This is a genomic window from Agrobacterium sp. B1(2019) (assembly GCF_008274755.1).
Taxonomy (GTDB): Bacteria; Pseudomonadota; Alphaproteobacteria; order Rhizobiales; family Rhizobiaceae; genus Agrobacterium; species Agrobacterium salinitolerans.
On record NZ_VTPB01000001.1, the window covers coordinates 2725343 to 2781186 of the forward strand.

Annotated in this window: 56 protein-coding genes (2 of these 56 running past the window's edge); 29 read left to right on the plus strand and 27 right to left on the minus strand. The window is 59.4% G+C overall.

The window, feature by feature from the left end:
* A protein-coding gene (gene tsaD / locus AGR1_RS13600; RefSeq protein WP_149147130.1) for a tRNA (adenosine(37)-N6)-threonylcarbamoyltransferase complex transferase subunit TsaD crosses the window boundary here: on the minus strand, positions 1–971 show its 5' portion. Its footprint begins 127 nt before the window's first position; 971 of the gene's 1098 nt are visible here — the first part of the coding sequence; its start codon is at positions 969–971; the stop codon falls past the left edge of the window.
* A 73-nt stretch (positions 972–1044) separates the two neighbouring features.
* On the opposite strand from tsaD, the gene hemC reads away from it, so the two are divergent.
* The 6 genes from hemC (at position 1045) to AGR1_RS13630 (ending at position 7083) form a co-directional block, all read left to right on the plus strand.
* Positions 1045–1974, plus strand: coding sequence for a hydroxymethylbilane synthase (hemC, locus tag AGR1_RS13605; RefSeq protein ID WP_149147131.1), 930 nt, complete (start codon positions 1045–1047; stop codon positions 1972–1974).
* 4 nt (positions 1975–1978) lie between these two features.
* A complete protein-coding gene (locus AGR1_RS13610) occupies positions 1979–2719 on the plus strand; it encodes a uroporphyrinogen-III synthase (protein WP_149147132.1) in 741 nt (246 codons plus the stop codon).
* 73 nt (positions 2720–2792) lie between these two features.
* Complete coding sequence (locus AGR1_RS13615; RefSeq protein WP_149147133.1) at positions 2793–4238, plus strand: COG4223 family protein; 1446 nt, start codon at positions 2793–2795, stop codon at positions 4236–4238.
* A 4-nt stretch (positions 4239–4242) separates the two neighbouring features.
* Positions 4243–5859 carry a heme biosynthesis protein HemY gene (locus AGR1_RS13620; RefSeq protein WP_149147134.1) on the plus strand — a complete coding sequence of 539 codons (1617 nt, stop codon included), beginning with the start codon at positions 4243–4245 and terminating at the stop codon, positions 5857–5859.
* 14 nt (positions 5860–5873) lie between these two features.
* On the plus strand, positions 5874–6362 hold the full coding sequence (locus AGR1_RS13625) for a TerB family tellurite resistance protein (RefSeq protein ID WP_149147135.1): 489 nt from the start codon (positions 5874–5876) through the stop codon (positions 6360–6362).
* A complete protein-coding gene (locus AGR1_RS13630) occupies positions 6352–7083 on the plus strand; it encodes a glutamine amidotransferase (protein WP_080792443.1) in 732 nt (243 codons plus the stop codon). The genes AGR1_RS13625 and AGR1_RS13630 overlap by 11 nt, the downstream gene beginning before the upstream one ends.
* Positions 7084–7161: 78 nt before the next feature.
* Here AGR1_RS13630 and AGR1_RS13635 read toward each other — a convergent pair whose 3' ends face one another.
* Positions 7162–8394 carry an MFS transporter gene (locus AGR1_RS13635; protein WP_149147136.1) on the minus strand — a complete coding sequence of 411 codons (1233 nt, stop codon included), beginning with the start codon at positions 8392–8394 and terminating at the stop codon, positions 7162–7164.
* 244 nt (positions 8395–8638) lie between these two features.
* Between AGR1_RS13635 and AGR1_RS13640 the strand changes: the two genes are divergently transcribed.
* A complete protein-coding gene (locus AGR1_RS13640) occupies positions 8639–8929 on the plus strand; it encodes a YggT family protein (RefSeq protein WP_080792438.1) in 291 nt (96 codons plus the stop codon).
* Entirely contained in the window at positions 8926–9231 is a 306-nt protein-coding gene (locus AGR1_RS13645; protein WP_080792435.1) for a DUF167 domain-containing protein, read from the plus strand. The genes AGR1_RS13640 and AGR1_RS13645 overlap by 4 nt, the downstream gene beginning before the upstream one ends.
* 6 nt (positions 9232–9237) lie before the next feature.
* On the opposite strand, the gene ppa is transcribed toward AGR1_RS13645, so the two are convergent.
* The 4 genes from ppa to AGR1_RS13665 form a co-directional block, all read right to left on the minus strand.
* Positions 9238–9771, minus strand: coding sequence for an inorganic diphosphatase (gene ppa, locus AGR1_RS13650; protein ID WP_003523485.1), 534 nt, complete (start codon positions 9769–9771; stop codon positions 9238–9240).
* Between the two features lie 168 nt (positions 9772–9939).
* Positions 9940–10446, minus strand: coding sequence for a GNAT family N-acetyltransferase (locus AGR1_RS13655; protein ID WP_080792434.1), 507 nt, complete (start codon positions 10444–10446; stop codon positions 9940–9942).
* 210 nt (positions 10447–10656) lie between these two features.
* Complete coding sequence (gene typA, locus AGR1_RS13660) at positions 10657–12480, minus strand: translational GTPase TypA (protein ID WP_077985492.1); 1824 nt, start codon at positions 12478–12480, stop codon at positions 10657–10659.
* Positions 12481–12630: 150 nt separating this feature from the next.
* The gene (locus AGR1_RS13665; protein ID WP_149147137.1) at positions 12631–14691 is read right to left on the minus strand and encodes a M3 family metallopeptidase; all 2061 of its coding nucleotides are present in this window, start codon (positions 14689–14691) and stop codon (positions 12631–12633) included.
* 263 nt (positions 14692–14954) lie between these two features.
* Between AGR1_RS13665 and AGR1_RS13670 the strand changes: the two genes are divergently transcribed.
* Both AGR1_RS13670 and AGR1_RS13675 read left to right on the plus strand, forming a co-directional pair.
* Positions 14955–15413: a MarR family winged helix-turn-helix transcriptional regulator gene (locus tag AGR1_RS13670; protein WP_149147138.1), complete on the plus strand. Its 459-nt coding sequence runs from the start codon at positions 14955–14957 to the stop codon at positions 15411–15413.
* A gap of 5 nt (positions 15414–15418) precedes the next feature.
* Positions 15419–16615: a multidrug effflux MFS transporter gene (locus tag AGR1_RS13675; RefSeq protein WP_187772139.1), complete on the plus strand. Its 1197-nt coding sequence runs from the start codon at positions 15419–15421 to the stop codon at positions 16613–16615.
* Positions 16616–16669: 54 nt separating this feature from the next.
* On the opposite strand, the gene AGR1_RS13680 is transcribed toward AGR1_RS13675, so the two are convergent.
* Positions 16670–17893: an argininosuccinate synthase gene (locus tag AGR1_RS13680; protein WP_080793381.1), complete on the minus strand. Its 1224-nt coding sequence runs from the start codon at positions 17891–17893 to the stop codon at positions 16670–16672.
* Positions 17894–18208: 315 nt separating this feature from the next.
* Between AGR1_RS13680 and AGR1_RS13685 the strand changes: the two genes are divergently transcribed.
* Together AGR1_RS13685 and AGR1_RS13690 are read left to right on the plus strand one after the other, a co-directional pair.
* A complete protein-coding gene (locus AGR1_RS13685) occupies positions 18209–19063 on the plus strand; it encodes an SDR family NAD(P)-dependent oxidoreductase (protein WP_149147140.1) in 855 nt (284 codons plus the stop codon).
* 120 nt (positions 19064–19183) lie between these two features.
* Positions 19184–19831: a LysE family translocator gene (locus AGR1_RS13690; RefSeq protein ID WP_080792426.1), complete on the plus strand. Its 648-nt coding sequence runs from the start codon at positions 19184–19186 to the stop codon at positions 19829–19831.
* Between the two features lie 39 nt (positions 19832–19870).
* Here AGR1_RS13690 and AGR1_RS13695 read toward each other — a convergent pair whose 3' ends face one another.
* From AGR1_RS13695 to AGR1_RS13725, 7 genes are all read right to left on the minus strand, one after another.
* Positions 19871–20665, minus strand: a complete 795-nt coding sequence (locus tag AGR1_RS13695; protein ID WP_080792421.1) for an ABC transporter ATP-binding protein — start codon at positions 20663–20665, stop codon at positions 19871–19873.
* Positions 20662–21543: an ABC transporter permease gene (locus tag AGR1_RS13700; RefSeq protein WP_149147141.1), complete on the minus strand. Its 882-nt coding sequence runs from the start codon at positions 21541–21543 to the stop codon at positions 20662–20664. Before AGR1_RS13700 ends, AGR1_RS13695 begins: the two co-directional genes overlap by 4 nt.
* Positions 21544–21650: 107 nt before the next feature.
* Entirely contained in the window at positions 21651–22604 is a 954-nt protein-coding gene (locus AGR1_RS13705; RefSeq protein ID WP_077985487.1) for an ABC transporter substrate-binding protein, read from the minus strand.
* Between the two features lie 109 nt (positions 22605–22713).
* Positions 22714–23886: a 23S rRNA (adenine(2503)-C(2))-methyltransferase RlmN gene (gene rlmN / locus AGR1_RS13710; protein ID WP_142913030.1), complete on the minus strand. Its 1173-nt coding sequence runs from the start codon at positions 23884–23886 to the stop codon at positions 22714–22716.
* 266 nt (positions 23887–24152) lie between these two features.
* Positions 24153–24656, minus strand: coding sequence for an invasion associated locus B family protein (locus tag AGR1_RS13715; RefSeq protein ID WP_077985486.1), 504 nt, complete (start codon positions 24654–24656; stop codon positions 24153–24155).
* Between the two features lie 296 nt (positions 24657–24952).
* Positions 24953–25333: a YkvA family protein gene (locus AGR1_RS13720; protein WP_080792413.1), complete on the minus strand. Its 381-nt coding sequence runs from the start codon at positions 25331–25333 to the stop codon at positions 24953–24955.
* 51 nt (positions 25334–25384) lie between these two features.
* Positions 25385–25690: a 4a-hydroxytetrahydrobiopterin dehydratase gene (locus AGR1_RS13725; RefSeq protein WP_077985484.1), complete on the minus strand. Its 306-nt coding sequence runs from the start codon at positions 25688–25690 to the stop codon at positions 25385–25387.
* A 58-nt stretch (positions 25691–25748) separates the two neighbouring features.
* Between AGR1_RS13725 and AGR1_RS13730 the strand changes: the two genes are divergently transcribed.
* Positions 25749–26228 (plus strand): low molecular weight protein-tyrosine-phosphatase, encoded by a 480-nt coding sequence (locus AGR1_RS13730; RefSeq protein ID WP_149147142.1) that lies wholly within the window; start codon positions 25749–25751, stop codon positions 26226–26228.
* On the opposite strand, the gene thpR is transcribed toward AGR1_RS13730, so the two are convergent.
* On the minus strand, positions 26162–26755 hold the full coding sequence (gene thpR, locus AGR1_RS13735; protein WP_077985482.1) for an RNA 2',3'-cyclic phosphodiesterase: 594 nt from the start codon (positions 26753–26755) through the stop codon (positions 26162–26164). The genes AGR1_RS13730 and thpR overlap by 67 nt on opposite strands.
* 68 nt (positions 26756–26823) lie before the next feature.
* Complete coding sequence (locus AGR1_RS13740; RefSeq protein WP_136903032.1) at positions 26824–27474, minus strand: arylesterase; 651 nt, start codon at positions 27472–27474, stop codon at positions 26824–26826.
* A 91-nt stretch (positions 27475–27565) separates the two neighbouring features.
* Between AGR1_RS13740 and AGR1_RS13745 the strand changes: the two genes are divergently transcribed.
* The 3 genes from AGR1_RS13745 (at position 27566) to AGR1_RS13755 (ending at position 31790) form a co-directional block, all read left to right on the plus strand.
* The gene (locus tag AGR1_RS13745; protein WP_080792408.1) at positions 27566–28276 is read left to right on the plus strand and encodes an ABC transporter ATP-binding protein; all 711 of its coding nucleotides are present in this window, start codon (positions 27566–27568) and stop codon (positions 28274–28276) included.
* A complete protein-coding gene (locus AGR1_RS13750; RefSeq protein WP_149147143.1) occupies positions 28273–30834 on the plus strand; it encodes an ABC transporter permease in 2562 nt (853 codons plus the stop codon). Before AGR1_RS13745 ends, AGR1_RS13750 begins: the two co-directional genes overlap by 4 nt.
* 218 nt (positions 30835–31052) lie before the next feature.
* On the plus strand, positions 31053–31790 hold the full coding sequence (locus AGR1_RS13755; RefSeq protein WP_077985478.1) for a Bax inhibitor-1/YccA family protein: 738 nt from the start codon (positions 31053–31055) through the stop codon (positions 31788–31790).
* Positions 31791–31915: 125 nt separating this feature from the next.
* Here AGR1_RS13755 and AGR1_RS13760 read toward each other — a convergent pair whose 3' ends face one another.
* The 3 genes from AGR1_RS13760 to acnA all read right to left on the minus strand — a co-directional run bounded on the left by AGR1_RS13760 (position 31916) and on the right by acnA (position 36330).
* Positions 31916–32308, minus strand: a complete 393-nt coding sequence (locus tag AGR1_RS13760; protein ID WP_003523170.1) for a DUF2794 domain-containing protein — start codon at positions 32306–32308, stop codon at positions 31916–31918.
* A gap of 399 nt (positions 32309–32707) precedes the next feature.
* Positions 32708–33448, minus strand: a complete 741-nt coding sequence (locus tag AGR1_RS13765; protein ID WP_121459715.1) for a thioredoxin family protein — start codon at positions 33446–33448, stop codon at positions 32708–32710.
* A 188-nt stretch (positions 33449–33636) separates the two neighbouring features.
* A complete protein-coding gene (gene acnA / locus AGR1_RS13770) occupies positions 33637–36330 on the minus strand; it encodes an aconitate hydratase AcnA (RefSeq protein ID WP_149147144.1) in 2694 nt (897 codons plus the stop codon).
* 268 nt (positions 36331–36598) lie between these two features.
* On the opposite strand from acnA, the gene ccmA reads away from it, so the two are divergent.
* The 5 genes from ccmA to AGR1_RS13800 all read left to right on the plus strand — a co-directional run bounded on the left by ccmA (position 36599) and on the right by AGR1_RS13800 (position 39712).
* Entirely contained in the window at positions 36599–37240 is a 642-nt protein-coding gene (ccmA, locus tag AGR1_RS13775; protein ID WP_149147145.1) for a heme ABC exporter ATP-binding protein CcmA, read from the plus strand.
* Positions 37241–37442: 202 nt separating this feature from the next.
* Complete coding sequence (gene ccmB / locus AGR1_RS13785; RefSeq protein WP_149147146.1) at positions 37443–38102, plus strand: heme exporter protein CcmB; 660 nt, start codon at positions 37443–37445, stop codon at positions 38100–38102.
* A 74-nt stretch (positions 38103–38176) separates the two neighbouring features.
* Positions 38177–38938 (plus strand): heme ABC transporter permease, encoded by a 762-nt coding sequence (locus AGR1_RS13790; protein WP_080792395.1) that lies wholly within the window; start codon positions 38177–38179, stop codon positions 38936–38938.
* Positions 38939–38942: 4 nt separating this feature from the next.
* Complete coding sequence (gene ccmD, locus AGR1_RS13795) at positions 38943–39116, plus strand: heme exporter protein CcmD (protein ID WP_149147147.1); 174 nt, start codon at positions 38943–38945, stop codon at positions 39114–39116.
* Positions 39113–39712 carry a DsbE family thiol:disulfide interchange protein gene (locus AGR1_RS13800; protein ID WP_149147148.1) on the plus strand — a complete coding sequence of 200 codons (600 nt, stop codon included), beginning with the start codon at positions 39113–39115 and terminating at the stop codon, positions 39710–39712. Before ccmD ends, AGR1_RS13800 begins: the two co-directional genes overlap by 4 nt.
* Positions 39713–39728: 16 nt before the next feature.
* On the opposite strand, the gene AGR1_RS13805 is transcribed toward AGR1_RS13800, so the two are convergent.
* The 7 genes from AGR1_RS13805 to AGR1_RS13835 form a co-directional block, all read right to left on the minus strand.
* Positions 39729–40910 carry a GGDEF domain-containing protein gene (locus tag AGR1_RS13805; RefSeq protein WP_187772140.1) on the minus strand — a complete coding sequence of 394 codons (1182 nt, stop codon included), beginning with the start codon at positions 40908–40910 and terminating at the stop codon, positions 39729–39731.
* Between the two features lie 118 nt (positions 40911–41028).
* Positions 41029–41625, minus strand: a complete 597-nt coding sequence (locus tag AGR1_RS13810) for a DUF2585 domain-containing protein (protein WP_149147149.1) — start codon at positions 41623–41625, stop codon at positions 41029–41031.
* Positions 41622–42272 carry a septation protein A gene (locus AGR1_RS13815; protein WP_080792388.1) on the minus strand — a complete coding sequence of 217 codons (651 nt, stop codon included), beginning with the start codon at positions 42270–42272 and terminating at the stop codon, positions 41622–41624. The genes AGR1_RS13810 and AGR1_RS13815 overlap by 4 nt, the downstream gene beginning before the upstream one ends.
* Before the next feature lie 2 nt (positions 42273–42274).
* The gene (ftsY, locus tag AGR1_RS13820) at positions 42275–43705 is read right to left on the minus strand and encodes a signal recognition particle-docking protein FtsY (RefSeq protein ID WP_149147150.1); all 1431 of its coding nucleotides are present in this window, start codon (positions 43703–43705) and stop codon (positions 42275–42277) included.
* A gap of 32 nt (positions 43706–43737) precedes the next feature.
* The gene (gene mtaB, locus AGR1_RS13825; protein ID WP_149147151.1) at positions 43738–45012 is read right to left on the minus strand and encodes a tRNA (N(6)-L-threonylcarbamoyladenosine(37)-C(2))-methylthiotransferase MtaB; all 1275 of its coding nucleotides are present in this window, start codon (positions 45010–45012) and stop codon (positions 43738–43740) included.
* Positions 45009–45908 (minus strand): diaminopimelate epimerase, encoded by a 900-nt coding sequence (gene dapF / locus AGR1_RS13830; protein WP_080793368.1) that lies wholly within the window; start codon positions 45906–45908, stop codon positions 45009–45011. Before dapF ends, mtaB begins: the two co-directional genes overlap by 4 nt.
* 122 nt (positions 45909–46030) lie before the next feature.
* Positions 46031–47146, minus strand: coding sequence for an MBL fold metallo-hydrolase (locus AGR1_RS13835; protein WP_187772185.1), 1116 nt, complete (start codon positions 47144–47146; stop codon positions 46031–46033).
* 281 nt (positions 47147–47427) lie between these two features.
* Here AGR1_RS13835 and ffh point away from each other — a divergent pair, with 281 nt between their 5' ends.
* The 5 genes from ffh to trmD all read left to right on the plus strand — a co-directional run bounded on the left by ffh (position 47428) and on the right by trmD (position 51139).
* Positions 47428–49011 carry a signal recognition particle protein gene (ffh, locus tag AGR1_RS13845; protein ID WP_149147152.1) on the plus strand — a complete coding sequence of 528 codons (1584 nt, stop codon included), beginning with the start codon at positions 47428–47430 and terminating at the stop codon, positions 49009–49011.
* Between the two features lie 10 nt (positions 49012–49021).
* Entirely contained in the window at positions 49022–49339 is a 318-nt protein-coding gene (locus tag AGR1_RS13850) for a chorismate mutase (RefSeq protein WP_080792377.1), read from the plus strand.
* A 33-nt stretch (positions 49340–49372) separates the two neighbouring features.
* Positions 49373–49750 carry a 30S ribosomal protein S16 gene (gene rpsP, locus AGR1_RS13855; RefSeq protein WP_003520510.1) on the plus strand — a complete coding sequence of 126 codons (378 nt, stop codon included), beginning with the start codon at positions 49373–49375 and terminating at the stop codon, positions 49748–49750.
* Positions 49751–49870: 120 nt separating this feature from the next.
* The gene (gene rimM, locus AGR1_RS13860) at positions 49871–50437 is read left to right on the plus strand and encodes a ribosome maturation factor RimM (protein WP_080792373.1); all 567 of its coding nucleotides are present in this window, start codon (positions 49871–49873) and stop codon (positions 50435–50437) included.
* A gap of 3 nt (positions 50438–50440) precedes the next feature.
* Complete coding sequence (gene trmD, locus AGR1_RS13865) at positions 50441–51139, plus strand: tRNA (guanosine(37)-N1)-methyltransferase TrmD (RefSeq protein WP_149147153.1); 699 nt, start codon at positions 50441–50443, stop codon at positions 51137–51139.
* Here trmD and AGR1_RS13870 read toward each other — a convergent pair.
* Positions 51121–51867 carry a sulfite exporter TauE/SafE family protein gene (locus tag AGR1_RS13870; RefSeq protein WP_080792367.1) on the minus strand — a complete coding sequence of 249 codons (747 nt, stop codon included), beginning with the start codon at positions 51865–51867 and terminating at the stop codon, positions 51121–51123. The genes trmD and AGR1_RS13870 overlap by 19 nt on opposite strands.
* Positions 51868–52132: 265 nt before the next feature.
* Between AGR1_RS13870 and rplS the strand changes: the two genes are divergently transcribed.
* From rplS to AGR1_RS13885, 3 genes are all read left to right on the plus strand, one after another.
* Positions 52133–52672 carry a 50S ribosomal protein L19 gene (gene rplS / locus AGR1_RS13875; protein WP_006310880.1) on the plus strand — a complete coding sequence of 180 codons (540 nt, stop codon included), beginning with the start codon at positions 52133–52135 and terminating at the stop codon, positions 52670–52672.
* Between the two features lie 305 nt (positions 52673–52977).
* Complete coding sequence (locus AGR1_RS13880) at positions 52978–54711, plus strand: type I secretion system permease/ATPase (protein ID WP_149147154.1); 1734 nt, start codon at positions 52978–52980, stop codon at positions 54709–54711.
* Positions 54704–55844: the 5' portion of an HlyD family type I secretion periplasmic adaptor subunit gene (locus AGR1_RS13885; RefSeq protein WP_149147155.1), read on the plus strand. 173 nt of this gene lie beyond the right edge of the window; only the first 1141 of its 1314 coding nucleotides appear in the window; the start codon lies at positions 54704–54706; the stop codon falls past the right edge of the window. Before AGR1_RS13880 ends, AGR1_RS13885 begins: the two co-directional genes overlap by 8 nt.

Genomic DNA, 55844 nt, shown 5'->3' on the forward strand with positions numbered 1-55844 from the left:
GCCCAGGCGATCATCGCCGCATTATCCGTGCAAAGCCGGTGCGGCGGCGCGACGAAACGGAAGCCGTGGGTATCGCAAAGCGACTGCAGCGTCTGGCGGATTTCCTGATTGGCGGCGACACCGCCGGCGACGACCAGAGCAGGTGTCGTCTCCAGCTGCGGAAACTCCTGGCTGAAACGAACAAGGCCACGGCCGATACGGTCCTTCAGGGTGCGCGACACCGCTTTCTGGAAGGAGGCGCAGATATCGGCAATATCCTGCTCCGAAAGCGGCGCGATGGCGGTCGCGGCCTGCCGCACCGCTGTTTTCAAGCCCGAGAAAGAAAAATCAAGCCGTGTCTCACCCACCATCGGACGCGGAAGCGGAAAACGGTCCGGGTCACCCTTTGCCGCCGCTTTCTCTACGGCAGGCCCGCCAGGATAGGGCAAGCCCAGAAGTTTCGCGGTCTTGTCAAAGGCTTCACCCAAAGCGTCATCGATAGTGGTTCCCCAGCGCTCATAGTCGTCCACGCCGCGCACCAGCACCAGCTGGGTGTGGCCGCCGGACACCAGCAACATCAGATACGGGAACGACAGACCATCGGTCAGCCGCGCCGTCAGCGCGTGGCCTTCCAGATGGTTGATGGCATAAAGCGGTTTGCCGGCCGCCTTGGCGATAGCCTTGCCGGTCATCAGCCCCACCAGCAGGCCACCGATGAGGCCGGGGCCGGATGTGGCGGCAATAGCGTCGACATCGGCAAGAGTGACGCCCGCCTGCTCCAGCGCCTCTTCCACCAGCGTATCCAGCGCTTCGACATGGGCGCGGGCGGCAATTTCCGGCACCACGCCGCCATAGGCGCTGTGTTCCTCCAGCTGCGACAAAACGACGTCGGAGACGATCTCGCCACGCCCGTCCGCATGCCGAACCACAATGGATGCAGCGGTTTCGTCACAGCTTGTCTCTATGCCAAGGATACGAAGAAAGGGGGTCATCAAATCTGTTCGTTCATTGCGATCATGCGCTGAGTTGGTCTAAGACAACTCCGGTAACAATGGATAGACGCGGATGCAAACAAAACCTTTCCGAATCGGCACGCGCGGCAGCCCGCTGGCGCTCGCGCAGGCTTACGAGACGCGCAACCGGCTTATGGCAGCGCACGGCCTGCCGGAAGAAATGTTCGAAATCGTCGTGCTGTCCACCAAAGGCGACCGGATAACCGATCGCGCTTTGTCGGAGATTGGGGGCAAGGGTCTCTTCACGGAGGAACTGGAAAGCCAGCTTCTCTCCGGTGAGCTCGACATGGCAGTGCATTCTTCCAAGGACATGCCGACCGTTCTGCCCGAAGGCCTCTATCTGTCCGCTTTCCTGCCGCGCGAAGATATACGCGACGCCTTCATCGGCCGCACCGCACCGAAGCTGATCGAACTGCCGCATGGAGCCGTGGTCGGCTCCGCATCCCTGCGTCGCCAGGCGCTCATCCGCCGCCTGCGGCCGGATCTCAGCGTCATCATTTTTCGCGGTCAGGTCGATACGCGGCTGCGCAAGCTGGAAGAAGGCCAGGCGGATGCCACACTTCTTGCCTTTGCCGGCCTGAAGCGGCTTGGCAAGGACAATGTGCCGACGGAAATTCTCGACCCGAAGGAATTTCCTCCTGCTCCGGCCCAGGGCGCAATCGGCGTGGAAAGCCGCATCGGCGATACGCGCATGGACGAACTGCTCGCTCCCATAAACGACAGGCCTACTCGTGACGCCGTTACCTGCGAGCGCGCCTTTCTGGCCGCGCTCGATGGTTCTTGCCGCACGCCGATTGCCGGTTACGCCACCTGCGACGGCGACGACTTGCATTTTTTCGGCCTGATCCTCACCCCCGACGGCCAGACGAGCCACGGCATCGAAATCTCCGGCAACCGCCGCGATGCGGCAACGCTCGGCTGGCAGGCCGGCGAAGACGTGCGCGCCAAGGCCGGCAGCAATTTCTTCGAAGGCTGGAGCTGAGGCGATGCGGATCGTCATCACCCGGCCGCAGCGTTCGGGCGAAAGGACGGCCGCAAAGCTTGAAGCACTTGGCCATGAGCCGGTGCTTCTTCCGCTGTTTTATCCTGTCCATCATGGGGAACGCGCCGTCTCGGCGCTATCCGCCCCGCTGGCGGCCATCGCGGTGACCAGCGCCGAGGCGCTGCGGGCGCTGGAAACATCACGGGACGGGCTGGCTCCCTATCTGTCAAAACCGCTGTTCGCCGTCGGCGGAGCAACGGCGGAAGCGGCGGAAAAAACCGGCTTCGAACAGATTTTCACCGCCTCCGGCGACGCCGCCAGTCTGATCGCGCTGGTGACTGAGCACCAGACTCTGTTTGCCAAAGAAGAACCCCTGCTCTATCTCGCCGGCAGGCCCCGTGGCGCCACCTTCGAGGAAGGCCTTGCCGTCGCTGGCATTCCCTTCAGAACGGTGGATTGTTACGAGATGCTGCCCTCCGGTATTTCGGAGACGATGCTTGAGACGGCGCTTGTCGAAAGCGTTGCCAATGTGGTCCTGCTCTATTCATCGGAAGCGGCGCGGGCCTTTTTTCATCATGTGTCGACGCAAAAATACGTGGCGGCGCTGGCAACGACACAATTCATCTGCATCAGCCGCAACGTGTTTTCTCTCGTTCCTCAAATCTTCCGCGCAAACGCCAAGGCCGCCAGCGAGCCGAGCGAGGCGGCGATGTTCGAACTTCTGCGCCATAACTCTGGAACCTAATTCGAGCTCGCCTCTTTCCTTTGCCGCCGTCACTGACTAGGTTTAGATTACTGCAGGCAGAAATGAGGTTGTCATGGTATCGGGAAAGCCGCCACGCCACTCCAAGTCCAAAGCCGAACCGGTCACCATCGACCTGGACGCCAAAGACGTGAAAGCAATTTCCGCCGACGTGGACGCTGCCAAGACGGACGAAAAGCCCGGTGACAAAACACCGGAGGCTACCGCAGGACCCGGAGTCTCGGCCGCAAAGTCGGAAGCAGCCGCAACGGGTAACCCCGCCCCCGTCTGGGACCAGCCCAAGAAAACCCCTATCGAGCCCGAACCCAATGTCGGCAAAGCTGAATCCGAGGCCACGGCGCCGAAGGCTGAAAGCGCTGCGGGCAAACAGAAAGAGCCTGTCTCGACGGCCCCTGTTCCCCCGAAAGCCGATACAAAACCGTCGACGGGCGCCACTGACACGAGCGCCGCTGCGGCGGCGGCGGCGAAGCAGGCCTCCGGCTCCACAGCGTCCTCCAGCGCATCAAGCGGCGGCGCCGCTGCGAAACCATCAACGGCAACCTCTTCCTCAGGACCGGCAAAGCCCTCCACCCCACATCAGGCGGAGCGCACACAGGCGGCGACCTCCGGCCTCATCGCGGCGGGTATCGTCGGCGGCCTTGTGGCGCTCGCCGCCGCAGGCAGCATGCAATATGCCGGCATCCTGCCCTCCTTTAATGCAGGCCAGGCGGGAAGCGAGGAAATCGCCGCATTGAAAACGGATCTGAGCAGCTTACGGCAGCAGCTTGCCAATGCGCCTGCCGCCGACACTTCGGCGCTGGAACAGCGCATTGAAACCCTCGAAGGCGCAAAGGGTGAGACCCCACAATTAGATGGACTGTCGGAAAAAATCGCCGCGCTGGAATCCACCCTCCAGTCGGAGCAATCCGCGCAGGCATCGGCGACGGCGGAACTGACACGCCGTCTTGCGGATGCGGAAGCCAAGATCAACGAACCGCGCGACGATATCGAAGTCGCCCGCGCCATTGCTTCAGCCGCATTGAAGGCCGCGATCGATCGCGGTGGGCCGTTCCTCACCGAACTCGACACGCTATCGAAGGTCACGCCTGATGATCCGGCCATCACATCGCTGCAATCCTTCGCCGCAACCGGCGTACCGTCGCGTTCCGAGTTGATGCAGAAATTCCCCGATGCCGCCAATGCGATGCTGTCAGCCATCAACCAGCCTGACCCCAATCAGGGCATTATGGAACGCCTGACGGAAAGCGCCTTTTCGCTGGTGAAGGTGCGCCCGGTCGGAAATATCGAGGGAGAGACACCCGAAGCCCAGATCGCGCGCATGGAAAACAAGCTGCGCAACGGCGATCTGCAAGGCGCAGCGCTTGAATGGAACGGCCTCCCAGATGCCGCCAAGACGGCATCCGCCGATTACAAGAAATCGCTGGATGCGCGTATCGAGGTCGAAAATCTGGTGGGCGGCACGTTGAACCGTGCCATCACCAGCACCGGCAGGCAGGGGTAAGGGCATGACCAGAATTCTGACTTTCGCCGTTATCGTTCTGGCTCTCGGCTTCGGTTTTTCCTGGCTGGCCGACAGACCGGGTGTGCTTTCCATCGTCTGGCAAGGCCAACTGATCGAAATGAGCCTGATGGTCGCCGCCTCCATAATTGCGGCGCTGGTTGCCGCCGTTATGCTGGTCTGGTGGGTCGTCAACGCCATCTGGACCTCGCCCAATGCCGCGCGTCGTTATTTCCGCGCCCGAAAGCGCGACCGTGGTTATCAGGCGCTATCCACCGGTCTCATTGCCGCCGGCGCCGGCAATGCCCTCCTTGCCCGGAAGATGACGGCACGAACACAGGGGTTGCTCAGCGCCGATCAGGAGCCGCTAATCCACCTGCTCGACGCGCAGGCCGATCTTATCGAAGGAAAATATGACGCGGCGCGGCGCAAATTCGAAGCCATGGCCCGCGATCCCGAAACCCGCGAACTTGGCCTTCGGGGTCTTTATATCGAGGCGCGCCGTCAGGGCGCCTACGAAGCCGCCCAGCAATATGCCGAGGATGCAGCGGAAAAGGCGCCCTATCTGCCCTGGGCAGCACAGGCGACGCTGGAAAATCGTTGTCGCAACGGACAATGGGACGATGCCATCCGCCTGCTCGACCAGCAGAAGGCTGCCGGCGTCATCGAACGCGGCGAGGCCGAACGTCTGAAAGCCGTGCTTCTTACCGCCAAGGCCGGCGAAAAGCTGGAAAGCGATCCGGTTGGCGCGCGCGAGGACGCCAAACACGCTCTCAAGCTCGCCAAGAGTCTGGTTCCGGCAGCGCTGATCGCGGCGAAATCCTATCTCCGGGAAGACAATCTGCGCAAGGCAGCCACGGTTCTTGAACCCGTATGGAAACACGATCCGCACCCGCAGATCGCCGAACTTTATGTCCGGGCACGCAGCGGCGATACCGCCATCGACCGGCTGAAACGGGCTGAGCGGCTGGAAAGCCTGAAGCCCAACAATATCGAATCCCTGTTCGCGGTGGCGCAGGCAGCGCTCGACGCCAAGGAATTTGCCAAGGCGCGGGCCAAGGCCGAAGCCGCCGCCCGGATCGAGCCGCGCGAAAGCATCTTCCTGCTGATGGCCGACATCGAGGAAGCCGAAACCGGTGATCAGGGCCGGGTACGCTACTGGATGGCACAGGCGCTGCGCGCGCCGCGAGACCCCGCCTGGGTTGCCGATGGTATTGTTTCGGAAAAATGGCTGCCGGTGTCGCCCGTTACCGGCCGTCTCGATGCCTTCGAATGGAAAGCACCTTTTGGCCAACTCGAAGGCCCCGTCGAGGATCTCACGATCGAAAATGCGATTGCCGCAGCACCGGCAAGGGCCGAACCGGCTGCGAAGACAATCATTGCAGAAGCAGTGCCGGAGACACGCGCCGAACCGAAACCGACCCCGGCCGCGCCGATTGAGGTCAAACCGGCCGTATCGGTCCCGAAGGAGAAAAAGCCGGTCACAATCGAAGCGCCAGTGGAAACTGAAGCCACGGATGAAAGGGCGCAAGCCGTGCCCTTTTTCGGCGGCGCGCCGGATGACCCCGGCGTCAAAAAACCCGGCGCGGAAGCCGAACCCAAGACTCGGCTTAAACTCTTCTGACCAACAGGATATCGATGTTCCAGCAAATACAGTCGTTTATTCAGAACCTTGTCGGCCCGCATGCGGGCGATTTCAGCCCGGACGATCTGAGGGTGGCAGTGGCCGCCCTCTGTTTTCAGGTCATGGAAGCGGATGGCACCGTCTCGAAAAGCGAGCGTGACCGCCTGCGCGAAATCCTGCAGGAGTATTACCATCTCGATGCCAGCAAGCTGGAGGCGCTTCTTGCTGCCGGCCAGGAGGCCGGCAAGGAAGCCGTCGATTATTACCGCTTCACTGCCGATATACGCCGCCATCTCGACGAACATCAACGCGTGGAGCTTATTGGGATATTATGGGATATTGTTTACGCTGACGGCGAACGAAGCGAAATGGAAGACCATGTGATCTGGCGGGTAGCCGATCTGCTTGGTGTATCCGTGCGCGACAGGGTTCTGCAACGTCAGCAGGCCGCCACGAGGTCCGGGCCCGCTGAAGAAAGCGAAAACGAAAACGATGCTGTTTGACCCTTCCAGGCAACAGGAAAAACAACCATCGCTGCTCATCGTCCTGCATCAGGAACGTTCCACCCCCGGCCGCGTCGGCCAGATGCTGGTGGAAAAAGGGTATCGTCTGGATATAAGGCGCCCAGCACTCGGCGATGACCTGCCGCAAACGCTGGAGAAACACGCAGGCGCCATCATATTCGGTGGCCCGATGAGCGCCAACGATTCCCATGACTACGTCAAAGCCGAAATCGACTGGCTGAAGGTGCCCCTGAAAGAAAACAAGCCTTTTCTCGGCATCTGCCTCGGCGCGCAGATGCTTTCCAAACATCTCGGCGGCAAGGTGGAGGCCGACAGGGACGGTAAGGTCGAAATCGGCTGGTATCCTCTTCATGCCACCGAACATGGGCGGCTCCTGATGCCGCATTGGCCGAAGATGGTCTATCATTTCCACAAGGAAGGGTTCGAGCTGCCGCGCGGAGCCGAACTTCTGGCCTCGGGCGAGACCTACCCCAATCAGGCCTATCGCTATGGAAAAAATGCTTGGGGCTTGCAGTTTCACGCCGAACTGACCCGCGCCATGATGCATAGCTGGGTGGTGCGCGGCGCGCAGCGGTTCGGCATGCCCAATGCACAGTTGGGCAGCCAGCATCTGGAAGGCCGCATGCTGTTCGACACGCCTCTCAGGGCGTGGCTCGGCAATTTTCTCGATCTGGTTTTTGAAGGCAAGGCGCAGCGCTAAACCATTTCCAGTAAAAGTACGTAGCGGTTTTACGTTCGGAAAATGCGTAAAAACGAAACGATCTAAGCCCCATCGCCATCAGTGCGGCGCATCCAGATTGTCGATCTTGCGCAGCTTGGAGAAACCGAGCGCCCAGATAACCGCCACAGCAAGCGTGCCCGCCCCGCCGATGACGACTGCGGGCACCGCTCCGACGACATGGGCCATGGTGCCAGCGCGGAACTCACCCAACTCGTTCGATGCGCCGACGAACACCATATTCACGGCATTCACACGCCCGCGCACCTCGTCCGGTGTCCAGAGCGCAATCAGGGTCTCGCGCACATAGACCGACACCATGTCCGATGCACCCATGACAACCAGCGCGGCGATGGACAGCCACGCGGTTTGCGAAAGCCCGAAGACGACGGTGGAAACGCCGAAGAGGCCGACGCCAACGAACATCAGCAGGCCCGCATGGTGGCGGATGGGTTTAAACGCCAGAATGACCGCAACGGTGATGGCCCCGATGCCAGGCGCGGCACGCAGAAGCCCAAGGCCCCATGGGCCGAGCGTCAGCACTTCCTTGGCAAAAATCGGCATCAACGCAACAGCACCGCCGAGCAACACCGCGAAAAGATCGAGCGAGATCGCACCGAGAACGATTTTTTCGTGCGAGATGAATTTGAACCCGGCCAGCATGGTTTCGAGACTGATGGCTTTTGCCGGCCCGCGTTGTTCCGGCTTGCGGATTGCTACTGCAAGCGCCGCGGAAACAATGAAAAGCACGAGCGCTACGCTATAGGCGACGGAGGCCCCGAGGCCATAAAGCAGACCACCGGCGACAGGGCCAAGAATCGACGCCATCTGCCATGAAGACGAATTCCAGGCGATAGCATTCGGCAAATCCTCGACCGGCACGAGATTGGGTGCCAGCGACTGCACCGCCGGCCCCATGAAGGCCCGCTCTATGCCGAAGACGACGAGAATGGCGAAGACCGGCCAGGGCGAAAAGCTGTGCATCAGCGTGAGGCTAAGAAGCGCCGCAGCGCAGAGCGCCGCAATCAGCAGGCATATGGCCATGATGCGCCGGCGATTGTGCCGGTCGGCGACCGTTCCCGTGACGAGGATCAGAAGCAGCGAGGGCAAAAACTGGAAAAGCCCGATCAGACCCAGATAAAAGGCGTTGCCTGTCACCTCATACATCTGCCAGCCGACCGAAACGCTGACGATCTGGATGGCGAAGGCCGAGAAAAACCGGGCGCTGAAAAAGCGGCGATAGGAAGTATGCCGGAATGCGCCAAAGCGATTATCGGCGGAAGGGAGGGACATCGGCTGGGTGCTCGCGAGACAATAGGAGAGCTTTGCAATAGAGCGATATGGCAGGAATCGCCAGCCCTCATCGATGGATGACGAAAAGTGCAGGCGGTTTTGTGCGAATTCCCGCTGCAAGGCCACAAGCCGGACTGCCAGGATCGCCGGTCGATGAGGCCAAAGTTCATTACGATCAGGGGCAAGACTTGCCGGTTCACCAGCGAATGTCTAAATGTCTTGCAACCAAGATACGGAGATATTGATGCTTGCCCTGTTTCAGACCATCGATCTGGCTTTGAACCTCTATACGTGGGTGCTGATCGCCAGCGCTATTTTTTCCTGGCTTTACGCCTTCAACGTCATCAATTCCCGCAACCAGTTCGTGAACGCCATCGGCAGCTTCCTAGTTAATGTCACGGAACCGGTTCTGCGCCCCATCCGCCGCATTCTGCCCAACCTCGGCGGCATCGACATTTCGCCGATCATCGTGCTCCTGATCATCTTCTTCATCCGCTCCTTCATGTGGAACACGCTTTACCCGATGGTCGCTTGAGCGGTTGCTGGCAGAAGCACGGTGATCACGTCCGCCTGACCGTCCGTCTCACACCGAATGGCGGGCGGGACGCCATCGACGGCGTGGAAAAGGATGCGGAGGGAAACACACATCTCAAGGCCCGTGTCAGCGCCGTGCCGGAAGGCGGCAAGGCCAACAAGGCCCTGATTGTTTTCCTGTCAAAAAAACTCGGCCTGCCGAAATCCTCCATCAGCTTCGTTTCAGGCGAAACGGCGCGTAAAAAAATCCTCCGGATCGATACCGACCCGGAGGATTTCGAAGAGCTATTTAAAAAGCTTTAGGGCAGATCAGCCCTGCGCCTTGTAGCGCTCGATGGCTTCAACGATCAGCTTCTTGGCAACGTCAACATCCTGCCAGCCGCCCATCTTCACCCACTTTCCGGGCTCCAGGTCCTTGTAGTGCTCGAAAAAGTGCTCGATCTGCTTCAGCGTGATTTCCGGCAGGTCGGTGTAGTTGTGGACCTTGTCGTAACGGCGCGTCAGCTTCGGAACCGGCACGGCGAGAATCTTCTCGTCCTTGCCGCCGTCATCTTCCATGATCATCACGCCGATAGGGCGGACATTGATGACGCAGCCTGGAACCAGCGGACGGGTATTGCAGATAAGAACGTCGATCGGATCGCCATCGTCGGACAGGGTGTGCGGTACGAAACCATAATTACCCGGATAGGTCATCGGCGTGTAGAGGAAGCGATCAACGATCAGCGCACCCGCATCCTTGTCCATCTCGTACTTGATCGGATGTCCGCCGACCGGCACTTCAACGATGACATTCACGTCATCCGGCGGATTCTTGCCTACGGAAATTGCATCGATACGCATTCGCTTCCCTCATTCGACGGGTTGGATTTGGTTTTCGATACTGGGAAAGTCGCCGCATTGCAACATGGCTTTGGGCGGATAAGGCAGAATGCGGGATTTGAGGCTATCGCAATGGCGCATGGCCGTCCGCGAGAATGAATCCCGGCCCAAATCACCCGGCATTGTTTGTCAGTTCCAGACGAAACCGACCTTGCGAAGCGACTTGCCGTCGAAATCTTCCATGCCTTCGGCAACATCGCGGCCGCCGTGAGAGCGGAAAAAGCGGTTGGCCACATCGCTGTCTTCAAGGCACCAAACAACGATGCCGTTGCAACCAAGCGAGGTCAGCAATCTGCGCGCTTCCGTAAACAGCAGCGAGCCAAGCCCGATGCCCTGATATTCCGGGCGGAGATAGAGTTCGTATATCTCGCCATCATGCGGCAAGCCGCGCGCGCGGCTGAGGCCCAGCGTCGCATACCCGGCAACCACACCGGCTACTTCGACCACCAGCATGGTTGCGGAACCTTTGGTCGCCTTCTTCCACCAGATTTCGCCACGGCGCTCCAGCATCTGCATCAACGGCCGGTGCGGGATAAGCCCTGCATAGGCCTGTTGCCACGACAGACGGTGCGCCTCGGAGATGGCACGCGCATCATGCGGTTCAGCACGGCGAACATCGATGGATAACGTTTTCATAACGCGATTCTGGCCCCGGCCACGGAAACTTACCAGTCATAAAGGTTAACGCCGGCAAGCTTACCCACAGCCTATTCATGTGGACGACCATGAAAAATTAACGCATCCTTAACCTTTGGCAAAGCGCCTTTCGACTCATGCACACATAAAAACGAACGCATAAAAAAACCCGGCCAAAGCCGGGTTTTTCGAAAGCATGGATCAAGCCTATCAGCTGGCTGCAAGCTTTGCCTTTTCGAAACGCTTGCGGTCGTTCGGGTCGAGGTAGAGCTTGCGAAGACGGATCGACTTCGGCGTGACTTCGACGAGCTCATCATCCTGAATCCAGGACAGCGCACGCTCCAGCGTGAACTTGATCGGTGGCGTGAGCTTCACCGCCTCATCCTTGCCGGCGGCGCGGATGTTGGTGAGCTTCTTGCCCTTCAGCACGTTCACGTCGAGGTCGTTGTCACGGCTATGAATGCCGATGATCATGCCCGCATAAACCTTCTCGCCGGCATCGATGATCATCGGGCCGCGATCTTCAAGGTTGAACAGGGCATAAGCGACTGCTTCGCCGGATTCGTTCGACAGCAGAACGCCGTTGACACGGCCGCCGATCTCGCCCTTGTAAGGCTGGTAGTCGTGGAACAGACGGTTCATCACAGCCGTGCCGCGCGTGTCGGTCAGAAGTTCAGACTGATAACCGATAAGGCCGCGGGTCGGCGCGAAGAAGACCAGGCGGACGCGATTGCCGCCCGAGGGACGAAGCTCGACCATCTCGGCCTTGCGCTCGGACATCTTCTGAACAACGACACCGGAATGTTCTTCATCAACGTCGATGACGACTTCTTCGACCGGCTCCATAAGCTGGCCGTTTTCATCCTTGTGCATGACAACCCGCGGACGCGAAACGGCAAGTTCGAAGCCTTCGCGGCGCATGTTCTCGATCAGAACCGCCAGCTGCAATTCACCGCGACCGGAGACGAAGAACGAATCCTTATCGGCGGATTCTTCGATCTTCAGCGCAACGTTGCCTTCGGCTTCCTTGAACAGGCGGTCGCGAATGACGCGGCTCGTGACCTTGTCACCTTCGGTGCCGGCGAGCGGCGAATCGTTGACGATGAAGGACATGGTAACCGTCGGCGGATCGATCGGCTGCGCCTGCATCGGCTCCATGACGGCAGGATCGCAGAAGGTATCGGCGACGGTGCCCTTGGAGAGGCCGGCAATGGCGACGATGTCGCCCGCATGGGCTTCTTCGATCGCGGTGCGCTCGATACCGCGGAAAGCGAGAATTTTCGAGATACGGCCGTTTTCAATCAGCTTGCCGTCCTGGCCCAGAACCTTGACGGCCTGGTTCGGCTTGATCGAACCGGAGGCGATGCGACCGGTGATGATGCGGCCGAGGAAATTGTTAGCCTCGAGGATCGTGCCGATCATGCGGAACGGCCCCTCTTCGACCTTGGGCTCCGGAACGTGCTTGACGACGAGATCCAGCAACGGCGCGAGACCTTCGTCGGTCGGGCCTTCCGGATTGACGTTCATCCAGCCGGAGCGGCCGGAACCGTAAAGGATCGGGAAATCTAGCTGTTCGTCGGTAGCGTCGAGCGCCGCGAAAAGGTCGAACACTTCGTTGACGACTTCCTCATGGCGGGCGTCCGGACGGTCGATCTTGTTGATCGCGACGATCGGGCGAAGACCGACCTTCAGCGCCTTGCCGACCACAAATTTGGTCTGCGGCATCGGGCCTTCGGCAGCATCGACCAGAACGATGGCGCCATCCACCATCGACAGGATACGCTCGACTTCACCGCCGAAGTCGGCGTGACCGGGGGTGTCGACGATGTTGATGCGGGTATCTTTCCACTCGATCGAGGTCGCCTTGGCGAGAATGGTGATGCCGCGCTCTTTTTCAATGTCGTTGGAATCCATCACGCGCTCCATCACGCGCTGGTTTTCACGGAACGAACCGGATTGCTTCAGAAGCTCGTCAACAAGCGTCGTTTTTCCATGGTCAACGTGCGCGATGATCGCGATGTTGCGAAGTGCCATTGTTTAAAATCTCTGAGGTTGGGCGCTATATTGATGAGAAACGCCAATTTAGTTTGGCGCGCTCATAACCTTTTTTTTGCAAATGCGAAAGGGGGGCTCATGTCATAAGCCCCCTGCGCTCAGCTTCTAGCTCAGAAATATGACAGTCTCTTATAGGAGACCGCGCTTTAAAAGCATGGCGTCCGGGCTCGGCATCTTGCCGCGGAAGGCAAGATAGGCTTCCTCCGGATCGATCGAGCCGCCAACGGAATAGATGTTATCCTTCAGCCGTCGCGCCATCTCGCTATCAAAGGCATTGCCGGTTTCCTCGAATGCCGAAAAGGCGTCGGCGTCCAGCACTTCCGACCACATGTAGGAATAGTATCCGGCGGAATAACCGTCGCCGGAAAACACATGCTGAAAATGCGGCGTCGCATGGCGCATGACGATGGATTTCGGCATGTTGAGCGCGGAAAGGACCTCTCCCTGCATGGCCATCGGGTCACCGACGTTGTCGCAGGTATGAAACGCCATGTCGACAATCGCCGACGAGGTGAATTCCACCGTGCTGAAACCGGCATTGAAGGTCTGCGCAGCCAGAACCTTGTCCAGCAGCGCCCTCGGCATCGGCGCGCCTGTTTCATAATGCAGCGCGTATTTTTCGAGAATTTCTGGCACCGTCAGCCAATGTTCGTAAAGTTGCGACGGCAATTCAACGAAATCGCGCGAGACACCGGTTCCGGAAACGGAAGGGTAAGTGACATTCGACAACATGCCATGCAATGCGTGGCCGAATTCATGGAACAGCGTGCGCGCATCGTCGAGCGAAAGCAGCGCGGGTTTGCCCTCGGCCGGTTTGGCGAAATTGCAGACGTTGTAGATGATCGGTATTTCTCCGACCGTGCCGTTCTTGAGGGGCAGCTTATGCTGCGACTGGAAGGAACTCATCCATGCGCCGGACCGCTTGGAGGGACGGGCAAAATAATCGCCGAGGAACATGGCCTTCAGACCGCCCTTTTCATCGCTGATTTCGAAAACCCGCACATCCGGATGATAGGCGGCGACGCCTTTGACTTCGGCCGCCCGAATCCCGAACAGCCGCCCGGCCACATCGAAGCAGGCTTCGATGATTTTTTCGAGCTGCAGGTAGGGCTTCAATTCTGCCTCGGAGAAGCTGAATTTCCGTGCCCGGAGTTTTTCGGCATAATGCCGCCAGTCCCAGGGCAGCACCTCGTGATTCCTTCCCTCCTCGGCGATGATGGCGGCCAGTTCGGCCTCTTCCTCGCCCGCACGGTGCACCGCCTTTTCCCAGACCTGCCCCAGAAGACCGTTCACAGCATCCGGCGTCTTCGCCATCGTATCATCGAGCTTGTAGGCGGCGAAATTTGCGTAACCAAGAAGCTTTGCCTTTTCCTCGCGCAGTTCGAGCGTGCGGCGGACGATCTCGCGATTGTCGGTCCCGCCGCCATTCTCGCCACGCGCCACCCACGCCCTGAAGGCCTGCTCGCGCAGATCGCGGCGCTCGGAAAAGGTCAGGAAAGGCTCGATGATGGAACGGGAAAGGGTAACGGCAAATTTGCCGTCCTCGCCATGCTCACGGGCCGCACCCGCCATCGCGTCTCGCAGAAAACCGGGAATGCCGGTAAGTTCCTCTTCCGTGGAAAGCAGGAGCTTCCAGTTCTTTTCATCCGCCAGCACATTCTGCCCGAATCTCGCGCCGAGACCGGCAAGTTCCTCATTGATCGCCGCCAGCCGTTCCTGCCGGTCCTTCGGCAGCTTGGCGCCGGAGCGCACGAAACTCTTCCAATGCCGCTCAAGGACACGGCTCTCCTCACCCGTCAGCCCCAGCGCCTCGCGCTTTTCCCACAAAGCGTCGATCCGCTTGAACAGGGCCTCGTTCATGCCGATCTTCGAATAGTGCCGCGACAGTTTCGGCGCGATCTCCCGCTCCAGCGCCTGGATCACACCATTGGTATTGGCGCCTGCCCTGTTCCAGAACAGCGCCGAAATGCGCGAAAGATCGTCTCCGGCGATTTCGAGCGCAGTCACCGTGTTTTCGAAGTTTGGGGCCTCATCTTTGCCTGCAATCGCATCAATTTCCTGTTCGTGGGCCAGAAGGGCGGCATCGAAGGCCGGAGCGAAATCCTCGTCCCTGACCGCATCGAATTTCGGCAGACCATTATGGCCGTTCCAGTCAACGAGTGCGGGATAAAGCGCGGTCTTGGATGGCATTTCATCTTCCTTGTACAATTCCGGTTAAGCTCATATGGGCACGCCTCCACCGGCAATTCAATATGCCCGGCGGAGATGTCAGGTCGCGTGAAAAAATATGGAAAGTCCGGTCTTTTTTGCTTCAGCGTAACAATCGGCGACTATATTGCAGATGATCCAACAACCGAGCTGACACATACTTTACCCGATTTTCGATAATATGACTTGTGTACCATTGATTATCGCCAGGATTTTAGTAAGTCTGACTTACGAAAAGGCGAAACATGGGCACTAAACGCGAAAAAGACTCATTGGCATTTTTACTGAACAGTGGTGCACGCCTGCTGAACAGTGCTTTCGAGCGCCGAATTGCGGAAGCCGGACTGGGCCTGACACCCGGCGAAGCACGCGCACTGCTGACGGTCGCCGTCGTTGATGGCAGCAAACAATCGGATATCGCCGCCCGGCTCGGCATCGAGCCCATGACGATCTGCGCCTATCTCGACAAGCTGCAATCTCTTGATCTCATCGAACGCCGACAGGACCCGCAGGACAGGCGCTCCAAGCGTATAGTGATGACAAAAAACGCAGCCGAGATGCTGGAAGCCGTGCGCCAGGAAATCGATGAACTCGTCCGTCACGCCACGCAGGGCCTGAATGACGAGGAGGTCGCGCTTTTCCGCAGCTTCCTGCAGACTCTCCGCAACAATCTCCAGCCGGAACAGTCGAGCCAGGGCTGCTGATCGCAATGTCGCCAGAAACCGTCATGTCCATAAAACGCACGGCCATGCTCGGTGCGTTGCTGACGGCGCTGGCGCCGATTTCCATGGCCATCTACACACCGGCCATGCCGGAACTGACGCGGGTTTTCTCCACCACGGAATCCGCCGTCAAACTCAGCCTCTCACTTTACTTCGCCGGTTTCGCCATGGCGCAACTGCTGGCCGGCCCGGCATCCGATGCCTTCGGGCGGCGAAAGGCGAGTCTCGTTTTCCTGTCCATCTTTCTGGGCGGCGGGCTGCTGGCGATCTTCGCCCCAACAATCGAGGTGCTGCTCTTCGCCCGGCTTGTTCAGGGTATTGGCGCCTCCGTCGGCATGACGGTGGCGCGCGCCGTCGTGCGCGATCAATTCACCGGCTCGGAAGCCTCCAGCATCATGAACCTTATTGGCATCATGCTGGCCGTTGGCCCAGCCATGGGCCCGACCATAGGCGGACTTTCGCTTGCGGCTTTCGGGTGGCAATCGGTATTTTTCCTCATGGCCGGCCTTGGGGCCATCGCCATCTTCACCGTCGTGGTTTTCCTGCGCGAGACGACAATCCCGGACAAGAACCTGATCCGCCCGCGTCGGCTCCTGTCGGCCTATGGGACATTGCTCACCGAGCCGCGTTTTCTTCTCGCTGCACTGGTACTCGGCGGTTCCATCGGCGCGCTTTATGCGCAGGCGACCATGCTGACCTTCATCCTCATCGACAAAGTCGGCATGACACCCACCGCCTTCGGCATCGGCATGCTGATGCAGACCGGCGCCTATTTCTTCGGCTCACTCGCCCTGCGTTATATCGCACCGAGGCTTGGTGACCGCCGTTCGGTCGTCCTTGGCCTCTGTTTTTCGGGAACAGGCGGTCTCCTTATAGTGCTGTCGGTGTTCCTGATACCGCCATCCTTTCTTTCGATCATGGGACCTGTGGCGGTCGCAACGGTCGGCATCGCCTTGCTGACGCCATCCATGGTGACGGCGGCCCTCGCCCCTTTCCCGCATATTGCCGGCTCGGCATCGGCAATGATGGGTTTCATTCAGATGGGATCTGGTTTTGCGGGCGGTGCTGCAGCCTCACTCATCGGTTCGCCGTTGACCGGCTTCGGCATCATCATCCCCGTGATGGAGTTCACCGCAATCGCCAGCTACATCGGCTTCCGCATCGTCTCCATACGAAAGACATGAAAAAACCCGCCGACGGCGTCGCCAGCGGGTTTCATTATTTCCATTCCAGCAGAATTACTTGCTGATATTGCGCTTTGCGAGCGTGCGAAGACGCAATGCGTTGAGCTTGATGAAGCCTGCGGCGTCCTTCTGGTCATAGGCGCCATGGTCGTCCTCGAAGGTCACCAGCGCGTCGGAATAGAGCGACTTGGCGCTCTCCCGGCCGGTCACCATGACATTGCCCTTGTAGAGCTTCAGCGTCACTTCGCCTTCCACGTGCTCCTGGCTCCTGTCGATCAGGGCCTGCAGCATTTCGCGCTCCGGCGAGAACCAGAAACCGTAATAGATCAGCTCGGCGTAACGCGGCATCAACTCGTCCTTGAGGTGGGCCGCACCCCGGTCAAGCGTGATGGATTCGATGGCGCGATGCGCGGCAAGCAGGATGGTGCCGCCGGGCGTCTCGTAAACGCCGCGCGACTTCATGCCGACGAAACGGTTCTCGACCAGATCGAGACGACCGATGCCGTTTTCACGGCCGTAATTGTTGAGCGTTGCAAGAAGCGTCGCAGGCGACATCTCAACGCCATTGATGGAGCAGGCATCGCCCTTGCGGAAACCGATCTTGATGACGGTTGCCTTATCGGGCGCGGCTTCCGGGGAGATGGTGCGCATATGCACATATTCCGGCGCTTCCTGCGCCGGGTCTTCCAGAACCTTGCCCTCGGAAGAGGAGTGCAGCAGGTTGGCGTCCACCGAGAAAGGCGCCTCGCCCTTTTTGTCCTTGGCAACCGGAATTTGATGCTGCTCGGCGAAGTTCAGGAGGTCCGTACGGCTCTTGAACGACCAGTCGCGCCAGGGAGCGATGATCTTGATATCCGGATTCAGCGCATAGGCCGACAGCTCGAAACGGACCTGATCGTTGCCCTTGCCGGTGGCGCCATGTGCGATGGCGTCGGCGCCGGTCTTCCTGGCGATTTCGATCAGGTGCTTGGAAATCAGCGGACGGGCAATGGAGGTGCCGAGCAGATAGACGCCTTCATAAACCGCGTTTGCGCGGAACATCGGGAACACGAAATCACGCACGAACTCTTCGCGGACGTCCTCGATGAAGATTTCCTTGATGCCCAGCATCTCGGCCTTCTTGCGCGCCGGCTCGAGTTCTTCGCCCTGGCCGAGATCGGCGGTGAAGGTCACCACCTCCGCGCCGAGTTCCGTCTGAAGCCATTTCAGGATTATCGAGGTGTCGAGACCGCCGGAATAGGCGAGAACGACTTTCTTAACGTCTTTCGGAAGTGCCATAGTGATGTCCATCTGCATGATGACGGCATTGGGACACCGCCATTTCCTTGGGATTTCGGCACTTTTACAGTGCAAGCCGAAATGTGTGAAGCGCTTTTCAGTGAGATAAGCGACAAAACAATTGATGGGCGCATACGAGGGAGGGCGATGACCGGGCGTATTGATGGAAACGAGGCAATTGTCACATGCATTATGAAAATTCGCGCTTTATCATAAAGCGGCGCGATCAACTTGAAGACCGTGAATGAAGCCAGTGAGGTTCAGGCAACGTTGCAAACCGCTGGAAACAGCCGAAACGACGCGAAGGAGAGACCTATGACGACCATCCACCCCGCATTCAAGGAAGATAATGTCGCCGTCATCACCGGTGCTGCCTCCGGCATCGGACTTGCCGCAGCCCGCAAATTCGCCGGTTTTGGCATGAGTGTCGTGCTCGTCGATCTCGACGGCGAGAGGCTTGCCGCAGCCCACGCGGATATTGTGGCTGCCGCCAAGAACGGCGAAGCGCAGGTTGTCGCCATTCCGACCGACATATCCAGGCTCGATGAACTGGAGGCGCTGGAGCGCGCCGTGATCCAGCGTTTCGGACGCGTTCACGTCCTGATGAACAATGCCGGCATCCAGCCCGGCAGCGCCATTTTCGGTCCACAGGCCAATTGGGAAAATATCATCAACGTCAATCTGATGGGTGTCGTGAACGGCAGCCGTGTTTTCGGGCAGGGCATGATCGCCCATGGCGAGCCGGCGCTCATCGTCAATACCGGCTCGAAGCAGGGCATAACCACGCCTCCCGGCGATCCAGCCTATAATGTCTCGAAGTCCGGCGTCAAAACCTTCACGGAGGCGCTTCAGCACGAATTGCGTAACCTACCGAACAGCTCGGTTTCCGCTCATCTGCTGATCCCCGGCTTCGTCTTCACCGGCCTCACCGCCCATGGCAGGACAGAAAAGCCTGAAGGCGCATGGACCGGCGAACAGACCGTCGACTTCATGGTCGAAAGCATCGGTCGGGGCGATTTCTACATTCTTTGCCCGGATGGCGAGGTGGACCGCCCCACAGATGAAAAACGCATTCTCTGGGCGGCCTATGACATCGTCCAGAACCGTCCGCCGCTATCGCGCTGGCACACGGAATATTCCGCCGCCTTCACCAGCTTCCTGAAAAACTGAACGTTCCGGGCCGCCGCGATGTAACCATTGCGGCGGTTTTGCGCGTCAGTGCTCAAAAGCATTGGCAGAAATGCGAAACCGCGTTAAGCACGGCAATCTCCAGCTTTTACGGGTGCCGCGATGGATTTCGTTCCCAGCCTGCCGACATTAATCGCCTTCACCATCGCCATCCTGCTTCTGGCTGTGACCCCCGGGCCTGACATGACGCTTTGGATCAGCCGCTCCCTGCGTGAGGGCCGGACGGCGGGTTTCATGACGCTTCTGGGAACCAATATCGGCATTACCGTGCACACGATGCTCGTCGCCTTCGGCGTCGCCGCCCTCATCGTCGCCTCGCCGACGGCTTTCATGATTCTGAAGACCGGCGGAGCCGCCTATCTGGTCTGGCTCGCCATCCAGGCAATCCGCAAAGGCTCGGATTTCGTGATGGTGAAAAGCGCCGGCGAAAAAGCGCAGTCCTCTCTGAAGTCGGCGCTGCTGAACGGCATCTGGGTCAACCTGCTGAATCCGAAGATCATCATCTTTTTCATGACCTTCCTGCCGCAATTCGTCAGCGCATCCGATCCGCATGTGACCGGCAAGCTGATCTTCCTCGGCATCTGGTCGATCATCGTCGCGCTGCCGATCGGCATCGGCATCGTGATCGCCGCAGATGTTCTTTCAGCCTGGCTGCAACGCAACCGGAAAATTCTGCGCGGACTGGATTATACGATCGCCGGCGTCTTTTCGCTTTTTGCCGTCAAGATTTTCTTCACGCAGGCGCGCTGACGGCAAACAAAAAAGGCGCCTTACGGCGCCTTTTTACAATCAACCGATCAGCAACTCATCGTCATCGAGCTTCTGGCCGCGTATCTTGCGGAACATGTCGATCAGGTCCTCGACCTCGAGATCCTTGCGGCTATCGCCGGAGACGTCGAGCACGATCTCACCGGCATGCAGCATGATCGTGCGAGTGCCATAATCCAGCGCCTGACGCATGGAGTGGGTAACCATCAGCGTCGTCAGCTTGCGCTCCGACACCACCTTGCGGGTCAACTCCATCACAAATTCGGCCATGCCGGGATCGAGTGCCGCCGTATGTTCATCCAGCAGCAGCACATCCGAGCCGGACAGCGTCGCCATGACGAGCGAGACTGCCTGCCTCTGACCGCCGGACAGAAGGTCCATGCGGTCCTTCAGGCGATTTTCCAGCCCGAGATTGAGCGAGGCGATGCGCTCCTTGAAGAAATCCCGCCGACCGCGTCCAAGCGCCGGCAGAAGGCCGCGACGCGTGCCGCGCGACGCCGCCAGCGCCAGGTTTTCCTCGATGGTGAGCGCGCCGCAGCTGCCCGCCAGCGGGTCCTGAAACACGCGCGCCACCCGTCCCGCCCGGCTGGCGGTCGGTTTGCGGGTTACATCAGCGCCGCCAATCATCACCTTGCCCGCCGTCGGCAGGACATCACCGGCGAGAACGCCGAGCAGCGTCGATTTGCCGGCGCCATTCGAGCCGATGACGGTGACGAAGGAGCCATCCTCAATAGTGAGGTCGATCTTGGAGAGCGCCTGCTTCTGCAGCGGCGTGCCGCGCCCGAAGACAACCTGAATGTCGGAAAGGGAAATCACGATGTTGCTCCCCCGCGGCGCAGTCGGGGCAGGATCAATGCGATGGCCACCAATACCGCCGTTACGAAATTGAGATCGGACGCCTTGAGGCCCAGCACATCGCTCGACAGAGCGAGCTGGATGGCGAGACGATAGGCGATGGAGCCGAAGACGCAGCCGATCAGCGCGATCAGAATACCGCGCGCGCCGAACAATGTTTCGCCGATGATGACGGCGGCAAGCCCAACGACGATAGTGCCGACACCGGAGGTCACATCGGCAAAACCATTGGTCTGCGCGAACAGCGCGCCGCCAAGAGCGACCAGGGCATTCGAAAGCGCCATGCCGAGGTAGATCTGGTTACCTGTCTTCACCCCCTGCGCCCGCGCCATCAGGGCATTGGCGCCTGTCGCGCGCATGGCAAGGCCCGCATCGCTTTCAAGGAAACGCCAGACGAGAATGACCGCGACCAGCACCAGCGCGCCGACGAACAGCGGCCGCACCAGATATTCCGACAGGCCGAGGCCGTAAAACGGCGATATCATCGTATCCTGATTGAGCAGCGCCACATTCGGCTTTCCCATCACGCGCAGGTTGACGGAAAACAGCGCGATCATCGTCAGGATCGACGCAAGCAGGTTGAGTATCTTGAAACGAACGTTGAGGGTGGCGGTCACGATGCCGGCGGCCGCACCGGCCACCATCGCAATCGCCGTCGCAACCCAGGCATTCAGACCGGCGATGATCAGCACGGCAGCCACGGCGGCGCCGAGCGGAAACGAACCGTCCACGGTCAGGTCAGGAAAATCAAGCACACGGAAAGCGAGATAAACGCCGATCGCCACGAAAGCGAAGACCAGTCCCAGCTCCACGGCGCCCCAGAAGGCGATTTGGCTCACGGTAATGTCCTTGTTATTACCGCCATCAGGCGGATACGGGCGCTGTCTCGCGCCACGTAAAACGGGCGGCGAATTTGCCGCCGCCCGTTATTCAGTCTGGTTTCGGTTCAGTCGATGACCTTGGTGGCGCGCTTCGTGACGCTTTCCGGGAAGGTGACGCCGGCTTTTTCGGCGGCCTTCTTGTTGATCACCAGATCAGTGCCGACAGCAACGGTTGCCGGAATATCGCCCGGCTTTTCACCCTTGAGAATGCGGACGACGACGGCGCCAGTCTGCTTGCCAACGTCGAAATAGTTGAAGCCGAGAGCGGCAACCGCACCACGAGCGACGGAATCCGTATCGGCGGCGTAAAGCGGGATCTTGGCTTCGGATGCAACACCGGCAGCCGCTTCGAAAGCGGAAACGATGGTGTTGTCGGTCGGAACGTAGATCACGTCGGCCTTGCCGACCAGCGCGCGGGTTGCGCCCTGCACTTCTGCGGATTTGGTGGCGACGGATTCAACAACCTTGAGACCCGCTTTCTCAGCCTCAGCCTTCAAGAGAGCCAGCGTCGACACGGAGTTGGCCTCGGCCGAATTGTAGATGAAACCGATCGACTTGGCGTTCGGGGAGATTTCCTTGATGAGCGCCAGATGTTCGCCAACCGGCAGCATATCGGAAAGGCCGGTCACGTTGCGGCCGGGCTTTTGCATGTCCTTGACGAGCTGTGCGCCGACCGGGTCGGAAACCGCCGTGAAGACGACCGGAATGTCTCGCGTGGCGGCAACGACGGCCTGCGCGGACGGCGTGGAGATCGGCACGATGACGTTCGGCGCATCGCCAACGAACTGGCGCGCGATCTGCGCGGCGGTGCCGGGATTGCCCTGCGCGGACTCATAAAGGAACTTGAGGTTCTCGCCTTCCTTATAACCGGCTTCGGCAAGCGCGGCCTTGACGCCGTCACGGGCGGCGTCAAGCGCCGGATGTTCGACGATGGCAGTGACGGCGACGGTGACGTTTTCAGCCTTGGCCGGCAGAACGAGGGCGCTCGCGGCGGCGAGAGCCAGAATGAATGCGCGCATGGATATCCTCCTGTTGGTTCCCTGTTTTCGTCTTCTTAGGAACAAGACAGCCCGAAATCAATCGTAGAACCGCTGCAAAACAAGCTTTCAGGCGGCAATTGCGGCTTATTCAGTCATCCGCGCCGTGGTTGGCGATCATCATCGCCTCGAAAGCCAGCCTTTCGGTCTTGCGCATGCGCTCCGATTCCGACTTCAGCTGACCGCAGGCGGCGAGAATATCGCGGCCGCGCGGCGTGCGGATCGGCGAGGCATAACCGGCCTGATTGATGAAATCGGCGAACTTCTCGATCTGCGCCCAATCGGAGCACTGATAGTTCGTGCCCGGCCATGGGTTGAACGGAATGAGGTTGATCTTGGCCGGAACGCCCTTCAAAAGCTGCACCAGCATCTTGGCGTCTTCCAGACTGTCATTCACATCCTTCAGCATCACATATTCGAAGGTAATGCGGCGGGCGTTGGAGAGGCCCGGATATTTGCGGCAGGCCTCGATCAGTTCCTTCAGCGGATATTTCTTGTTGATCGGCACCAGCATGTCGCGCAGCTCGTCGCGCACCGCATGCAGCGAAATCGCCAGCATGACGCCGATCTCATCGCCGGTGCGGAAGATTTCCGGCACAACACCCGAGGTGGAGAGCGTGACGCGACGCTTAGAGAGCGACAGGCCATCGCCATCGGTGGCAATCAGAAGTGCGGTCTTCACATGCTCGAAATTATAGAGCGGCTCGCCCATGCCCATCATCACGATGTTGGAAACCTTGCGGCCTTCGCTCGGCACATAGGCGCCGACCGGCGTCGAACCATCGGGAAAATCACCGAGCCGGTCGCGTGCCAGCAGAAGCTGGGAAAGGATCTCCTCAGCCGTCAGGTTGCGCACGAGGCGCTGGGTGCCGGTGTGACAGAAGGAACAGGTCAGCGAACACCCGACCTGGCTCGAAATGCACAGCGTGCCGCGGCCCTCTTCGGGAATATAGACCGTCTCAATTTCGACCGGACGTCCCGCACCGCGCGGTGGGAACCGCATTAGCCATTTGCGGGTGCCGTCATTGGAAATCTGCTCCTCGACGATTTCCGGGCGGGCGATGGTAAAGGCCGCCTTCAGCTTCTCGCGAAGCTCCTTGGCGACATTGGTCATATTGTCGAAATCAGAGACGCCGCGCACATAAAGCCAGTTCCACAACTGGCTGACGCGCATCTTCACCTGCTTCTGCGGCACGCCGATTTCCGAAAGTGCCTCACCCATTTCCTCACGGGTCATGCCGATCAGCGACGGCTTGCCGGACATCAGATCGCTATTGGCGATTAACGGCGTTTTGACTGCCAGGCCGGCAGGGGCTTGCATTACGGACATTACGCTATCCCATCATTCCATGCATCGCACGACCGGCCTTTCGGATAGGCGGAAAATCGTCTGCATGTCGAGAAAATCAAAGGCGGAGCACTTTTCGCGCATCCGCCTGTCAATGTTGCCGCGCCTTTAGCATCAAACAAGCAAAAACGCAAATGGCCGGTCAAGGACCGGCCATTGTCAGATACAATACGGTGTCAGGATTATTTGCAGCTCTCGATCTGCTTGAGAGCCGCCGAAATACCCGACAGCGAATAGGAATAGGACGTCGCGGTGCCACGGCCGGAGGTGGCCTTGACGGTCATGGACCTGCCGCCCTTCATGGCCGCCACAAGCGCCGGTTCTTCGGCGGCGTTTTCAACCCAGGCGGCCTTGTCCTTGGTGAACATGACGAAATTCTTGTTGTCGATCGTCACATTAACCTTGGAGCCCTGCTTGAGCGGATAACCCACCATGGCCTGCGGCTCATAGGAAATGTTCTGACCCGGACGTTGCGAGACGATGAAAAAGATATCGCCATGGTCGACATTTGCCGGCTCCTTGGCGGTCGGAATGGAAAGAACGTAGCAGACGGTGCTGTTGCCCGATTTGTACGAATAGGCACCCCATGCATTGAACTGCTGGATGCGCGTGGGCGACTGTGCAGATGCTACGCCGACGCTGGTCAGCAAAATGGCCGCTGCGGTTGCTACACTTCTTACAAACATTGAATTTCCTGCCGGGTTATTGTCTTCCATTGGCCCGAAGCATCGGCGAGCCCAGTTTCTGGATCGTCCACGTTCAGGTGCGGATCGTCTTTTCTCATTGTCGTCGGGAAGCGGTTACCAAACCGTCAACAACACGCATAAAATGCCGGAAACGTCTTGCGGTGTTACAGATTGGCGACTCCCGACGCCCTGAGGAGAAGGGCGCGAAACACCCTTCTTTCGTGTGTATGACACATAAATTCAGGCAAGAATTTGTCGCCCGTCAGGCTCGCCCGAACAGACAGATCACAGAGGCGTTACCCGGCTTCCTGCTGCCGTTTCAGCATGGCGTCAGCCGCCTCGTAATGCTCCATCTTGATATGGGCGCGGATCATGGCGAGCGCTGCCGTGATGACGGCGATGTCGTCGGTGAATCCGATAACGGCCAGCACATCCGGCACAGCGTCCATCGGCATGATGAAATAGGCGAGCGCCGCCAGGATGATACCCTTGGCGCGAAGGGGCGTATCGCGATCGATCGCGCAATAATAGGCCGCCGCCGCATCGCGTGCGAAAGGCACCTTTGACATCACGCGCTTCAGCTTGGGCCAGAATTTCGCACGCACGACGTTCTCGCGCTCCTCCTGCCTGTCGGCTTCATCAGGCAAAAGAATTTCACCGATTTTCACATCATCCATGATCGACGGTCCTCCGGTCACGGCTATTATATGGGATTTGAGCTCCGCCGTTCAATTGCTTCGGGCTGCAGCCGCCTTCTGCATGGCCTCGGCCAGAAGAAAATCGCGCTCCGTCACACCCTGCGAATCATGGGTGGTGAGGCAGACCTTCACCCGCGAATAGACATTGGACCATTCGGGATGATGATTGAGCCTTTCCGCCACAAGTGCGGATTCGGCCATGAAACCGAAGGCTTCCGCAAAGCTTGCAAACTTGAAGGAACGGACGATCGCCGCCCCGTCCTCGCGCAGGGACCAACCCTCCAGTTTCGACAGGGCCTGCCGGATGGCGTCCGGCTCTAGTCTGGGATATTTCATGAACTTGCCTCCGCTTGAGACCCATTAACGCTTCAACGACGGGATCGACGCACAATCCATGAAACATACAGCTATTCTTTTTGTCTGCATGGGCAATATCTGCCGTTCACCGCTGGCCGAAGGGGTTTTGAGACGCCTTGCCGACAGCGCGGCCATGTCTGATCAGCTCACCATCGATTCCGCCGGCGTCGACGGGTGGCACGCGGGTGACGCGCCCGATCCACGGTCCATCGCCATGGCGCGACGGCATGGCGTCGATATTTCCCGGCAGCGGGCGAGACAGGTTACCCCGGCGGATTTCGAGACCTTCGACCTGATACTCGCCATGGACGAAAACAATCTGGCGAACCTGCTGCAATCGAGTCCGGAAAGGCAGCGACACAAGATCCATCTCTTCATGGACTATGCCGCCGGCCGCCGCGAGAACGTCCCCGATCCCTATTACGGAGCCGAGGACGGGTTCCTCAAGGTCTACAACATGCTCTTGGCAGGATGCAGATCGTTGCTCGAAAAGATGGAGCTGGACCGCGCCTCGTGAAGCGGGAACGCCTCTTCAACGATATAAGGCCCGCCGCCCACCGATTCTTTCGACGACATCAGCACGAAACGGCCGACCGTGAAGGGCGAGGTGCGGAAGTTGCCGCGCCCGGAAAGATACTGCACCACATCGTCCACGCGCGAGGAGCGCAGCCGCGCCAGCGTGACATGCGGCATGAACTTGCGCGGATCGGGCGGGAGACCGATCCTCTGGCAAATCCGCTCGATTTCCGCCTGAAGCGCATGCATTTCCGGCGAGGGAGAAACCCCGGCCCAGATGGAATGCGGTTTCTTGGAACCGAAGGAACCCATACCGGTGAGGTTCAGCTGGAATTCCGGCCTGTCAATCCGGTCCAGCCTGTCCACGACCTCATCTGCGGTACGACCGTCGATGTCACCGATAAAACGCAGGGTTATGTGATAATTCTCCACATCGATCCACCGGGCTCCCGGCAGACCACCGCGCAACAATGAGAGGCTCATAGCCGCATTGCGCGGAATTTCGAGGGCGGTAAACAGTCTCGGCATGGCGAGCTCCCCGAATCTCTTGGCAGAACAAGCATAGCGAATCACGCAATGCAGGCGGGCGCAAGTGCTTATTTTTTTTGCGCACCGATTGTCGTAATGAAGCTTTCAACAGCCGGCAAAGATTTTTCGACCATCATCGCCACACCCCTGGTATTGGGGTGCATCTTGTCGTCCAGCTTCAGCGCATCATCCGTCACCACGCCATCCAGAAAGAAGGGATAAAGCGGCAGGTTGTATTTTTCGGCGAGCTTGGGAAAGATCGGATTGAACCGGCTGGCATAATCATCGCCCATATTCGGCGGCGCCATAATGCCGACCAGCAACACGGCTATGTTGCGCTTCTGAAAACCGGAAATGATGCTATCGAGGTTTTTTTCGGTCTGTTCCGGGGGAATTCCGCGCAGAGCATCATTCGCGCCGAGTTCCAGGATGACCCCGTCCGTACCATCGGGAACCGACCATTCCGCTCGCGCTAGGCCACCTGAGGAGGTATCGCCGGAGACACCGGCATTGGCGATGGCGACATTGACGCCCTTGCCCTTTAATGCAGCTTCAAGCTGTGCGGTGTAGCTGTCGGTTGGCGGCAGCTGATAACCAGCCATCAAGCTGTCGCCGAGGCCGACAAGTTGCAATGTCCGTTCCTGAGCCATCGCAACAGGGCCCGAAATGGCAGCGGCGAAAATGACGATGAAGTGAAACAGTGCAGCTTTAAATCTCATCACGGCTTTCCTAACTTGGTTCCCATTGTCTGAAATACCGACCGCATCCAGCGCCAGACCGTTTTCATCACCCTATATAGGAACGAGAATTGTGACGAAAAGCATCATAGAGCTGAAGAAAGCCGACCTCACGCTCGGCAATGCCGCCGCCTCCGTTCACGTTCTCAAGAACATCGATCTTTCAATCGGAGAGAGCGAGGCGGTTGGTATCGTTGGCCCCTCCGGATCGGGAAAGTCGACGCTTCTGATGGTGCTTGCCGGTCTCGAGAGGCTCGATAGCGGCGAAATCATCATTGCCGACACCGAACTGCACAAGCTCGGCGAAGATGCGCTGGCGGATTTCCGCGGCCGGAATATCGGCATTGTCTTCCAGTCCTTCCATCTCATCGCCAATATGACGGCGCTGGAAAATGTCGCCGTTCCGCTGGAACTGGCCAACGTTCCAAACCCGTTTGAGATCGCCAGACGCGAACTCGTCGCTGTCGGTCTCGGCGAGCGCCTGAACCATTATCCCGGCCAGCTCTCCGGCGGTGAACAGCAGCGTGTCGCCATCGCCCGCGCGCTTGCCCCTTCGCCGGCCGTACTGATCGCCGACGAACCGACCGGCAACCTCGATACCGATACCGGCAGGCAAATCGCCGATCTTCTCTTTGCCAAGCAGGCCGAACGGGGCATGACGATGATCCTCGTCACCCATGATCCGTCGCTTGCCGCCCGGTGCTCACGGCAGATCAAGGTGCGCTCCGGCGAGATAGAGGGCGACAGCGCCAAATCCCAGATAGCGCGGGCGGTGTCGGCATGACTGGATCCATTGTCCCGTCTCTTGCCAATATCAAAAACGCCGCAAGGCTTGCGCGCCGCGAAATTCGTGGCGGCCTGCGCGGCTTTTACATTTTCCTCGCCTGCATTGCGCTCGGAACCGGTGCCATAGCCGCCGTCAATTCCGTGTCACGCGCAGTCACCAGCGCCATAGCCACCGAAGGCCAGTCGATCCTCGCCGCAGACGTCCGTTTCGAGCTGCGCAACAGGGAGGCGACGCAGGAGGAGCAGGCCTATCTCGACCGCCTTGGTACCGTCGCGGTTTCCACCGGGCTGCGTTCCATGGCGCGCCTTGCCGATGGGTCTGAACAGACCCTGACGGAAGTGAAGGCCATTGACGGCGCCTACCCGCTCTATGGAACTTTCGTGGCCGAACCGAACCGACCGCTGAGCGAACTTCTGGCCAGTAACGGCGACACCTATGGCGCCATCGCCGCGCCGCTTCTGCTGGAACGGCTCGGCATCAAGGTCGGCGATGAAATCCTGCTCGGTAATGTGAAACTGAAACTGACCGGCACCGTGGTCGACGAGCCAGATGCTCTCTCCGACGGTTTCGGTTTTGCTCCACGACTGATGGTCAGTCGCGACGCCCTTTTCGCCTCGGGTCTCGTTCAGAACGGGAGTCTTGTCGAGCATGCCTACAAGATCAGGCTGAACGATCCTTCGGCACGGTCAACGATGACCGATGCGGCCAACAAGGCCTTTCCCGATGCCGGCTGGTCCATCCGCACCAGTGACCGGGCGGCCCCATCGCTCACCGAAAACGTCAATCGCTTCTCGCAATTCCTTACATTGGTGGGCCTCACCGCGCTCATCGTTGGCGGTGTCGGCGTAGCCAATGCCGTTCGCGCCTTTCTGGATTCCAAGCGCACCACCATCGCCTCGCTGAAATGCTTAGGGGCGCCGGCCTCGGTGGTCACCATGACCTATCTCTTCCAGATCGCCTTCATCGCCGCCGTTGGCGTCGTCATCGGCCTTGTCGTCGGCGCCGTCGCGCCGCTTATCGCCATGCGGTTTCTTGAAGGCGTATTGCCCGTGCCGGAGGAGCTTGCCTTTTATCCCGGCGCTCTCGGTCTTGCCGCCCTGTTCGGTCTCCTGACGACGCTCGCCTTCGCCATCGTACCCCTAGGCCAGGCGCGCGAGGTGCCGGCAACGGCGCTTTTCCGCGAACAGGGTTTCGAGGAGGGAAGCTGGCCATCCTGGCCCTATCTGGCAGCAACCGGCCTGCTGCTGGCGGCGCTCGCCGCGCTGGCCATCTTTTCGGCGGAAGACCGCTTCGTCGCCTCGGTCTTCCTGGCGGCCATCGCTTTTGCCTTTGTGGTGCTGCGACTCGTCGCCTCCGGCGTCAAGGCCATCGCCAAGCGCAGCCCGCGCGTTCATTCGGCTGCGCTCAGACTGGCGATCGGCAATATTCACCGGCCGGGCGCGCTCACCCCCTCGGTCGTCCTTTCGCTCGGCCTCGGCCTCACCCTTCTTGTGACGCTCACGCTGATCGACGGCAATCTGCGCCGCGAATTGACAGACAGCCTGCCGGACCGCGCACCGAATTTCTTCTTCGTGGATATTCAGGGCAGCGAACTTCAGGGCTTCCGCGACCTTCTGAAACAGGAAGCGCCGAAAGGCGCGCTGACAGAAGTGCCGATGCTGCGCGGCCGCATCCTGGCGCTCAACGGCGAGGACGTCACGAAGATGGAGGTGCCTCCGGCCGGGCGCTGGGTGCTGCGCGGCGACCGGGGCATCACCTATTCGCAGGATATTCCCGAAAATGCGACTCTGACAGAAGGAAGCTGGTGGGGGCCGGCCTATAGCGGCGAGCCGCTGGTTTCCTTCGCAGCCGAGGAAGCCGGAGAACTGGGTCTCAAGATTGGCGACACGGTTACCGTCAACGTGCTCGGCCGCAGCATCACGGCCAAGATCGCCAATCTGCGCAATGTCGAGTGGGAATCCCTCTCAATCAATTTCGTCATGGTGTTTTCGCCCAATACCTTCCGCGGCGCACCGCATGCCTGGCTTGCGACCCTTGCCGATCCTTCCGCAACCGCCAGCGACGAGGGCCGCATATTGCGCGCCGTCACCAACACCTATCCGACGATCACCAGCGTGCGCGTGAAGGATGCACTCGATGTCGTCAACCGGCTTGTCGGCCAGCTCGCCACCGCCATTCGCGCCGCTGCGGCCGTTGCGCTCATCGCCTCCGTCCTGGTCCTTGCCGGCGCTCTTGCCGCCGGAAACCGCGCCCGTACCCATGACGCGGTCATCCTGAAAACGCTGGGCGGCACACGAAACCTGCTCATCCGCGCTTTCTCCTATGAATATATGATGCTCGGCCTCGCCACCGCTGTCTTCGCGCTTTTCGCCGGCGGCGTCTCCGCATGGTTCGTGATTGCCCGGATCATGAAGCTGCCCTCCAGCTTCCTGCCGGATGTGGCGATCGGAACCCTCGTCGTCGCCCTCGTCATGACGGTGGGCATCGGTCTCATCGGCACATGGCGGATTCTCGGGCAGAAGGCAGCCCCGGTTCTCCGGCAGGCAGGCGAATGATCGTCGGTTGTGCGCCGCTTAACTTTAACGATTAATTCTTTGTAATGATCGCCAAAACGTGAGCGCTTTTCGCGCATATGGTGTCTTTTCGACGGGAAAAGGCCTTGTATCGGACACGATCTGCCATCATATTCTCAAGCAGGCTTGCTGAAGCTCCGCAGCGGCGCCCGGGAGGTATCCCGACACCGTAGCAATTACGGAGCTCAAAAGAGGAAACAATGGCTGACTTCAATAACTACCAGAACCGCATGGCGCAGACGCGTGCACAGTCTGGTGCGATGATCGATGAAGGTCTTCGCGCCTATATGCTGAAGGTTTATAACCTGATGGCGCTGGCTCTGGTCATCACCGGCGTCGCGGCATTTGGCACCTATACGCTTGCTGCTTCGAACCCGGCTTTTGCCCAGCTGCTTTTCGCGTCGCCGCTGCGCTGGGTTGTAATGCTCGCACCGCTGGCGCTGGTCTTCTTCCTTAGCTTCCGTATCCAGAACATGAGCGTGTCCGCCGCCCAGACCACCTTCTGGGTCTACGCTGCGCTGATGGGCGTTTCGCTATCCTCGATCTTCTTGGTCTACACCGGCCAGAGCATCGTGCAGACGTTCTTCGTAACGGCTGCATCGTTCGGTGCGCTTTCGCTCTACGGCTACACCACGAAGAAAGATCTGTCGGGCCTCGGTTCGTTTCTGATCATGGGCCTGTTCGGCTTGATCATCGCGTCGATCGTCAACATCTTCCTTGCGTCGTCCGCTCTGCAGTTCGCAATTTCCGCGATCGGCGTGCTGATATTTGCAGGCCTCACCGCCTACGACACCCAGAAGATCAAGGAAATGTATTTCGATGCTGACGATGTTGCCGTCGCCGGCCGCAAGGCGATCATGGGCGCACTGACGCTCTATCTCGACTTCATCAACCTCTTCACCTTCCTCCTGCAGTTCCTCGGAAACCGCGACGACTAAGGTTAAGGGTTCGATTGCCAGACACACGAAAGGCGGCCCGTCGGCCGCCTTTTTATTTGGGAAGATTCCTCACCCTTATCCGCCAGAGCGTCCCGTCCCTGCGGGCAGTCCGCTTTTGCGAAAGCTCATTCGATGAGCTTCAAAACCTTGTCGAAGACCTTCAGAACCTGCGGCAACTCATGCCCGCGTTTTAAAATGCGGCCATCCGTATTCACCACGCAATAAGCACCCTGTTTCGCCGCCAGCTTGGGGTTTTTTTCGATCCTGAAAAGCGGCATTTCACCTGAGCGCTTGAAGACGGAAAATACTGCCTTTTCCTTCAGATGATCGATGGCGTAGTCACGCCATTCGCCCTCTCCCACCATGCGGCCATAGATGCGCAGGATAGCGTCCAGCTCGCGGCGGTGAAAGGTGACCGGCAAAGGGTCCTTGTTCTTTTTATATTCGCGGAGATCGATAACGGTGGAATTGTCACGTGAAGCGGTTTGCACCTGCTGCACATCCGGTTGATCGGTCATCCAATACCTCCGATTCCACCCAAATCATCCGTGCAGTGTGAGCCTGAGAGGGCGAAATTGCAAGTCTTCGCACCGGCGTGGCGCACAGGACAGGGAATTCCGGGCAGGGTCTGACAAGCCTTCGATGCGCAGCGGAACCGGAAGACGGCAGCGCAGAACTGCGCCGCCGTTTCTCCGACGAGCGCTGCCAACTACGAAAGCAGGGGTTAAAAATGGTAACCATTTAGGCAGCCATTTTCGCGTAGGCTGCCGTATTTCGGTCAAACCATGGCCCGAATTGGGTGGAATAGTCCTATTGTCAATTGATGCCTAGGCACCAAGATGACCCGGTCCGGTGCATTGACCCTTTACCCCCAGCCCCCAATGCCCGGACCGGATCTTCCATCGCCTTACGGGCGATCAAGGGTTTCCATTTCCAAGCAGGATACTTGCGCCGACGATTGCCGCGGGATCGCCACCGGCATTGGCCGTCTGCAAAAGCACGGCGCAGCCGCCCTTTTTCACCTTGGCCACCACGCTCGCCGGAAGCTTCACCGTCATTGGCGAACCATCCCACATGCCGACTGTCTGCACATCATAGACGCTGTGCCAGTAGGACATTTTTTTCCCCTGGTTTTCGCCCTTCTGCACATCCACGGTCTGCTCGCGCGTGAAATACGCAACGACGACATCGGCCTTGCCGCTGCCGGCGCCAATATCGATCTCCACCTCGTCACCGGTGAATTTCGACGAAACCGGTACGTTCAGTCCCTTTCCCTCGCGCTTGAAAGCATCAAGCCTGTCATAGATACCGCGAACATCGGCACCCTTGACATGGTCGCGGCCGTTCAGAATGGCCTGCGGCGTATAGACCCCGTTACGGCCGAGCGCGCGCATATAACCATATTGCCGGTCGGTATTTTCCTTCGAGGCGAGCGAATCCGTCCAGCCGAGATAGTTCCAGTAATCGACATGATAGGAAAGACCGACGACGTCGCCCTTCTGGATCATCTTGCGCAGGGCTTCATCCGCCGGCGGGCAGGATGAGCATCCCTGCGAGGTGAACAATTCGACGACGCCCTTCACGGCCTCCTGCGCCTGCGCGGAGGTGACGAGAAACGTGCCGAGAAGACATATCGACAGAGGGAATTTCAGCGGCATTACAAAAACCTTTGTCCGGAAGAGATCCAGACGAATTGATGCGATCAATCCTGCCGGATGCAAACCGGAAAATAACGTCTAACGCCCTTCAATAGAAAGTCACGAAGGGGTGAGCGACAATCACAAAAAAAGAGACCGCAAAATGAAAGGCGCCGGGATTTCTCCCGACGCCTTCGATCGTCAAAGCGTTAAGCGGCCAGATCGCGCAGAACGGTCTGCAGAATGCCGCCATTGTTCATGTAGATCACCTCATCAAGCGTATCGATGCGGCAAAGAAGCGGAACTTCCTTCACCGACCCATCGCTATAGGTAATCTTGGCGATCTTCTTTTCACGCGGCTTGATTTCACCTTCGAGACCATCGATCTCGACGATTTCATCGCCCTTGAGGTCCAGGCTCGCCCAGGTCGTGCCTTCCTCGAAGACGAAGGGCACGACGCCCATGCCCACGAGGTTCGAACGGTGAATACGTTCGAAGGACTGCGCGATGACGGCCTTGACGCCAAGCAGGTTGGTGCCCTTCGCCGCCCAGTCGCGGGACGAGCCGTTACCATACTCGACACCGGCGAAGATGACGAGCGGAACGCCCTCGGCCTTGTACTTCATGGCCGCGTCATAGATCGACATCTCTTCCTTGGACGGATAGTGGATGGTGTAGCCACCTTCCTTGCCGTTCGGGCCGAGCATGTGGTTGCGGATGCGGATATTGGCAAAGGTGCCGCGCATCATCACTTCGTGGTTGCCACGACGCGTGCCGTATTGGTTGAAGTCGGCGACCGCAACACCATGCTCTGTGAGGTAGGCACCGGCAGGCGAAGCTGCCTTGATCGAACCGGCCGGAGAAATATGGTCGGTGGTGATCTTGTCGCCGAAGAGACCGAGGACACGCGCGCCCTTGATGTTCTTGAGGCCCGAGCCCTTTTTGCCCATGCCGACAAAATAGGGCGGGTTCTGAACATAGGTCGAGTTGTCGTCCCAGGCATAGGTCTGGCCCGGAGGAACCTGAACCGCCTGCCAGTTCGCATCGCCCTTGAACACGTCGGCATACTTCGTTTCATAAAGCTCGCGGGTGACGTATTTCAGGATGAATTCCTGGATTTCCTTGGAGGTCGGCCAGATATCCTTGAGGTAGACCGGATTGCCGTTCTGATCGTCGCCGATCGGCTCCTTGGTCAGATCCTTCTGGACCGAGCCGGCAAGGGCATAGGCCACAACGAGCGGCGGCGAGGCCAGGTAATTCGCCTGAACATCCGGCGAGATACGACCTTCGAAGTTGCGATTGCCCGAGAGAACACCGGCGGTGATCAGGCCCTTGTCGTTGATCGTTTTGGAGATCGCAGGCGGCAGTGGACCGGAATTGCCGATGCAGGTGGTGCAGCCGAAACCGACGAGATTGAAACCGATCGCGTCGAGATCCTTCTGCAGACCTGATTTGTCGAGATATTCGGCAACGACCTGCGATCCGGGCGCGAGCGACGTCTTCACCCACGGCTTGGACTTCAGCCCCCTGGCGACCGCATTGCGGGCGAGAAGGCCGGCAGCGATGAGAACCGAGGGATTGGACGTGTTGGTGCAGGAGGTGATGGCGGCAATCGCCACATCGCCGTGACCGAGATCGAACTCCTCGCCCTCGACCGCATAGCGGCTGTGGAGCTGGCCGGGCTTCTTGTAGTCGTTCTCGAGCGCCGTTGCGAAATTCGGCGCAATGGTTTCGAGCGGCAGGCGGCCTTCCGGACGCTTCGGGCCGGCCATGGACGGCACGACGTCACCGAGATCGAGTTCCAGCGTGTCGGTAAACACGAGGTCGGAACCGTCGCCCGTACGCCACATGTCCTGCGCCTTGGAATAGGCTTCGACGAGCGCGATACGGTCCTTGGCACGGCCGGACATGGTCAGGTAATTGATGGTTTCGCCATCAACCGGGAAGAAGCCGCAGGTCGCGCCATATTCCGGGCCCATATTGCCGATGGTCGCACGGTCGGCCAGAGACATCGAATCGAGGCCGGGGCCGAAGAATTCGACGAACTTCGAAACCACGCCCTTCTTGCGCAGCATCTGCACAACGGTCAGAACGAGGTCGGTCGCGGTGACGCCTTCCTTCACCTTGCCGGTCAGCTTGAAGCCGATGACCTCAGGCAGAAGCATGGAAACCGGCTGGCCGAGCATGGCAGCTTCAGCCTCGATACCGCCGACACCCCAACCGAGAACACCGAGACCATTGATCATCGTGGTATGCGAATCCGTACCGACGCAGGTATCCGGATAAGCGATCGTCTCGCCGTCCTCTTCCTTCGTCCAGACGGTCTGGCCGAGATATTCGAGGTTGACCTGGTGACAGATGCCGGTGCCGGGCGGAACCACGCGGAAATTCTTGAACGCCTGCTGGCCCCATTTCAGGAAGCGGTAACGCTCGCCGTTGCGTTCATATTCCAGCTCGACGTTGCGGGCAAACGCATTAGGCGTGCCGAATTCATCGACGATAACAGAGTGGTCGATGACGAGGTCGACGGGAACCAGCGGGTTGATCTTTTCCGGATCGCCGCCAAGAGCCTTGATACCGTCGCGCATGGCGGCAAGGTCAACCACGGCGGGAACACCGGTGAAGTCCTGCATGAGAACGCGGGCGGGGCGGTAGGCAATTTCGGTTTCGGTCAGGCCCTTGTTATTCAGCCATTCGGAAACCGCAAGGATATGTTCCTTGGTGACGGACTGGCCGTCCTCGAAACGAAGCAGATTTTCCAGCAGGACCTTCATGGAATAGGGCAGCTTGGAGACGCCCTTCAGGCCATTGGCTTCAGCCTTGGGCAGGCTGAAATAGACGTAATCCTTACCATCGACGGTAAGGACGGAACGACATTTGAAACTGTCGAGTGATTTGGGCATGGATTAAAACCCCGCTTACACTGATAGCCAACACGTTCGTGCGGACACCTATGCACTCATGCACATCAGGATGCGGGTACGACCATTTCCGCTGTCCGCACGTGAAAATTGCTCCTCGCAATCGTCAAGTCCGGCGCAAGATGATGTTCACGCCGGCCGCTGGCGTGTTGACACCCATATAGATAATTTCAGACAAACGTGCCAGACCATTCAACGAAGCTAATCGATTTTTTTATCGAGACGACGAAATCTGAAACGGAACCGCAGCATGGATTTGACGGCGGAAAATCTTGGCGTGCGACGCGGCGAAGATTTCATATTCATGAATATTTCCTTCAAGTTAAGCGATGGAGAGGCGCTGGTGCTGACCGGGCGCAACGGCTCGGGAAAATCCACGCTGCTGCGCACGGTGGCCGGTCTTCTGCGGCCCGAACAAGGCAGCGTAAAGATAGCCGGCGAAGGGGTTGACGAGGAGATGCGGCCGTCAGAGGCTTGCCATTATCTTGGACATCGCAATGCGATGAAGACGGAACTGACAGTTTCCGAGAACCTGCGCTTCTGGAAGGACTTCCTTGGAGATTTTCCTGGCGCAGCAGGCGTAGCGATTGACGAGGCGGCAGAGAGTGTTGACCTTGCCGGCGTTACCCACCTGCCTTTCGGTTATCTTTCGGCCGGCCAGCAGCGCCGTTTCGCGATGGCAAAACTTCTCGTTGCATGGCGGCCGGTGTGGATTCTCGATGAGCCGACTGCGGCGCTCGACAGGGCGGCAGACGACATGTTTACCGATCTGGTGAAAGGCCATCTTGCAAAAGGCGGGATCGTGCTGGCGGCAACCCATCAGCCCTTGGGGCTGGAGAAGGCGCAGGAGTTGCAGATGACGGGGTTTGCTGGTGTGGAGGGTTGGGCATGATGGCGATGTGCGCGTGGCCTACCCCCCTCCACCCTGCCGGGCATCTCCTCCACAAGGGGGGAGATCGGCAGGGGGCTCTTCTGACGCTCCATTCTCAAACCTTGAGATTGCCGAGACCTGACCGCGAGTCGATCTCCCCCCTTGTGGGGGAGATGCCCGGCAGGACAGAGCGGGGTAAACTTCACCCACCGAGGACGCCCCAATGACCGCCGTCTTCCTCCGCGATATCAAACTCTCCATCCGCGCCGGCGGCGGCGCGCTGATCGGCGTGCTGTTTTTCATGACGGTGGTTGCCGTCATCCCCTTCGGCGTCGGCCCCGATCTCAACCTGCTCGCGCGCATCGGCCCGGCCATCGTCTGGATTGGCGCGCTGCTCTCCGCCCTTCTCGGCCTCGACCGGCTGTTTCAAGCCGAGCGGGATGACGGCTCCCTTGATTTGATCCTGATGCAGGAAACCCCGCTAGTCCTGACCGTGTTCGTGAAATGCCTGGCACACTGGGTTACGACCGGTCTGCCACTGGTGCTTGCCTCCCCTTTGCTCGGCCTCTTTATGAACATGGACGAAGCGGCTATCGGCGCAGTGATGCTGACGCTTCTGGTCGGCTCACCCGCCATCACTTTCATCGGCGCGGTGGGCGCGGCGGTTGCCGTTGCCCTGCCGCGCGGGGGGCTTCTGGTTTCCATCCTCGTGCTGCCGCTCGCCATTCCCGTGCTGATCTTCGGCGTCAGCGCCTCCTATGCGGCAGTGCAGGACCCGGCGCCCTTCATGCCGCCATTCCTCATTCTGTGTGCGATCACGTTATTTTCAGCCGCGACCGGGCCTTTCTTTGCCGCTTTGGCACTGCGCAATGTTATGGATTGATGAAACCGCGATGGATGATCTCCTGTTGACAGGGATCAATTGCGGGGCGGCCATTCTCGGGTTACACAAACGGCATGAACGAGCAGACCTTCACCATCACCAAATTCAGTGATCTCGCCAATCCCACGCGGTTTCTGGCGCTGGCGGCACGCATTCTGCCGTGGCTCGCTGTCCTGACGGCGCTGGTACTGGCCGCCGGCCTTTATCTGTCCTTCACGTCAGAAGGCGATTACCAGCAGGGTTACACGGTGCGCATCATGTATGTGCACGTACCCTCCGCCTGGCTCGCCATGATGTGTTATTCGGTCATGGCGGTCTCCGCAATCGGCACCCTCGTCTGGCGTCACCCGCTGGCGGATGTCAGCCACAAGGCCGCCGCCCCCATCGGCGCGGCCTTCACGCTGATTGCGCTCGTCACAGGCTCGCTCTGGGGCAAACCCATGTGGGGAACCTGGTGGGTGTGGGATGCGCGGCTGACTTCCGTCTTCGTGCTTTTCCTGATGTATCTGGGGCTGATCGCGCTCAACCGCGCCCTGGACGATCCTTCCAGAGCCGCCCGGGTCAGCGCTGTGCTGATCCTCGTCGGGTTCGTGAATATCCCGATTATCAAGTTTTCGGTCGAGTGGTGGAATACGCTGCATCAGCCGGCAAGCGTCATCCGCATGGGCGGTTCCGCCATCGATGCGGAGTTTCTGTGGCCGCTTCTGACCATGGCGGTCGGTTTCACGCTGCTGTTCTTCACCCTGCACATCGCCGCCATGCGCAACGAAATCTGGCGTCGGCGCGTAGCCGCGCAGCGGCGTCTCGCGGCACGCATGGCGAACCGGGAGGGCTGAGGTGATGACACACGCCTTTTATATCGGCATGTCCTATGCGGCGACCGGCCTTGTCGTTCTCTGTCTCATCGCCTGGGTCGTCGTGGACGGTCAGGCACGCAAACGGGAACTGAAGGGACTCGAGGCATCCGGCATACGCCGCAGGGCGAGAGCCGGTTCCGCAGGTGACGCGCAATGACGCAGGCTGACCGGGACGCCAAGGCCAAAACGACAGGCCGTGCACGCTATGCACTGGCGCTGCTGCCATTGCTGCTTTTCGGCGCTTTCGCCCTCGTCGCCGGCAAGATGCTTTACGATCAGGACGTAAACGGACTGGATATCAGCGCCATTCCCTCGGCGCTGATCGGCACCAGGGCACCCACCCTGTCGCTACCGCCACTGGAGGGCTCCAACCTGCCAGCGCTGACCGATACCGCCATCAAGGGCAAGCTGACGCTGGTGAACGTCTTCGCCTCCTGGTGCGTTCCCTGCCGGCAGGAGCACCCGCTGCTTCAGGAATTGGCGAAAGACAGCCGCATTACCGTCGTCGGCATCAATTACAAGGACAAGCAGGATAATGCGCTGCGCTTCCTCGGCGAGCTCGGCAATCCCTTTGCTGCGATAGGCGTCGATCCGAACGGCAAGGCCGCGATAGACTGGGGCGTCTACGGCATTCCCGAAAGTTATCTGGTCGGCGCGGATGGCACGATCCTTTATAAAAAGGTCGGCCCCTTCGATGTCCGCGGCGTGGAGCGCGACCTGCTGCCAGCCATCGCGGCCGCAGCCGGGAAATAACCCGCTCCGCAAGGCGTCACCCCCTGGTAACGACCCTCAGCGACGGGCCTTCGGTCGACAAGCGCATACCTTCCAGCACCACCTGATCGCGACCGCCCCGTTTTGCCGCATAAAGACTGTCATCGGCACGCTTGATGGCGTCATGAATGGAATGATCTCCCCTCGCGACGGCCGAAACGCCGAAGCTTGCGGTGATCTGGCTGGTTACACCCCGGTTGCGCCAATCGAGCGACGACAGGCCTGTGCGCATGCCATTGGCAAGCTGGCCGGCTGCTGCGGCCGTCTGGCCGGGCACGAAGACCACGAATTCCTCACCGCCAAAGCGCGCCACCAGCGCATCCTCGGGCGCATTTCGCCTGAGCAGATCGGAAAGACCGATGAGAACGATATCTCCGGCCGCATGACCGTAAACATCGTTGATACGCTTGAAGTGATCTATATCGCAGGCGATGACCGCACCCTGAGGCGTATCGTTGCGAAAATCGGGAACTCGGCGGTCGAAGCCGCGCCGGTTCAACACGTCCGTCAGCGGATCATGCTCTGCCGCATGCAGATGCCGGTCGACGGTGACGGAAATCTGACTCGCAAGCACGGAAAGCGCCAGCAGGAAGCCGAAAATGCTGGCCGCAAGCTGCATGTAGAAAGCGTAGTCGGATTCGAAGAATTCACTAAGCTCGGTCATCGAGCCACCCGGCGTCATCACCAGCAGCATACCGATGCGTACCAGCGTCTCCAGCACCACAAGACAGGCAATTCCCACCATCAGCCTGTCGGCGAGCGCTACCGGCCGCTTCCGCACGAGCCAGACCGGGATAGCGAGCAAAAAGGCGCAGACAAGATCGCCGATGACGAGTTCGCGTTTCAGATCAGGTGTGACGAAAACATGGAAAGAGACCAGCAAAACTGCGGCGATCACGATCGACAGTCTGGCCGTGATATAAAGCGGCCGCCCGAAATGGACGAGCAGAGCGTGGCCATAGAGGAAGAAGGCGGAGAAAAACAACAGGTTCGATAGGATCGCCTGTAATTCGAAGGGCAGGCCGCCAAGCACCAGAGGCGCCGCAAAACCGAAAGCCGCCGAAAGATATCCTATACCCCAATAGCGGGCAGAAGCGTGGCCGATCCTTTGCAGGAACAGGAACACCACGCCGAATGTCAGCATGATGAAGGGGAGAAGATAGGCGAAATTGTCTTGCAATGGGTTCTGCCGGAGGGAGAGACGAGCCTTTGCCTGACACTACCGCAATGCCATTAAGAAAACCTGCATATATTGTGCGGCTTCCGTGCCTTTCGGCCCGTCGGACCTGAAAACCCGTTCACATCTGCGGAAGCGCGTTCTGCCATTCCTTGATCGCGTCCACGGGCCAGAGCAGCATCACCACATTCAGCGTCAGGTTGTCACGGATCAGCCAGCCGGTGAAGATTTCGAAGACGATGGCGATCGCCACCGTCAGCCACACCGGCATACGGGCAGCGAACAGGAAACCCAGCACCATGAAGACCGTATCCATCGCCGAGTTCAGGATGCTGTCGCCGGTGTAACCCAGCGCCATCGTCGCGGTCCGATAGCGATCGATGATGAGAGGCGAGTTTTCAAGAATTTCCCATGCCGCCTCCACCAGAACCGCGAGCGAAAGCCGCATGGAAAGCGGCCTGTTGCGGAACAGCAGCCTGGCGAACCAGTAGAACAGAAAGCCGTGAATGATATGCGAGGGCGTATACCAGTCGGCCAGATGCTGGGAATTGCCCGGCGTGTTAACGCCCGGCTCAAACAACTTCACATAACCGCATTCGCAGATCGGAATGCGGCCCATGGCGTAGAGGATGACGATCTGCAGGAGAAGCAGGCCGGCGGCCACGCCGAACCATTTAAGCGAGCGCGAGCGGGAAGCCGACATCTCTGCAATTGTCATTTTTCGTCCTTGTTGAGCGGTTCCAGCGAATGGCGCATGACGAGCGGCATTTGCGCCATGGTGAAGATGATGGTGATCGGCATCGTGCCCCACACCTTGAAGGCGACCCAGGTATCGGTGGTGAACATGCGCCAGACAACCTCGTTCATCACCGCAAGGAAGAGAAAAAACACGCCCCAGCGCAGCGTCAGCTTGCGCCAGCCCTCATCCGTCAGCTTGAAAGCCGAGTTGAAGACGTAACCCAGCAGCGACTGGCCAAAGAACAGGCCGCCCAGCAGGATAACGCCAAACAGCGTGTTGACGATGGTCGGCTTCATCTTGATGAAAGTATCGTTCTGCAACCACAATGTCAGCGCACCGAACACGAACACCACGATACCTGAAATAAGCGGCATGATCGGCAGCTTGCGCGTCATCACCCATGAAACGGAGAGCGCCAGCGCCGTTGCGATCATGAACAGGCCGGTGGCAATGAAGATCGGGCCGCCGAATTCCGTCAACACGGGGAAGGTGGAGGCCAGCCATTCGCCGCGGGAATTAGCGAAGAAGAACACCACCAGCGGGCCAAGCTCGAGCACGAATTTCAGGAGCGGGCTGATTTCCGCCACCATCTTTTCGCTTTCCTTGGAATTGCTTTCAATATCCATACTCAAACTCCCGCAATGGCCTTGGCAAAATCTTCCGCCTCGAAGGGCTCCAGATCGTCCACACCTTCACCCACACCGATGAAATAGACCGGCAGCTTGTGTTTGGCGGCGATGGCGACGAGGATACCGCCCCGCGCCGTGCCATCCAATTTTGTCATAATCAGGCCCGAAACGCCCGCGATATTACGGAATATTTCCACCTGGTTCATGGCATTCTGGCCGGTCGTCGCATCCAGCGTCTGCAGCACGGTGTGCGGCGCATCCGGATCGAGCTTGCCGAGCACGCGCACGATCTTTTCCAGCTCCGCCATCAATTCCGTCTTGTTCTGCAGACGGCCGGCCGTATCGATGATGAGCACGTCGCTTTTTTGCGCCCGTGCCTGCTCATAGGCGTCGTAGGCAAGACCGGAGGCATCTGCCCCAAGCTTGGTGCCGATGAATTGCGAGCCGGTACGGTCGGCCCATATCTTCAGCTGCTCGATCGCCGCCGCGCGGAAGGTATCGCCGGCCGCCAACATCACCTTGAGGCCGGAGCCGGAAAGCTTGGCGGCCAACTTGCCAATGGTGGTCGTCTTGCCGGTGCCATTCACACCGACGACGAGGATGACATGCGGCTTGTGCGAAAGATCGAGTTCAAGCGGCCTGGCGACAGGCTTCAGGACCTTGGTGATCTCGCCCGCCATGATGCGCGCCACATCCTCGCCGCTCACATCCTTGCCGTAACGCTCGGAAGACAGGGCGCCGGTGATGCGCATGGCGGTCTCGACCCCGAGGTCCGACTGGATGAGAAGATCCTCAAGCTCGTCGAGCGTATCTTCATCCAGCTTGCGCTTGGTGAAGAGCGCCGAAATCTGTGTGGTCAACTGCGACGACGTGCGGGCAAGCCCTGCCCGCAGGCGCTGAAACCATGTCAGTTTTACCTGCGTTTCGGCGGGGGCAGGCTCCTGCCGCTCACTGGCGGACGAAAAACCCTTTGGCAGAGCTGGCGGTGTAGCGGAGGGCGCAGTCGCGGCTTCGGCCTCGTCAAGCAGCGCATCCATCGCATCTGCATCCAGCACGACATCCGATGCTTCCAGGGCAGATTCGACCTGCTCTTCGGCGGCTGCTTCCGCCTGTAGCAACGATAGCGGCGCCACACCCATATCGCCTGAAAGCTCGACACCGGGCAGAAGCGGTGCGTCCTCTTCCTTATCATCGTTGGACGGGAGCGCCTCTGTCGCCTCGTCCGGGGCCGGGCCGCCGGCCGTCTCCATCTCCAGTTCGGAAACCGGGTCCTTCGCGACAGGGTCATGCGCTTCAGCGTCACTCAGCGCCGCTTCGAAGGAAGCGTTTTCATTGCCGCGCTCAGGCGCGGCGTCCTCTTGCGGCCGTCCGTCCGTTTCGGCCTTGTCCTTGCCGAACGAAAAGACTTTTTTGATGAAGCCGAGGGCCATGGTCGTTCCCGTGTCTTTTCTCTTGTGCCGCCTCAGGCCGCATCCGCCGCCAGAAGCTTCATGTTCAGATGTTTGCCGTTGTGGCCGGTAATCGCAACCTGCGCAAGAGTGCGCGGGGCAAGATGCGGTGCCTCCACCAGCGTGAAATTGTCGGTATGGGCAAAACCGTTGTTTTCAACGAGGATCGTCTGCACCGAACCGACCATGCCTTGCAGATGCGCAAACCGCAGCGCCTCGCCGCGCTCCCGCAGCCTCGCCGCCCGCTCCTTCACCAAAGCCCGGTCAAGCTGCGGCATGCGGGCCGCCGGCGTGCCGGCACGTGGGCTATAGGGAAACACATGCAGGTTGGAAATTCCGCATTCTTCCGCAAGCGTCGCGGCGTTCTCGAACATGTCTTCCGTCTCGGTGGGAAAACCGGCGATCATATCCGCACCGAAGGCGATATCCGGCCGAAGCGACCGCACCTCGTGACAGAAACGAATGGCGTCAGCCCGCAAATGGCGGCGTTTCATACGTTTCAGGATCATGTCGTCGCCATGCTGGAGGGACAGGTGCAGATGCGGCATGAAACGCGGCTCATCGGCAATCAGATCCATGAGATGATGATCGGCCTCGATACTATCGATGGAGGAAAGGCGCAGGCGCAGAATATCAGGCACCTGCTTCAGCAAAGTCTTGGCAAGATAACCGAGCGACGGTTCACCGGGTAAGTCAGCGCCATAACTTGTCGCATCCACCCCGGTCAGCACGATTTCGCGATAACCGCCCTCCGTCAGCCTGCGCGCCTGATCCACCACCGCACCCATCGGCACGGAGCGGGAATTCCCGCGCCCATAGGGAATGATGCAGAAGGTGCAGCGATGATCGCAGCCGTTCTGCACCTGAATGAAGGCGCGCACATGCCCGTCTATGTGCTTCACCATCTGCGGCGCGGTCGCCTTGATGCTCATGATATCGTTGACGCGCAGCTTTTCTTCCGCCGAGACGCCAAAATCGGGCAGCGCACGATAGGAGGCGCTCTTCAGCTTCTCCTCATTGCCCAGCACCGCATCCACCTCGGGCATGTCGGCAAAGGTCTGTTTTTCGGTCTGGGCAGCGCAGCCGGTGACGATGATGCGCGCATGCGGATTGTCGCGCCGCGCCCGACGGATGGCCTGGCGGGCCTGACGCACCGCTTCGCCCGTCACCGCGCAGGTATTGACCAGCACGGCATTGTTGAGCCCAGCCTTTTCGGCCTCCGCCCGCATCACTTCCGATTCATAGGTGTTGAGACGACAGCCGAAGGTTATGACCTCGACGCCGCTCATACAACCCCCCGCTCGACCGCATCGCGCGCCCAGACGCCGGTGACGGGATCGACGGAACCTGACCATTCCCATTCGGCCGGGCCGGTCATAACGACGTGGTTATCCTCACGCCAGTCGATGGTCAGCGGCACGCGGATAGGGCTGGAGGCGACATCGACGGTGACCTTTCGGCCGGTGCGGCCGGTGCGGGCAGCGGAAACGGCTGAGGCGCAGGCGGCCGAACCGCAGGCAAGCGTCAGCCCGGCGCCGCGCTCCCAGGTGCGAGTGCGAAGCGCGCTGTCTGAAATCACCTGCGCCAGCGTGATATTGGCCTTTTCCGGAAACATCGGATGGTTTTCGAGAAGCGGCCCGAAACGTTCGAGATCAAACGTCATCGGGTCACGATCAACCCAGAAAATAGCATGCGGATTGCCCATGGACATGACTGCAGGCGAATGCAGAATTGGTGCATCGATCGGCCCGATCTGCAATTCGATGCGGCTGGTATCATGGAATTCCTCAGAAAGCGGAATGTCGCTCCAGCGGAAACGCGGCAGGCCCATATCGACCGATATCATGCCGTCTTCATGCTCGACGGCGTTCAGAATACCGGCGACCGTCTGGAAGGTGAAACTGGTCTTGCCGGTTTCGGAAGACAGCGCCTGCACCACGCAGCGCGTGCCGTTGCCGCAGGCCTGCGCCTTGGTGCCATCGCAATTGAGGATGTCGATATAGGCATCCGTCCCCGCGATACGCGGATCGTGGATGGCCATGATCTGATCGAACTGCGTGGCTGGATCAGCATTGAGGGCGATGGCAGCCGCTGGCGTGACCATATCTTTACGACCGCGCATATCGACAACGAGGATCTTGTTGCCAAGCCCGTTCATCTTCGCAAATTCGACCGTATCCGCCATCGCCTTGAACCTGAAAACTATCTGAAAACCGGTTTGCATCGGGGTATTTCCCGCGCTTTCGCCCTATATGGCGGAAAGGCAGGCAAATTACCAGACTGTTGCGGCGCAAACGGGGCGTCGGCTCAGGCGGATGGCACGTCGAAAACCTCGCCGGGACGCATTGGCCGGAAACGGCTTTCATCCACACCCTGCTCCGTCAACGCAACCTTGAGGGCTGCAAGCGGCGCATCCACCGCCTCATCGGTGAGTTGCACCGTACCCCAGTGATGGCCGCAGACATGCGCCGCGCCGCAAAGTTTCATGCCTTCCACGGCTTCCATCGGGTTCTGATGCTGGCCCTTCATGAACCAGCGCGGCTCGTAAGCGCCGAACGGAAGGTTGGCGAGGCGAAACCCGCCATGCTTCTTGCGAGCCGCGTGATAGTTGCGGCCCTCGTGGAAGCCGGTATCGCCAATATGGTAAATCTTGCCGCCAGGCGTTTCGAGCACGAAGGCGGCCCAGAGCGCCATTCGCCGATCATTCAGACCGCGCGCCGACCAGTGGTGGCAAGGCTCAAAGTGAATTTTCACCGCACCGGCATCGATCACATCGCCCCAATCCCCCACCTCGATACGCGCCGCCTCGACACCCGTGCGGATGATTGCGTCGTTGCCGAGCGCCGTGATGAAAAGCGGCTTATGCGCCACATGCAGGCGCTTCAGCGTTTCCATGTCCAGATGGTCGTAGTGATTATGCGTCACCAGCACCAGATCGATGGGCGGCAGGTCCTCGAAACGGATGCCGGGCGGATTGACGCGCTTGGGGCCGGCAAAGCTGAACGGGCTGGTACGCTGCGACCACACCGGATCGACAAGAATATTCAGCCCTGCCGTCTGGATGAGGAAAGAAGCGTGGCCGACGAAGGTGACACGGATGTCTTTGCCATCAATCCGAGTTTCCGGTCTCGCAAAGGGAAAAGGGCTCGGATAGTTTTCCGGCCATGTGGCGCGCTCGCCATTGAAGCGCCATTTCAGCAGGCCCATGAAATTACCGGGCGGTGAACCGCCGGGATTGAAGAAGCGCACTCCGTCGAAATGATCGGAGACCGGGCCGCTATAATAGGCGCTGGCATTGGAGCGGCGGGCATAGAACCCCCCGCCCGCGAGAGTGAGCAAACCAAGAGCGGAAAAACGAAAGAAGTTTCGACGTTTCATGACAAAGGTATAGGGAGCGGAATGGCGCCGTTCAAGCGCCGCCAATCGCGGCTTGCCGCCGATCACGCAAAGATGAAATTCAGGCTCTGTCGCCAGCAAACCGCCACCGCCTTGACTTTTCCGGCACTTTCCTGTTTATCCCGCCCATCAGCTGGCAGTTTCACGACTCCAAGCCGCCGACCGGGACCCGAAAAGGTATAAAGAGATCCCGGAGGTCAACACCCGACAGCGCGATGCGCCCTCGGGTGCTTTTTGGCTTTGCGTCTTGTTTTTGCCAGCGAAAGCACCGACGTTTCGGGAACCCCGGAACGAAGAAGGAAGAAACGATGTTTGAAAACCTCCAGGACCGCCTTGGTTCCATTCTGAATGGACTGACCGGCCGTGGCGCGCTGACGGAAGCCGATGTTGCCGCCGCCCTGCGCGAGGTTCGCCGTGCGCTTCTGGAAGCGGATGTGGCGCTGGAAGTCGTGCGCTCCTTCACCGACAGGGTGCGTGAAAAGGCTGTTGGCGCAGCTGTTCTCAAATCCATCAAGCCCGGCCAGATGGTCGTCAAGATCGTGCATGACGAGCTTGTCGAAATGCTCGGCACCGAAGGCGTTTCCATCGATCTTCACGCCGCCGCCCCCGTTGTCATCATGATGGTGGGTCTGCAGGGCTCGGGTAAAACGACGACCACTGGCAAGATCGCCAAGCGCCTGACCGACCGCGACAAGAAGAAGGTGCTGATGGCATCTCTCGACACGCGCCGTCCGGCCGCTCAGGAACAGCTTCGCCAGTTGGGCGTCCAGACCGGCGTCGACACGCTGCCGATCATTGCCGGCCAGTCGCCGACGGATATTGCCGCACGCGCCGTGCAGGCCGCAAAGCTCGGCGGCCATGACGTCGTCATTCTCGATACCGCCGGCCGCACCCATATCGACGAACCCTTGATGCTGGAAATGGCCGACATCAAGAAGAAGTCGAACCCGCATGAAATCCTGCTGGTCGCGGATTCGCTGACCGGTCAGGACGCCGTTAATCTGGCGCGCAATTTCGATGAACGTGTCGGCATCACCGGCCTCGTACTGACCCGTATGGACGGCGACGGCCGCGGCGGTGCGGCTCTCTCCATGCGCGCCGTCACCGGCAAGCCGATCAAGCTGATCGGTATCGGCGAGCGCATGAACGAACTCGACGAGTTCCATCCGCGCCGTATCGCCGACCGTATCCTCGGCATGGGCGACATCGTCTCCCTGGTCGAAAAAGCCGCCGAAAACATCGATGCGGAAAAAGCCCGCGCCATGGCCGAGAAAATGGCCAAAGGCAAGTTCGATCTCAATGATCTCGCCGACCAGCTTGGCCAGATGAAAAAGATGGGCGGCATGGGCGGCATCATGGGTCTGATGCCCGGCATGGCCGGCATGAAGGACAAGATGGCTTCGGCCGGCATGAACGACAAGATGTTCGACCGCCAGATCGCCATCATCTCGTCCATGACCAAGGCCGAGCGCGCCAATCCGGATATTCTGAAACACAGCCGCAAAAAGCGCATCGCCGCCGGTTCGGGCACGGATGCCGCCGAAATCAACAAGCTCCTGAAAATGCACCGTGGCATGGCCGACATGATGAAAGCCATGGGCGGCAAGGGCAAGGGCGGCATGATGAAGCAGATGATGGGCGGCCTTGCCGGCAAGATGGGGCTCGGTGGCCTCGGGGGCGGCATGATGGGCGGCGGTATGCCTGACCTGTCGAACATCGATCCGAAGCAGCTTGAGGCGCTGCAGAAGCAGGCCGAAGCCGCCGGCCTCGGCAAGCCGGGAGCGATGCCCGGCCTTGGCGGTCTGCCGGGCGGATTGCCCGGTCTCGGTGGCGCAAAGCTGCCGGGTCTTGGCGGCATGCCGGGCCTTCCCGGTTTCCCGAAAAAGAAGTGAGGGCACGCCAATGAACAATACAGAGGTGAAAGCCCAGCTTTCCGAATACCGCCAGTCGATCGACAATATCGATGCCGCACTGGTTCACATTCTTGCCGAACGGTTTCGCTGCACCAAGGCGGTGGGCGTATTGAAGGCAAAATACAGTTTGCCGCCGGCTGATCCGGCGCGCGAGGAATACCAGATCGAACGCCTTCGCCGTCTTGCGAAGGACGCCAATCTGGATCCGGATTTCGCCGAGAAGTTCCTGAACTTCATCATCAAGGAAGTCATCCGGCATCATGAAGCAATCGCCGCCGAACACGGCGGCCTCGACAAGACCGCCTGAACGGCGGACAAGCCATCCTAAGGAGTATATTACATGGCACTTAAAATTCGTCTCGCACGCGGTGGTTCCAAGAAGCGCCCGTATTACCAGATCGTCGTTGCTGACGCCCGTTCGCCCCGCGACGGCCGTTTCCTCGAGAAGGTCGGCTCCTGGAACCCGATGCTCGGCAAGGACAACCCGCAGCGCGTTGAGCTGAAGGCTGACCTCATCAAGGAATGGATCGCCAAGGGCGCACAGCCGACCGACCGCGTTCTGCGCTTCCTCGCTGAAGCCGGCCTTGCCGAGCGCGCCGCTCGCAGCAACCCGGAAAAGGCAAAGCCGGGCAAGCGCGCTCTCGAGCGCATCGCTGAAAAGAAGCAGAAGGCTGAAGATGCAGCCGCTGCTGCTGCGGAAGCCTCTGCTGCAGAATAATCTGCACGGAAACTTTTGAAGAACGGGTGGTGTGGTTTTCCATGCCGCCCGTTTTTTGTTTATTTTGGCGTCAACAAACCTTAAAGCTGACGCAACCAACACCAGAAGACGGACGGCCCGATGGCAAAGCTGGAAAACCCGGTACTCATGGCAAAAATCGGCGGCGCACAGGGCCTGCGCGGCGAAGTCCGTGTCAGCACCTATACGGCCGATCCGATGGCGCTCGGCGATTATGGCAATCTGGTTACCGCCGATGGCCGTATCTTCGAAATTCTGGAAGTCCGTGAAGGAAAGAATGTCGTCGTTGTCCGTTTCAGGGGCATCAATGACCGAAATGCAGCGGAAAGCCTGAACGGTCTGGAACTGTTCATCGACCGCGACAATCTGCCTGACGACGAGCTTGACGATGACGAGTTTTATTATGCCGATCTCGAAGGGCTGGAAGCCGTCGATGCGGAAGGCAAAAGTTATGGCGCCGTCAGCGCCGTTTACGATTTCGGCGCGGGTGACCTGCTGGAGTTGAAAGGCGCGGGCCGTCGCCCTGCCCTCATTCCCTTTTCGGAAGCGGCCGTGCTGGAAATCGACCTCGAAGCCGGTCGCATTCTCATCGATCCGATGGCCGCCGGACTGATCGACAATCCCGATGACAAGGACGAAACCGGCGTATCGCCTTTCGGCAAGAAATAAACAATGACCTTCAAGGCTACCGTTCTGACGCTCTACCCGGAAATGTTTCCGGGACATCTCGGATATTCGCTGGCGGGCAAGGCGCTGGAGCGGGGGCAATGGTCACTGGACGCCGTACAGATCCGCGAATTTGCCACCGACAAACACAGAAGCGTCGATGACACGCCGGCAGGCGGCGGCGCCGGCATGGTGCTGAAACCCGACGTTCTGGCGGCGGCCATCGACCATGTTTCCAATGGCGATACACGCCCGCGGCTGCTGATGAGCCCGCGCGGCAAGCCGCTGTCACAAAACCGTGTGCGTGAACTGGCCGCCGGAGAAGGCGCGATTATCGTCTGCGGTCGTTTCGAAGGCGTCGACCAGCGGGTGATAGAGGCGCGCGGGCTGGAGGAAGTGTCGATCGGCGATTACATCCTCTCCGGCGGTGAGCCGGCGGCGTTGACGCTTCTTGACGCCGTCGTCCGTATCCTGCCGGGCGTTATGGGCAACGATCTTTCCGGTGTGCATGAAAGCTTCGAGGGCGGACTGCTGGAACATCCGCACTATACCCGCCCGCAGGTCTGGGAAGGCCGTGACATCCCAGCCGTTCTCACTTCCGGCAACCACGCCGTCATCGACAGGTGGCGTCATGAACAGGCGCTGAAGCTGACGCAGGAAAGACGTCCGGACCTTCTGGTAAAGGCTCAGGCCGAAACAAAATAATAGGCCGTCAGCACCAGCCCGACCGCGATCACCAGCCAGCGGATGATCCATTGCGGCACCCGCCGTGCCGTATGCACGCCCGCATAGCCGCCAAGTGCGGCCGCGGGGAACATGATGAGCGCTGCCCACCAGGAAACGACGCCGCCGCTGACGAAGATCGCGATTGCGATAACGGCGATCACGACTGACAAGAGGTTTTTCAGCGCATTCAGATGATGATAGCTGCCTCCCGAGGTTATTCCGAGAATGGCCAGCATCATGATGCCCATGCCGGCGCCAAAAAAACCGCCATAGACGGAAGCGAGTCCCTGGAAAATGAGGCTCGGCAGATTACCGGGCGAACGTTCGACGCTCGCTTTTGGCCGCAGCCATGGGCCGGCAGCGAAAACGGCGGTTGCAGCGAGAAGAAGCCATGGCACAAGCTGGCGGAAGGAAGGATTGTCGAGCGACAAAAGCAGAAGCGATCCGGCCAGCCCGCCAACGACTGAAACGGCAGACAGAAGGATCGCCTCGCGCCAATGGGCGCGAATTTCCGGCCCATAGGCGATGACAGAGGTGACGTAGCCCGGAAACTGCACGATGGCTGACGTGGCGTTGGCGACGATCGGCGGCAGGCCGGCCAGCGTCATCGCGCCGAAGGTCAAAAATGTGCCGCCACCGGCAATGGCATTAACGACACCCGACAGAAAGCCGGTGGCAAACAGCATGAGAATAATGAATACGGACATGGCCCCTCCCAAGGTTCCCATGCCATAACCGCCAGCACGCTGCTTCGCAACTGCCGGAACGCGGCGCGTAATTGATAAAATATTGTCATGAAAGGGATGACAAACGGCGCTGCCTCGTGTATGTGCCCGCGTGGAAATGGGAAATATCCCAACCGAAAGCAAAGAATGGCGAACCCGCTCCTGCCGCAAGGCATGGTCTGAAGGCATTGACCGACAGATGAACCGTTGAGCGCTCTGGCTGTTTCAGAAGAAATCAGAGGTTAACATGACCAATATCATTCAGCAGCTGGAAGCCGAACAGGCCGCCAAGATCGAAGCAAAGCGCACCCTGCCCGAGTTTTCTCCGGGCGACACCCTGCGCGTCAACGTGCGCGTTACCGAAGGTAACCGTACCCGCGTTCAGGCTTACGAAGGCGTTTGCATCGCCCGTTCCGGCGGCGGTCTTTCCGAAAGCTTCACCGTTCGCAAGATTTCCTACGGCGAAGGCGTCGAGCGCGTATTCCCGATCTACTCCCCGCTGGTCGAAGGCGTAGAAATCGTTCGCCGCGGTAAGGTTCGCCGCGCGAAGCTCTACTACCTGCGCGACCGTCGCGGTAAAGCTGCCCGTATCGTTGAAAACACCGGTACGCGCGCCCGCAAGCTGAACGAATCCGAGCGCCAGGCCGCTGCCGAAGAAAAGGCACGTCTGGAAGCCGAAAAGGTAGCAGCAGCACAGGCTCTGGCCGCCGAAAAAGCAGCAGCTGAGGCCGCAGAAGCCAAAGCAGCGGAAGAAGCAGCAAAGGCTGCAGAAGCCACAGCGGAATAAGATTTCCATTTCGATGGATGCACGAAAGGCGACCTTCGGGTCGCCTTTTTTGTTGCGCCGATGTAACGCAACAAACCATGCCGGGAAAATCCCGCATGCGGTTTGAAAGCCGTGCTTGGCGAGCACTGGCTGGCCAGAGAGAATACCGACGTTCTTTCAGTCATTTGCTTCGCCGAAAGATGCAGCAGATTTCGACCGCCAACAAATACCTGCCTGATTTCTTGCCCGAGTGTTTTAGCCCATCCTCGAACAGCATTGCCTAATTGCATTTATTGTGCAATTTTCTAGCCGTTTCAGGTGTTATTATGTTTTTATTTAATTCTTTTTTAACAAAAAATAAGTCTGCTTTTTTCGCGGTTGGCCTGGCCAGCGCGTTGATGAACATCCTTAATCTTTCCGGCTCGCTTTTCATGCTGGAAGTTTACGACCGCATCTTGCCCAGCAAGAGCATTCCATCTCTTGTGGCGCTGGTTGTTCTCCTGATCGTTCTCTACGCGTTTCTGATGGGCTTCGACGCGCTGCGAGGACGCATATTGGCGCGCATCTCGGACAATATGGACGACGCGCTCAATCAGAAGCTTTTCAGGGCGTCAATCACTGCCCCGCTCCTTGCCTCGGGGAAGGTCGATGGGCTGCAGATCGTCGGCGATCTCGATCAGATCCGCCAGTTTCTCTCCGGGCCAGGTCCGGCGGCTTTTTTCGATATTCCCTGGCTGCCCATCTATCTGCTGATCTGTTTTGCCCTGCATCCATGGATCGGCTTCGCCGTGCTCGGCGGCGCCTTGGTTCTTATCGTACTGACGCTTCTGACCAATTGGTTGACCGAAAGGGCGACAAAACAGGCTTATACTGCACGAGGCCAAAGAAACGTCCTCGTCGGCAGCAGCCAGCGCAACATTGAATCCATCAAGACCATGGGAATGATGGGGGCGGTGACATCCATGTGGGACGAGCTACATTGCAGATATCGCGCCGTCACCCTGGCGACATCCGATACGGCCGGCATGCTCGGCGCCATGTCGCGCACATTCCGGCTGTTGCTGCAATCCGGCGTTATGGCTATCGGCGCCGTTCTTGTCATCGACGGCAATGCATCGGCGGGTAGTATCATTGCGGGCTCGATCCTCTCCGCAAAGGCGCTCGGCCCTGTCGAACATGCGATTGCAAACTGGCGCAGCTTCATGACTGCAAGACAGGGCTGGAAACGCGTCAACGAGTTCCTGGAACTGGCGCCCGAACCCTCGCTGCCGCTCTCCCTGCCTCGCCCGCAATATACCGTCGCGGTTGACCGTGTAACCGGTGGACCGCCAAACGGCGCGCGCGATACGGTTGCCGATATTTCCTTCACGCTGAACGCGGGCGATGGTCTCGGCATCATCGGCCCAAGCGCCTCGGGCAAATCCACGCTGGCACGCTTGATGACCGGCATCTGGCCCTATGAACGCGGTTCCGTCCGCTTCGATGGGGCCGCGCTCAACCAGTGGGATTTCGAATTTCTCGGCAAATCCGTCGGCTACATGCCCCAGCAGGTGGAGCTGATGCCCGGGACTGTGGCGCAGAATATTGCGCGCTTCGACCGCGACGCGACAGCGGAAGCGGTTGTCGCCGCGGCCAAGGCCGCTCAGGTGCATGAGCTGATCCTGAACCTGCGCAACGGTTACGATACCTATATTGGTGACCGTGGCGAGGCTTTATCGGGCGGACAAAAACAGCGCATCGGCCTTGCCCGCGCCCTGTTTGGCGAGCCTTTTTTCGTTCTTCTCGATGAGCCGAACTCCAATCTGGACAGCGAAGGCGAAGCGGCCCTGCGCAATGCCATTGGCGACATCAGGGCGCGCGGCGGCATCGTCGTCGTGATTGCCCATCGCCCCAGCGCCATTGAAAGTGTCAATCTGGTGATGGTGATGAGCAACGGCCGGATGCTGCGTTTTGGCACGAAGGAGGAGGTGCTCGCGCAAATACTGCGACAGAATATCCGCCAGGTGCCTGAGGAGGAAGAGACGCGCAAGATTGAAAACCGGGTGAGCGAAAATGGTTGAGACGGAAAAAACCGGCAGGACAAATGCCTCCATTCTCAAACACTCGACCGCGGTGGTCGTTCTGGCGCTCGGCCTTTTGGTCGGACTGGGTGGGTGGGCTGCTTTTGCAAAGCTTGCCGGTGCGGTGGTCGCCACGGGCCGGGTCGTCGTTGAAGGCAATTCCAAAAAGATCCAGCATCTTTCCGGTGGCATCGTCAGCGAGATAAATGTCGCCGAAGGTGACAGGGTCGAAGCCGGTCAGATCTTGTTGCGGCTGAGCGCGACCGTCGTGCAGGCGAACCTCTCGATCGTTGAAAATACGCTTGCGCAACTCTACGCGCGCCGGGCTCGTCTGCGTGCGGAAATTGCCGAGGCGACGTCCTTCGCCGTGCAGGAAGATCTGGCGGCCCTGACAAGTTCCAAGGCCGCCAAAACCTTTATCGATAGCGAACAGAACCTCTTCAACAGCCGTCGCAACGCCTTGATCGGCATGAAAAAGCAGCTGGCAACACGCAAGGATCAGCTCGCCGACGAGGCTCGCGGCCTCAAGGTGCAGGTGCAGGCAACGGACAATGAGCTTACCATCGTAAAGGAAGATGTTTCAAAGACGGACGAGCTCTTCAAAAAAGGGCTTGTCACGCTTCAGCGCCTCAATCTCCTCAAGCGCCAGCTTTCCAGTCTCGAAGGCCAGCAGGGCCAATACATCGCCGCCCGGGCACAGACGGTGGGCAAGCTGAGCGAATTGGACCTGCAATTGCTTCAGCTCGATGAAGACCGGAAATCGGAAGTCACGAAAGAACTGACATCGATCGAAGCGACCGTCGCGGAATATGAAGAGCGGCTGGCAGCAACGCGCGACCAGCTGGATCGCCTTGACATCCGCTCACCGATCGCCGGCCGCGTCTACCAGCTTTCAGTGCACAATATAAACGGTGTCATTCAACCGGGCGAAGTGCTGATGCTGGTGGTGCCGGAGCAGGATGAGCTCGCCATCGAAGCCAATATTCCGCCGCGAGACATCGATCAGATTTACGTCGGACAGCCGGTTACCATTCGTTTCACGGCGTTCAATCAAAGCACGACACCGGATTTGAGTGCGCAAGTTGCTGTCGTCGCCCCCGACCTGCAGACGGACTCCCGAACTGGCACATCTT

What these genes read in the sequence shown, in the direction of transcription:
- AGR1_RS13680 (WP_080793381.1), bottom strand. Translation starts at nt 17,893, where the DNA reads ATGGCACTTCCGAAAGACGTTAAGAAAGTCGTTCTCGCCTATTCCGGC.
- AGR1_RS13670 (WP_149147138.1), top strand. Translation starts at nt 14,955, where the DNA reads ATGGGCACTAAACGCGAAAAAGACTCATTGGCATTTTTACTGAACAGT.
- rimM (WP_080792373.1), top strand. Translation starts at nt 49,871, where the DNA reads ATGGCAAAGCTGGAAAACCCGGTACTCATGGCAAAAATCGGCGGCGCA.
- AGR1_RS13730 (WP_149147142.1), top strand. Translation starts at nt 25,749, where the DNA reads ATGAAACATACAGCTATTCTTTTTGTCTGCATGGGCAATATCTGCCGT.
- ffh (WP_149147152.1), top strand. Translation starts at nt 47,428, where the DNA reads ATGTTTGAAAACCTCCAGGACCGCCTTGGTTCCATTCTGAATGGACTG.
- AGR1_RS13685 (WP_149147140.1), top strand. Translation starts at nt 18,209, where the DNA reads ATGACGACCATCCACCCCGCATTCAAGGAAGATAATGTCGCCGTCATC.
- AGR1_RS13815 (WP_080792388.1), bottom strand. Translation starts at nt 42,272, where the DNA reads ATGGATATTGAAAGCAATTCCAAGGAAAGCGAAAAGATGGTGGCGGAA.
- acnA (WP_149147144.1), bottom strand. Translation starts at nt 36,330, where the DNA reads ATGCCCAAATCACTCGACAGTTTCAAATGTCGTTCCGTCCTTACCGTC.
- mtaB (WP_149147151.1), bottom strand. Translation starts at nt 45,012, where the DNA reads ATGAGCGGCGTCGAGGTCATAACCTTCGGCTGTCGTCTCAACACCTAT.
- AGR1_RS13715 (WP_077985486.1), bottom strand. Translation starts at nt 24,656, where the DNA reads ATGTTTGTAAGAAGTGTAGCAACCGCAGCGGCCATTTTGCTGACCAGC.
- thpR (WP_077985482.1), bottom strand. Translation starts at nt 26,755, where the DNA reads ATGCCGAGACTGTTTACCGCCCTCGAAATTCCGCGCAATGCGGCTATG.
- ftsY (WP_149147150.1), bottom strand. Translation starts at nt 43,705, where the DNA reads ATGGCCCTCGGCTTCATCAAAAAAGTCTTTTCGTTCGGCAAGGACAAG.
- trmD (WP_149147153.1), top strand. Translation starts at nt 50,441, where the DNA reads ATGACCTTCAAGGCTACCGTTCTGACGCTCTACCCGGAAATGTTTCCG.
- ccmA (WP_149147145.1), top strand. Translation starts at nt 36,599, where the DNA reads ATGGATTTGACGGCGGAAAATCTTGGCGTGCGACGCGGCGAAGATTTC.
- rpsP (WP_003520510.1), top strand. Translation starts at nt 49,373, where the DNA reads ATGGCACTTAAAATTCGTCTCGCACGCGGTGGTTCCAAGAAGCGCCCG.
- AGR1_RS13765 (WP_121459715.1), bottom strand. Translation starts at nt 33,448, where the DNA reads ATGCCGCTGAAATTCCCTCTGTCGATATGTCTTCTCGGCACGTTTCTC.
- AGR1_RS13880 (WP_149147154.1), top strand. Translation starts at nt 52,978, where the DNA reads ATGTTTTTATTTAATTCTTTTTTAACAAAAAATAAGTCTGCTTTTTTC.
- AGR1_RS13755 (WP_077985478.1), top strand. Translation starts at nt 31,053, where the DNA reads ATGGCTGACTTCAATAACTACCAGAACCGCATGGCGCAGACGCGTGCA.
- typA (WP_077985492.1), bottom strand. Translation starts at nt 12,480, where the DNA reads ATGGCACTTCGCAACATCGCGATCATCGCGCACGTTGACCATGGAAAA.
- AGR1_RS13705 (WP_077985487.1), bottom strand. Translation starts at nt 22,604, where the DNA reads ATGCGCGCATTCATTCTGGCTCTCGCCGCCGCGAGCGCCCTCGTTCTG.
- ppa (WP_003523485.1), bottom strand. Translation starts at nt 9,771, where the DNA reads ATGCGTATCGATGCAATTTCCGTAGGCAAGAATCCGCCGGATGACGTG.
- AGR1_RS13760 (WP_003523170.1), bottom strand. Translation starts at nt 32,308, where the DNA reads ATGACCGATCAACCGGATGTGCAGCAGGTGCAAACCGCTTCACGTGAC.
- AGR1_RS13630 (WP_080792443.1), top strand. Translation starts at nt 6,352, where the DNA reads ATGCTGTTTGACCCTTCCAGGCAACAGGAAAAACAACCATCGCTGCTC.
- AGR1_RS13725 (WP_077985484.1), bottom strand. Translation starts at nt 25,690, where the DNA reads ATGAAATATCCCAGACTAGAGCCGGACGCCATCCGGCAGGCCCTGTCG.
- rlmN (WP_142913030.1), bottom strand. Translation starts at nt 23,886, where the DNA reads ATGTCCGGCAAGCCGTCGCTGATCGGCATGACCCGTGAGGAAATGGGT.
- AGR1_RS13750 (WP_149147143.1), top strand. Translation starts at nt 28,273, where the DNA reads ATGACTGGATCCATTGTCCCGTCTCTTGCCAATATCAAAAACGCCGCA.
- AGR1_RS13665 (WP_149147137.1), bottom strand. Translation starts at nt 14,691, where the DNA reads ATGCCATCCAAGACCGCGCTTTATCCCGCACTCGTTGACTGGAACGGC.
- AGR1_RS13640 (WP_080792438.1), top strand. Translation starts at nt 8,639, where the DNA reads ATGCTTGCCCTGTTTCAGACCATCGATCTGGCTTTGAACCTCTATACG.
- AGR1_RS13690 (WP_080792426.1), top strand. Translation starts at nt 19,184, where the DNA reads ATGGATTTCGTTCCCAGCCTGCCGACATTAATCGCCTTCACCATCGCC.
- AGR1_RS13615 (WP_149147133.1), top strand. Translation starts at nt 2,793, where the DNA reads ATGGTATCGGGAAAGCCGCCACGCCACTCCAAGTCCAAAGCCGAACCG.
- AGR1_RS13870 (WP_080792367.1), bottom strand. Translation starts at nt 51,867, where the DNA reads ATGTCCGTATTCATTATTCTCATGCTGTTTGCCACCGGCTTTCTGTCG.
- AGR1_RS13620 (WP_149147134.1), top strand. Translation starts at nt 4,243, where the DNA reads ATGACCAGAATTCTGACTTTCGCCGTTATCGTTCTGGCTCTCGGCTTC.
- AGR1_RS13655 (WP_080792434.1), bottom strand. Translation starts at nt 10,446, where the DNA reads ATGAAAACGTTATCCATCGATGTTCGCCGTGCTGAACCGCATGATGCG.
- AGR1_RS13810 (WP_149147149.1), bottom strand. Translation starts at nt 41,625, where the DNA reads ATGACAATTGCAGAGATGTCGGCTTCCCGCTCGCGCTCGCTTAAATGG.
- AGR1_RS13625 (WP_149147135.1), top strand. Translation starts at nt 5,874, where the DNA reads ATGTTCCAGCAAATACAGTCGTTTATTCAGAACCTTGTCGGCCCGCAT.
- AGR1_RS13800 (WP_149147148.1), top strand. Translation starts at nt 39,113, where the DNA reads ATGACGCAGGCTGACCGGGACGCCAAGGCCAAAACGACAGGCCGTGCA.
- ccmB (WP_149147146.1), top strand. Translation starts at nt 37,443, where the DNA reads ATGACCGCCGTCTTCCTCCGCGATATCAAACTCTCCATCCGCGCCGGC.
- dapF (WP_080793368.1), bottom strand. Translation starts at nt 45,908, where the DNA reads ATGGCGGATACGGTCGAATTTGCGAAGATGAACGGGCTTGGCAACAAG.
- AGR1_RS13720 (WP_080792413.1), bottom strand. Translation starts at nt 25,333, where the DNA reads ATGGATGATGTGAAAATCGGTGAAATTCTTTTGCCTGATGAAGCCGAC.
- AGR1_RS13850 (WP_080792377.1), top strand. Translation starts at nt 49,022, where the DNA reads ATGAACAATACAGAGGTGAAAGCCCAGCTTTCCGAATACCGCCAGTCG.
- AGR1_RS13675 (WP_187772139.1), top strand. Translation starts at nt 15,419, where the DNA reads ATGTCGCCAGAAACCGTCATGTCCATAAAACGCACGGCCATGCTCGGT.
- AGR1_RS13790 (WP_080792395.1), top strand. Translation starts at nt 38,177, where the DNA reads ATGAACGAGCAGACCTTCACCATCACCAAATTCAGTGATCTCGCCAAT.
- ccmD (WP_149147147.1), top strand. Translation starts at nt 38,943, where the DNA reads ATGACACACGCCTTTTATATCGGCATGTCCTATGCGGCGACCGGCCTT.
- AGR1_RS13610 (WP_149147132.1), top strand. Translation starts at nt 1,979, where the DNA reads ATGCGGATCGTCATCACCCGGCCGCAGCGTTCGGGCGAAAGGACGGCC.
- hemC (WP_149147131.1), top strand. Translation starts at nt 1,045, where the DNA reads ATGCAAACAAAACCTTTCCGAATCGGCACGCGCGGCAGCCCGCTGGCG.
- rplS (WP_006310880.1), top strand. Translation starts at nt 52,133, where the DNA reads ATGACCAATATCATTCAGCAGCTGGAAGCCGAACAGGCCGCCAAGATC.
- AGR1_RS13740 (WP_136903032.1), bottom strand. Translation starts at nt 27,474, where the DNA reads ATGAGATTTAAAGCTGCACTGTTTCACTTCATCGTCATTTTCGCCGCT.
- AGR1_RS13635 (WP_149147136.1), bottom strand. Translation starts at nt 8,394, where the DNA reads ATGTCCCTCCCTTCCGCCGATAATCGCTTTGGCGCATTCCGGCATACT.